The following is a 57,153-nucleotide window of genomic DNA, read 5'->3' as shown; positions in this document are numbered from 1 at the left end:
CCGCCGGCGCTGCCGCTGCACCAGGCGAAGGTGGTCCGTGAGGGCACCGACGCGACGCTGCTCTGCTACGGCCCGATGGTGAAGACCTGCCTGCAGGCCGCCGAGGCCGCGGTCGAGGACGGACGGCAGCTCGAGGTCGTCGACCTGCGCACGATCTCGCCGTTCGACCTGCCGACGATCTTCGCCTCGGTGAAGAAGACGCGGCGGGCGATCGTCGTGCACGAGGCGCCGTACACGCTCGGCCCGGGCTCGGAGATCGCGGCGCGGTTGACCGAGGAGTGCTTCTACCACCTGGAGGCGCCGGTACTGCGCGTCACCGGGTTCGACACCCCGTACCCGCCGTCGCGGATGGAAGAGGACTACCTGCCCGACCTGGACCGGGTGCTCGACGGTGTCGACCGGGTGATGGGGTACTGATGGGCATCCAGCACTTCCGCCTCCCCGACGTGGGTGAGGGTCTGGTCGAAGCCGAGATCGTCAGCTGGAAGGTCAAGCCGGGCGACACGGTCAAGCTCAACGACACCGTGGTCGAGATCGAGACCGCCAAGTCGCTGGTCGAGCTCCCGGTCCCCTTCGCCGGCACCATCGCCGAACTTCTCGTCCCCGAAGGCGAAACCGTCCCGGTCGGTACGCCGATCATCGCCGTCCAAACCGACTCCGCGGGCGACGAGACCCCACCGGCCGACGCCGGCACCGAAGACCTCGTTCCCGCGATCCCCGAGCCCGACAACGGCGGCCGCACCGCGGTCCTCGTCGGCTACGGCCCCCGAACCACCGAAGCCAAACGCCGCCCCCGCAAGAGTTCCCGCCCTGCATCTCCGGCGGTCGAGGTGCAGGCACCCGTGCCTGTACCCGAACCAGTTGTTGCTCAGAGCAAAGAACCGGCAGGCTCCGTACATGTGCTGGCCAAGCCGCCGGTGCGGAAGCTGGCCAAGGATCTGGGCGTCGACCTCAGCACGGTGACGGCTACTGGGCCGGGTGGGATCATCACCCGGGCTGATGTCGAAGGGCATGTAGAGGCGCCGGCTCCGGTGGTTGAGGTTGCGCCGGTGGTCAGTGGGCGTGGGGACACTCGCGTGCCGGTGAAGGGTGTGCAGAAGGTGATGGCGCAGGCGATGGTTGCCAGTGCCTTCACCGCGCCGCATGTGACCGAGTGGATCACCGTGGACGTCAGCGCCACCATGGAGCTGGTCGACCGGCTCAAGGGTGACAAGGCGTTCCGCGATCTCAAGGTGTCGCCGTTGCTGATCGTCGCGAAGGCGGTCACCCTGGCAGCCCGTCGTACCCCGGTCATCAACGCGGCCTGGGACGAACCGGCGCAGGAGATCGTCTACAAGGGCGCGGTCAACCTCGGCATCGCCGCGGCCACCCCGCGCGGCCTGATCGTGCCGAACATCAAGAACGCCGACGCCCTCACGTTGCCCGAGCTCTGCGCGGCGCTGAACTACCTGGTCGCCACCGCCCGCGAGGGCAAGACCCAACCGGCGGATCAGGCCGGCGGCTCGTTCACGATCACCAACGTCGGCGTGTTCGGCGTCGACGCGGGGACGCCGATCATCAACCCGGGCGAGGCCGCGATCCTCGCCTTCGGCGCGATCCGCAAGCAGCCGTGGGTGGTGGACGACGAGATCGTTCCGCGCTGGATCACCACGCTGGCGCTGTCCTTCGACCACCGCCTGATCGACGGCGAGAAGGGCTCCACCTTCCTCGCCGACGTCGCCGGCATCCTCGAGGACCCCGCCCGCGCCCTGATGTTCTGAGCAACCCTGGAACGGCCCGGGCAGTCACCAGAGTGCCCGGGCCGTGCCAGGTGGCGGACCTCCGCCACTCACCAACCCGCCTGGGCGCGCGTGCCGCAGGCTCACGCGCGCTTGCGAGTCTCGTGGGGACCGGGGTTGGTGAGTGGGGGCGGTCCGCAAGTCAGCGGAGGGTGAGGACGAGCTTGCCGGTCGCCCGCGAGGTCTCGCCGATGCGATGGGCCTCGGCGGCCTGCTCGAGCGGGAACGTCCGCTCGACGTGCACCCGGAGCAGCCCGCGCTCGACCAGGTCGGTCAACCCGAGCAGCCCGATCCGATCCGGCTCGACCAACATCTCCGCAGTACGTACGCCGCGTGCGTAGGCATCCTGCCCAAGCTCCTCCGGCACCCCGCCGAGTACGGCGACCAGCAGCCCGCCCGGTCGCACGAACTCCAACCACCGCCGGTCCGATTCGGTCCCCGCCAGCCCGACCACGAGGTCGAGCTCGCCGGGGTCAGCCGCTGGATCGTGGTAGTCGAGTGGCTGATCCACCCCGATCGACCGCAAGAACTCGTGCTTCCCCGCACTCGCAGTCCCGACCACCTCGGCCCCGCGAGCCTTGGCGATCTGCACCGCCAGATGCCCGACCCCACCCGCGGCAGCATCAACCAGCACCCGCTGCCCAGCCTGTACGTCGGCCACCTCGACCAGGCACTGCCACGCGGTGAGCCCGGCCAGCGGCAACCCAGCCGCCTCCACGTGCGACATCCCCGTCGGCTTCCGCACGAACTGCCGCGACGGTGCCGTCACATAATCGGCGTACGCCGCCGCCTCCCGCGGAAACCAAGGCATCCCCAACACCTCGTCCCCCACGGCAACCCCGCTCGCGCCCACGCCGGCCTCCACCACCACCCCGGACACATCCCAGCCGAGCGTGTACGGCGGCTTCCCGAGGTACACCTCCTCCGCCCGAGTCACCCAGTCCACCGGGTTGACCCCCGCAGCATGCACCTCCACCAGCACCTCAGTAGGCCCCGGCACCGGCTTCTCGACCTCGGTCAGCTCGAGAACTTCTGGCCCTCCGAACTTCCACTGCCTCACAGATCGCATGCCTACAGCGTCTCAAGTACCAGGCGCACGAGCCGAGAAACCGATCGCGATCGGGTTTCCGCCGGTGAGAGGGTGTAGCGGTGGTGTTGATGGTGGTGCTGGGGGCGGCGGTTCTTCATGCGGCCTGGAACGCGATGGCTCATGGGGCGCCGGACCGGGTGGCGGGGCTCGCGTTGTTCGAGATCGCAGCGGGAGTGATCGGGCTCGTCGCGGTGCTCGTGATGGGGCTGCCGCCGGGCGGCACCTGGGGCTACATCATCGCGTCGGCGTTGCTGCACCTGGCGTATCTGGGTGGGCTGCTCGCGTCGTACCAGCTGGGGCAGTTCAGCCAGATGTACCCGTTGGCCAGGGGTACGTCGCCGTGGGTGGTCGCCGTGGTGTCGATCGTCGTACTGCATCAGGCGCTGGCCGCGGTCGAACTGGCGGGCGTGCTGCTCATCTCGGCGGGGCTGATCGCGCTGGTGTTCATCGGGCGGCCCGGGCGGCGGCAGTTGCCCGCGTTGCTGGCGGCCGTCGGGACCGGGCTGATGATCGCGTCGTACACCGTGGTCGATGGTCTGGCGGTGCACAAGATGCCCGTGCTCACGTACATGGGCTGGGTGTTCATGCTCCAGGGATTCGCGATGCCGCTGGTGGTGTTCGCGTGGCGCGGCCCTCGGGTCCTGCAGTTGCCCCGGGCTGCGGTCCTGTCGGGGCTCGCCGGTGGCGTGGTGTCGATGATCGCGTACGGGCTGGTGCTCTGGGCACAGACGCGGGGAACACTGGCGTCGATCGCTGCCCTCCGCGAAACCAGCATCATCTTCGGCGCGATCATCGGCGCAGTCTTCTTCGGCGAACGCTTCGGCCCTCGCCGAGCCCTGGCGGCCGTAGTAGTCGTCGCCGGAATCGTCCTCATCAGCACAGGCTGACGAGCGGGACGACCGGGTGCGGCCATGGCGGTGGACCGCCACGCCATCACAACCGTGTCTCCGCACTGACGCTCCCGCGGGGAAGCACCCCGAGCGTTGCGAATGTGATGGCCCGCACGTCCGCAAGCAGAACCCCGCCGCGACCCCCGCCCCGCCGCACCCCGCCGCACCCCGCCCCACGGAGCCCACCCCTGCCGGGACCCGCCTCCGTGTGGAATGCGGCGGGACGGCAGTGGTGCGGTTCGACAGGAGGTATCGACGCGATCCGGCGGGTCTCAGGCGTGAATTCTTCAGCGAACCTGGTTCTTGGACCGACACTTCCTGTCGAGCCGTACGCCCAACGACCACCAGCCACCGAGCCAGCCCCCGGCCATGGTGCGCTGAAGGTGGGTGTGGAACGGGTGAATGAGTGGGGGTCCTGGGCGGAGGACCCCCACTCTGACTGGTTAGCGATGTACTGCGTCGAGGGCGTCGGCGATGCCTTCACCGAAGAAGGCGTTGTTCGCGGTCGTCCCCGTGCAGCGGGCATCCGGGGTGGTCGGGCAGGCGGTGTCGTCCGCCTCGTTGCGCAGCACCCGCTCCAGGTCGCGCGGGCTCCACCACGGGTGCGCGGACTTCATCAGCGCGGCGACACCGGTGACGTGCGGCGACGCCATCGACGTACCGCTCATGGTTCCGTAGCGGCCACCCGGCAGGGTGGACAGGATCGAGCTGCCCGGGGCCGCGACGTCGATCTTGTTCAGGCCGAAGTTCGAGAAGCTGCTGCGCGCCCTGGCCTGGGTCGTGCTCGCCACGGTGATGACGCCGGGCAGCTCGGTCGGCATGTCCAGGCAGCTGTTGTTGATCTGCCGGGGGACCGGGGTCGAGTCGTTCGGGCTGCCGTTGTCGGTGGTCTTGTTGGCCAGGTCGTAGTTCGCGTTGCCGGCGGCCGCGACGGACAGCACTCCACGACCCGTCGCCCAGTCGTACGCGCGCCGCACCGCTTCCTGGACCGCGCCCTGGTCACCGTTGTCCTTGCACCAGAACTCGAACGGGTCGATGAAGTAGCTGTGGTTCGTGACGTCCATGTGGTGCTCGGCGGCCCACACGATGCCGCAGATCGAGTACTCCGGGTAGATGAAGCCGTCGTCGTTGACCACCTTGACCGACGCGATGCGCACGGCGGGAGCGACACCGACGATGCCGACGCCGTTGCGGGCCGCGGCGACCGTCCCGGCCACGTGCGTGCCGTGCGAGCTGGTGGTCGGCCGCCAGGCACCCACAGTGGTGTCCGGTACGCCGTTGTTCACACAGTTCACCGAGTCCTTGGCGTCGAAGTTCGGCGCCAGATCCGGGTGGGTGTCGTCGACACCGCTGTCGTTGATGCCGACCAGCACACTGCGGGAGCCGTCGGTGACCGCGTGGGCCTGGTCCGCCTTGATCTGGACCATGTCCCACTGCTCGATCTCGCGCGGATCCGGCACCGGCGCCGCTTCGGCGTCCTCGACCGACTTCACTCCGGCGGCGGACTTCGCCGTACCGACCGGGCCCTCGCTGACCGCGGCGGTGCGGGTCGCGCCGACCGACTGGACCTCTCGCCCGTTGTGGCCCGCGCGGACGTCGGTGCGGAAGTCCGGGTTCGTCGACTGGGCGATCACCACTCCGAGCTGGCCGTACGACGTCACGACGATCCCGCCGGCCGCCTCCACGGCGAGCTCGGCCTTGCGGACGTGACCGGGGGAGGCCTTGGTGTTGACCACGTAGTTCATCAGCGGCCCAGGCGCCGCCGCCGACGCCTGGTCGGACGGGACTGCGTGGGCGGTGGCGGCACCGAGTGTCGTCAGAGTAAGCGCAGTGGCAGCCAGGCCGGCTGTCCAGCGGCGCGGACGGGAGCTTCGGGACACGCTGCCTCCTCGGGGCGGGGAGCCTGGGTGAGGTCGGGCCAGGCTCGGTATCCCGAGACTCTAGAGCGGATTGCGAACCCATGGAGTTCTTCATCCACAACGCAGGGGAAACCCTCCACTTGTCACTACCTACAGTCCATCTGTTCACGCTCAGTTGCCCACATGCTGTGGATCGGCCTGTGGATAACTCGTGGACAAGCTGGGGAATACCTGGCCGCGGCGGTGGATTAGAGGTCTGTGTAAGATAGATACAACAGAGATACCAGTCGTATGGGTGGGAGTTCAGTGACAAGCGGGGTGCCGGAGAACGAGCCGGCCGTGTCGGTGTCGCGGTCAGCTCTGGAGTTGGGCGAGGAGACCGCGGAGATCGCCCGGGTGGTGGTCGAGGCGGCGCCGGGGGTCGAGAAGATCCCGGCGGCCGAGCGGGTCTACGCCTACGTGAAGGCGGCGATCCTGGACCGGGTCTACCCGGGCGGCGAGCTGCTCACCGAAGGTGAGCTGGCCAGCGCGGTCGGGGTGTCGCGGACACCCGTGCGCGAAGCGTTGCTCCGGTTGGAAGAGTCCGGCCTGGTGAAGCTGTACCCGAAGAAGGGCGCACTCGTTCAGCCGGTGCTGCCCCAGGAGATCGACGATGTCCTGGAGGCCCGCGAGCTGATCGAGACGCACGCCGCCGCGAAGGTCTGGCCGCGGCGCAAGCAGCTCGTCGAGACCCTGACCCAGCGCGTCGACGAGATGCGCGAGCACCGCCGCAGCGGCGACGCGAAGAGCTTCCTGGAGGCTGATCGCGCCTTCCACGAGGCCATCGTCGGTGCCGCTGGCAACCAAATCCTGGCCAAGCTCTACAACAGCCTGCGCGACCGCCAGGTCCGGATGGGCGTGCCCGGCATCCAGATGCAGCCGGCCCGGATGGACAAGTCGATCGCCGCGCACCAGGAGATGATCGACGCCCTCGGCGGGAACAGCGTGAAGCGGTTCCGCGAGCTCGTCGTCGCCCACATCGACTCCGCCTCGGCGGACCTGCGGAGTTCGCGTTGACCGAACTCCTCTTCCCCCTGGGCGGACGTCGCGCCTGGGCGGTGTGGACCACTGCTGTCCTCACCTACCTCGTGACCGTGCTGCACCGTGGCTCGATGAGCGTGGCCGGCCTGCAGGCCGCCGAGCGCTTCCACATCTCCGCATCCGCGCTGGCCAGCTTCACCGTCGTACAGCTGACCGTGTACGCCGCCATGCAGGTGCCGGTCGGCGTACTGCTCGACCGGTACGGCTCCAAGCGGCTGCTGATCACCGCGTCCGGCCTGCTGTTCGTGGCGCAGACTGCGTTCAGTCTGGTCGACTCCTACCCGGCTGCGCTCGCGGCTCGCGCCGTACTGGGTGTGGGCGACGCACTGGTGTTCATCAGCGTGCTGCGGGTCGTCATGTCGTGGTTCCCCGCGCTGCGGCAGCCGGTGATGTCACAGGCGACCGGAATGCTCGGTGGTCTCGGCGCGATCGTCTCGACCGTGCCGATGTCGGCGGCCTTCCACGCTTTCGGTTGGACCACCACCTTCGCCGCTGCCAGTGTGCTCAGTCTGGTGACCGGCGTACTCGTCCTGTTCCTGATCAAGGACACGCCGTACGACGAGCCGCTGCACCGGGCCAAGCAGTCGGTCACCGAGGTGCGGCACAACCTGCGGCGGGCGTGGAAGGAACCGGGCACGCGGTTGGGCCTGTGGACGCACTTCACCACCAGCTTCTCCGGCAGCACCTTCGGACTGCTGTGGGGCTTCCCGTTCCTGGTCAGAGGTGAGGGGCTGGCGCCGACGACTGCGGCGGCGATGCTTGTCCTGCCGGTGCTGGCGGGCCTCTGCTACGGCCCGCTGGTCGGTCGGTACGCCGCTCGGTTCCCCTTCTACCGCTCCTGGATCGTGCTGGCCGTGATCGCGGGGTCGGTCACGATGTGGACCGTCGTACTGCTCTGGCCCGGGCAGGCACCGATGCCGGTGCTCCTGCTGCTGATCGTCGTCCAGGCGGCCGGCGGGCCCGGGTCGATGCTCGGACTGGACTACGCCCGTACGTTCAACCCATCCACGCGGTTCGGGGCGGCGAACGGGATGGTCAACACTGGTGGGTTCATCGCCACGCTGCTGTGCATCGGCATGGTCGGCATCCTGCTCGACGCCTCGTCGGGCGGGGCACCCCAGACCATCACCGACTTCAAGTGGGCGCTGGCCTTCCAGTACGTGCTGTGGGCGATCGGCACCCGGCAGATCCTCAGGTACCGGCGGAAGGCCCGGGCCACGCTGGCCCGGTACAACCCGGAGATCTACGAGGCGCTGCGGGCCAACCAGGTCGTACCGCTGAAGGGCTAGGTCGTGTCTGCTGTCCCGCAGACACGACCTGTGCCAGCGGCTGGCATGCCCTGATACGGCCTGACAGCCGAGTGCCAGGGCGGTGCCAGAGCGGTCCGGCACGGTAGTCCCAGTGAAGTGATTCCACTGGGAGGAACCGATGACCACAACGAACCAGGTCGCCATCGAAGCTGTTGACTTGGTCAAGAAATATGGCAGCACCACCGCCCTGGCCGGCGTCGACCTGAGTGTGCCGACCGGCACCGTGCTCGGGGTCCTCGGGCCGAACGGGGCCGGCAAGACCACGGCGGTCCGCATCCTCGGCACACTGCTCCGCCCCGACTCCGGCCACGCCACCGTCGGCGGGTACGACGTCGTCCGCGAGGCCGGCCGGGTCCGGGAGATCATCGGGCTGACCGGACAGTACGCCTCGGTCGACGAGGACATGTCCGGCCGGCGGAACCTGATCATGATCGGGCGGCTGCTCGGCCACTCGCGGGAACGGTCCCGCGCCAAGGCGGACCAGTTGCTGGAGCGGTTCGAGCTGACCGACGCCGGTGACCGGATCGCGAAGACGTACTCCGGCGGTATGCGCCGGCGCCTCGACCTGGCCGCCAGCCTGGTCGGCGACCCGAGCATCCTCTACCTGGACGAGCCCACCACCGGTCTCGACCCGCACGCCCGCAACGGCGTCTGGGAGACGATCCGCAACCTGGTGCTCGACGGGACCACGGTGCTCCTCACCACGCAGTACCTGGAGGAGGCCGACGCACTGGCCGACTCGATCATGGTGTTCGACAAGGGCCGGGTGGTCGCCTCCGGGCGGCCGGCCGAGTTGAAGGCCCAGGCCGGCAAGCAGTCGCTGGACGTCAGTCCGGCCGAGCCGGCCCACCTCGAGCGGGTCGCGGCGATCGTCGCCGAGTCCGTCGGCGTACGGCCGACCGTCGACGTGGTGAACGCAAGGGTGAGCGCGCCGGTCACCGACGGTACGTCGATGCCGGTCGTGGTACGCCGCCTCGACGAGGAAGGCATCGCGGTCACCGAACTGGCGCTGCGGCTGCCCAGCCTGGACGAGGTGTTCCTCGCCCTGACCGGGCACACCGCCGAAGAGAAGAAGTACGACGCTGTCCTGGAAGGAGCGGGCCGATGAGCACCGCTGTTGTCGATGCCCCGGCCCACGCGGGCCGCCGTACCAATCCGTTCGCCTGGGTGCAGCAGAGCCTGACCCTGGCCTGGCGCAACGTCGTCCGGATCCGGCAGAACCCGGAAGCCCTGGCGGACGTGACGTTCCAGCCGATCATCTTCCTGGTGCTGTTCCTGTTCGTCTTCGGCGGCGCGATCGCCCAGGGCGGGACGTGGCACGACTACCTGCCGTACCTGCTGCCCGGTCTGCTGGTGCAGACCGTGGTGTTCTCCACGATGGGCACCGGGGTGGCGCTGAACGACGACTTCGCCAAGGGAGTCTTCGACCGGTTCCGGAGTCTGCCGATCGCCCGGATCGCACCGTTGGTGGGCGCTGTCCTCGGTGACGCGGTGCGGTACTCCCTGTCGATCGTGATCCTGATGGGGACCGGGTTCGTGCTCGGTTTCCGGTTCCAGAATGGCGTCGGCAACGGCCTGCTGGCGCTGGTGATCGTGCTGCTGTTCGCGCTGTCGATGTGCTGGATCTGGGTCTGGCTGGGGCTGACCCTGAAGACCGCGCAGGGCGTCCAGGGCGTCGCCTTCCTGGTGATGTTCCCGCTCACCTTCGGCAGCAACGTGTTCGTCCAGACCGACACCCTGCCGGGCTTCCTGCAGGCGTTCGTGAACGTCAACCCGGTGAAGTACCTGGTCGACACCATGCGAGCCCTGATGCTGGGCGGCGACCTCCAGAAGCCCCTCCTCATCACCTTCGCCTGGATGATCGGCCTGGTAGCAGTCTTCGCCCCCCTAGCCATCCGCGCCTACCGCCGCCGCACCTGAACCCAACCCACGAAAGGGCCGGGGTTTTCCCCGGCCCCTTTCGTCGTGCGCGTGGCTAGCCTGAGGCGGTGCGGATCAACGTGTATGTCGATGGGTTCAACCTGTACTACGGCTGCCTCAAGGGGCGGCCGTACAAGTGGTTGGACCTCGAGAGGATGTGCGGCCTGTTGCTCCGCCGGTTCGAGATCGGGCGGATCAGGTACTTCACAGCGCACGTGAAGGAGCGGCCGGAGAATCTGCAGGCGCCGGTTCGACAGCAGGCCTATCTCCGCGCCCTCGGCACTCTGCCCAGCGTCGAGATCCACTACGGCAGCTTCCTCACCAAACCCACCCGCATGCTGCTGGCCAACCCGCCGAGCTCCGGACCACGGACCGTCGAGGTGATCAAGACCGAGGAGAAGGGCTCCGACGTCAACCTGGCGACCTACCTGCTGGTGGATGCGTTCCGGGACGATGCCGAAGCCTTCGCCGTCGTCAGCAACGACTCGGACCTGACCGAGCCGATCCGGATCGTTCGGCATGAGCTCGGCAAGGTAGTAGGCCTGCTCAACCCCCAGCCTGTGCCCAGTCAACGGCTCATGCTCTGCCGGCCGACCTTCGCGAAGCAGATCCGGGCCGGTGTGCTGGGCGCCAGCCAACTCCCCGCACGGGTGGTCGACGGGGCGGGCGCGGTGATCCGGAAGCCTGCTGGGTGGTGAAAAGCAGAAGCCCCACCGGAGTGGGGCTTCGCACCCAGCCACCGAGGCAACTGGGGGGATGGTCACAGGCTAGCCGATGGGTCGGGTCCCGGCAAACGGCTCAATCGGGGAGGTGCTCGCCGAAGGCGAGGGGTTGGCGGGTGCAGAGGTAGGTTGCCCAGTGCAACTTTGTGGGGGTGCCGGTGGTGTCTCGGGTGATGCGGAGGAGTTCGCCGGTTTCGCGGCCGGAGATGGTGCGGTAGGTGTCTTCGGAGATGCGGGCGAAGACGGCCGGCTTGATGTGTTCGGGGGCGCCGAGGCCGGCCGCCTCGAGGGTGCCGGACTTGACCGAGAAGATGAACGGGCGGCCCTCGGAGAACCACGTGCCGAGGACACCTTCGAGCTCGGCCGGTACGGCGTCGCCCGGCATCCACGGGCCGGCGGGCAGCGGGTCGTCCTCGAGGACCTTGATCACCAGATCGGTGGCCAGCGCGCTCGGGGCCGGCGACGACGTCGAGTTGAACAGCGCGATCCCGGCCGTGCCGGACGGGCGGTGGACGAACGTCGACGTGATGTGACCGGGCATGCCGCCGTCATGTCCGACGAACACGCGGTCGCCGAGACGCATCAGCATGAAGCCGAGCCCGAAGGCGAGCTGCCATCGCTCCATGTCGGCCATGAGCTGGACCTGGCACATCTCGTCCACGGTGTCCTTCGACAGCACCTCGTCCACCGGGTCGGCCACGAACATGGCCCACTTGGCCAGATCCTCAGCAGTTGAAGCGAGCCCGCCGCAGGCGTTCAGCGCACCGAGATCGAGCAGCTTCTCCTGCACCGGTACGTCGGTGTACGGCGGCACGTAGTACCCGGTGGCCGCCGGTCCGCCGTCCATGCCGACCGTCGTACGGCGCATCTCCAGCGGGTCAAGGATCCGGGCCTTGATCGCGTCGTACCAGGGCCGGCCGTCGATCCGGGCGACGATCTCGCCGAGCATCGAGAAGACGAGGTTCGAGTAGTGGACCCGGTGGTGCGGCTTGCCGACCCGCTCGGCCTCGTTCCAGCCCGACACCAGCTCCTCGCGGTCCGGGAACTTCATCAGGTCCCAGACGTCGCCGACCGGCTCGCGCTGCATGCCGCTGGCGTGGCTGAGCATCTGCCGCACGGTGATGCCCTCGTGCTTGCTCTCCGGGATCAGCTTCTCGACCGTGTCGTCCAGGCTGAGCTTGCCTTCGTCGCGCAGTGCCATGATCGCGACCGCGGTCAGCGTCTTGCTCTGCGACGCGATCAGGAACTGCGAATCCGCCGTCGGTGGCACCCCGGGCGAACCCAGATCGGCCGATCCGGCGCCCTGCGACCAGGCCAGCGATCCGGCCCGGGCCACGGCCCCGACGACGCCGGGAACCCGCCCTTTGGTCTGCCGTTCGGAAACGATTCGAGTGAGAGCGGTCTGTGTACCCGCGGCGATGTCAGTCACGACTGCCGAGACTATGCGAAGGACGTGACAAAAGGCAGGGGGATTTGGACGGCCTCATGTGCGAGGCTGGAGGTGTGCGCATAGCGGTGCTTGGGCCTCTCGCGATGTGGGCGGCCGACGGGACTCCGCTGGACGTCCGCGGGGTCCGGCTGCGCGGATTGCTCGCCCGGCTCGCGCTCAGCGCCGGCCGCCCGGTGAGCGTCGAGACGCTGGTCGACGGCCTGTGGGGCAGTGAGGCTCCCAGCGCGAACGCCCTGCAGTCGCTCGTCTCCCGCCTGCGCGCCGGCCTGCCGGCCACCGAGTCGAGCGTCTCGGTCCAGTCCGGCCCGGCCGGCTACACGCTGACGATGGGGGCCGACTGCGTCGACGCCCTCCAGTTCGAGGACCTGGTACGCCGCGGCCGCGGGCTGATCGGCTCCGATCCGGAGAAGGCCCACGCACTGCTCACGCAGGCGGACAAGCTGTGGCGCGGAGACGCGCTCGCCGACCTCCGCGACCTGCCGTTCGCATCGGTCGAGGCCGACCGCCTGAGTGAGCTCCGGCTCGCCGCGGCCGAGGATCTCGCCGAGGCCGCCGTCCGATGCGGCCACGCGCGCGACCGCATCACCGACCTCGAACGCCTCGCCGTCGCCCACCCACTCCGCGAGCGCGTCCACGAGCTGCTGATCAGAGCCCTGTACGCCGATGGCCGGCAAGCCGAGGCGTTGGCGGCGTACGAGCGGGTCCGGGCAACCCTCGCGGACGAGCTCGGTGCGGACCCGGGGACCCGTCTGCGCGAGCTACACGTCGCCGTACTGCGTGGGGACTCGGTGGACCCGGTGGCGACCGACGGTGTCGTGCCCGCGACGACCGCTGCGGCGCCACACAGCAACCTGCGTGCACCGATGACCAGCTTCGTCGGCCGCCGCGAGGACGTGGCCGAGCTGGAGCGACTGCTGAACAACGGGACGCGTCTGGTGACCATGGTCGGTCCTGGTGGCGCTGGGAAGACCAGACTGGCGACAGAGACCGGACGGTCCCTCGTTGCGCAGAGCGGCGACGGCGTCTGGTTCGTCGAGCTCGCGCCACTCGGTGACGCCGCGGAGGTCGCGCCCGCAGTCCTGTCCGCGCTCGGCGCGACCGAGTACATCGACACTCCGCAGAGCGCCCTGGGGACACCGAGGCGGCTCCCGGCGTCGAGGGCCGCGACCGAGCGGCTGGTGGACGTCATCGCGGACCGCCGGGTCCTGCTCGTGCTGGACAACTGCGAGCACCTCGTGCAGGAGGTCGCCGCCCTGGTCGACTCGTTGCTCGCGGCCTGCCCGCGCCTCCGGGTGCTGACGACCAGCCGTGAGCCACTGAGCATCCCCGGCGAGCTCCTGCATCCGGTCGGCCCGCTGGGGCTGCCGCCCGAGGACGCGGTCGACGACGAGTACCCGGCGATCCAGCTGTTCGTCGACCGGGCCCGCGCCGTACGACCGGACTTCGCCCTGATCGACGCGAACCGGGGAGCGGTCGCGGAGATCTGCCGCCGGCTGGACGGCATGCCACTGGCGATCGAGCTCGCGGCGGCACGGCTGCGGGCGCTCACGCCGGAGCTGATCGTGGAGCGGCTCGCCGACCGCTTCCGTCTGCTGACCAGCGGATCGCGGACCGCGCTGCCCAGGCACCAGACGTTGCGCGCGGTCGTGGAGTGGAGCTGGGAGCTGCTCGATCCCGACGAGCAGGCGGTGGCTCGACGGCTGTCCCTGTTCTCCGGCGGCGCGACCCTGGAGGCCGCCGAGCAGGTGTGCAGCGACCGCAATCTGCCGCCCCACGCGATCCTGGGCGTACTGGCGTCTCTTGTCGACAAATCGCTCGTGGAAGCGGCGGCCGGCGAGCGCTCGGTGCGGTACCGGATGCTCGAGACGGTCCGGGCGTACGGCGCCGAGCAGCTCGAGTTGGCCGGTGAGCGGGAGCGCTTCCGGCACGCGCACACGATGTACTTCAGCCGGTTGCTGCGGCAGGCCAAGCCGAAGCTGCGCACTGGCGAGCAGATCCAGTGGATCGCCCGCCTGACCGCGGAGAACGAGAACCTGCTCGACGCGCTCCGCCATGCGATCGACACCGGTTCGGCGCGCGTCGCGGTCCAGCTCGTCTCGGTGCTGGGTGAGTACTGGAACATGAGCGGCCGCCCGACCGAGGCGGTCGGCTGGATGCAGGCGGCGCTCGCCGTACCGGGACCGACCTCGCCGCACGATCGGGCGATGGCCCTGATGCTGTACTCGATCGGCACGCTGTCCATCAGCGAGGATCCGGGCGCGAACTTCCACGCGGCGATCCGCGGGCTGGCCGAGGTGCGGTGGCTGAGCCGGCGTCATGAGTACGTCGCACAGTCCGGCGTCGGGATGTTCACGAACGCCGTGTGGGCGATGATCCGCCGGGACAAGGCCGCGTCGTTCCGGGAGCTCGAGGCGGCCCGCGAGCACGACGACCCCTGGACCCGGAACCTGGGCGTGATGATGACGGCGATGTTCCGCGAGAACGACGGCGAGGTCGACCAGATGGCGGCCGACCTGACCGTGGCGCTCGACGGCTTCCGTCAGCTCGGCGATCGCTGGGGTACGTCGATGGCTCTGCGCGGACTGGCGAGCTTCCAGGGCAGCCGTGGCGACCACGAGAGCGCGCTCGAGTCGGTGGAGGAGGCCCTCAGACTGATCGGTGAGCTGGGCACGACCGAGGGCGTGTCCCAGCTGCTCGGTCAGAGTGCGGCGGAGCGGGTCGAGCTCGGCGACATCGATGGCGCTCGTGCGGACCTGGCCAGAGCGATGCAGCTGGCCGAGGAAACGGGGTCGCGTGGCGGTCAGGGGATGGCGTACCTGGGGTTGTCGCGTGTCGCCTATCGGACCGGCCGGCTGGACGAGGCCAAGGAACTGGGCGAACGCGCGTACTCGATGCTCGACCTCGAGGTGGAGCGGATGGCGCCGCAAGGCCAGGCGATGATGCTGGCCAACCTCTGCCGGGTGCATATCGCGCGCAAGGAGCTCGACGAGGCGCGCCGCTACGGCAAGCAGGCGATCGAGCTCGGTCTGTCCGCAGACGACATGCCGGTGGCGTCGATCATCGTCGAGGTCCTGGCGGATGTGGAGGAGCTGGCCGGCGACCCCGAGCTCGCGGCGCGGACGCTGGGCATGGCGGCGGCGATGCGCGGTCTGCGGACGGTCGCCGACGCCGACGTCCGGGCCGCGTTCGACCGGCTGCAAGAGGCCCTGGGCAACGATGCGTTCGACGCCGCGTACGACGCCGGCGCGTCGCTGCCCCGGGATCAGGTGGTGCTCGAACTGCGGAAGCGGGTCAGCTCGTCATGAGCTGAACGGCCAGCTCACGCAGGGACTGCTGCACCGTCTGTTCGGGCGGTCGCGGGTCGGTCAGCATCCAGTCGTAGACCACGGTGTTCACCGCGCCGAAGAAGGCCAGCCCGAGGAACCGGAAGTCCTTGGGCTTGATCTCGCCGCGGCCGACGGCGGTCTCGCCGAGGTCGTTCACGCTGCCGATCAGCAGCTCCCGGAAGGCGATCCGCTGCTCCTCGACGGCCGGACTGGTACCGACCACTTCGACGAACGAGATCCGCGCCTGACGCAGGTCGGCCATGATCGTGTGCAGGTAACTGTCGACGGCCGCGGTGATCCGCTCGCCGACCGGCCGGTCGGCGGTACGGCGCAACGCGTCGCCGGTGGTCCGCACCGCCGTTTCGATCACCTGCGCGTGCACCGCGAGCAACACGGCTTCCTTGTTCTGGAACTCGTGGTAGAAGTGGCGGGTGGAGACTTTCGCCTGTGTACACAGGCGTTCCACCGATGTCGCGGGATAGCCTTCGGTCCCGAACAACTCCAGCGCGGCGGCGAGCAGTCGCTCCCGGCGCGCAGCCTTCCACTCCTCGACGGACCGCCCGGAATAACGGCGTACGGAGGGTTCCCTCATCACACCTCTTGTCGCTACCCCGTGCCAGATGCCGGACATCCTATCCACCACTCGGCGCCGCTGTAACCGGGTTACCGGGGTGGGTGGTCATCGCGGTGAAGACCACCCACCCCGGGTCCTCGGATCAGTTCAGCTTCTCGTAGCCGGTGGTGCCGTCCAGCAGTTCCCGGATGATGTCCAGGTGCCCGAGGTGACGGGCGGTCTCCTCGATCATGTGGCAGAGGATGTACCGCACCGATGCGTGCCCGGTGTCGCGGACCACGGCTCGTTCGACGTCACCCAGGTCGAAGCCGGCGACGATCTCGTTCGATCGGGCGCATTCGGCGTCGTAATCGTCGAGCAGTCGGGCCAGCGGTACGTCGTCGACGAACATCTCGGCGTCGGGATGTCCGCCCTCGGTAAAGGGGGTCTGCCCCTCGTCCGGCGTACCGAGAAGGTTCTCGGTGAACCAGGAGTACTCGACCCAGCGCAGGTGCGAGACCAGCCCGGCGACCGTCGTGAGCGGCGAGGTGGGCAGCAGGCTGCGATGTGCGTCGGCCTCGCTCAGACCCTCGCACTTCACTCGCACCAGCGAGCGCAGATGATCGAGCCAGCCGGTCAGCTGGGTCCGCTCGTCCGCTGTCAGTGGCGGCCTCATGCCGGGTCCTCGTTCGGACGCGTGTAGCCGGTGGTGCCGTCGAGGAGCTCCCGGATGATGTCGAGGTGGCCGACATGGCGCGCGGTCTCCTCGATCATGTGGCAGAGGATGTAGCGCAAGGACGCCGCGTCACCCTTCGCGGCGTACGGGCCTTGCTCGAGCGCATCGAGCGAGTGGGCGGCGATGGTCTCGCTGGATCGCGCGCACTCGGCGTCGTACTCGTCCAGCAGTTGGGCGATGGGTACGTCGTCGACGAACATCTCGGCGTCGGGGTGACCGCCTTCCGTCCACGGAGTCTGGCCGGTGTCGGCGACGCCGGCCAGGGCGAGCTGGAACCACGAATACTCGTTCCAGCGCAGATGCGCGACCAGGCCGGCCATCGTCATCAGCGGCGACGTCGGCAGAAGCTTGCGGTGGGCATCTTCTTCGCTGAGCCCCTGGCACTTCATCCGGACGAAGGAACGTTGCAGGTCGAGCCATCCGGTCAGCTGGACGCGCTCGTCGGCGGTCAGCGGCGGACGCTGTACTTCGGTCATTGAAAGCTCCTGTACTGAAAGGGAGCCGCCCGGTCTCAGCCGCGGGTACGGCGGACGGGCAGCACGACGGTCGAACTCGACATCGCGCTCACCTCCTCTCCGCCACCGGGGGATGCCGATCCCTCCGGCAGGCAGCACGATACACAGCCGGGATCCCGGCCGGAAACCCGGTTTCTGGCACTCTGGTGCGTGACGGCGCCCGCACCGCGCGAAGAGGTGAGACGTGGATCCACGGTTCGACCTGCCGCTGTACACACGTGCCGAGGTGGCGCTCCAACTCGGGTTGCCCGCGACGACGCTCGGGGACTGGTTGCGGTCGGGGGCGCTGGAGGCGGTCAGCGGTGGACGCGGGGAGCCGACGATCACCTTCGCCGGGCTGGTCGAGACACACATGCTGCGACAGCTCAGGTACGCCGGGTTGTCGCTGCAGGCGATCGGTGAAGCGGCGATCGCGCTGCGGTCCCGCGCCGGCCGGCACTACCCGCTGGCGTGGTCCGGGCTGGCGCACGACGGCCGGGATCTGCTCATCGAGATCGCCGCCGAGGGCCGCGAACAGGGCTGGGAACGCATCCGCGACAGCCAAGGCGGTCTGCCCGGCGTCCTACGCCGGGGATCGGCCGCGATCGGCTGGGCCGACGACGGGTACGCCGGAACGCTGCGCCTCGTCATCTATCACGATGTGGATGTCGTCGTGGATCCGGAACGAGCCGGCGGCCAACCCCTCGTCGAGGGCTCCGGGGTCCGCGTCGAGGGCGTCATCGATCGGGTCCGCACCGGGGCGACGTACCGCGAGATCGCCGCCAAGTTCAACCTCGAGGACTTCGAGGTCGAGGCCCTCGTCCGCCCCCACATCCGCCCACCCGCCTTCCGCAAGTCCAGCCACCCGCGATCCCAGGCCGACGTACTCCTCTGAGGCCAGGCTCTCAGCCTGTTAGCGGTTGTCTTTGATCCGCTTGGCCTTGCCGAGGGAGCGTTCGAGGGCGTGGGGGGCGAGGACCTCGACGGTGGCGGTGACGCCTACCCGCTCTTTGATGCGGCGGGCGAGTTGAGCGCCGGCGGTGGCGGGGTCGGTGAGGCCGGGGGCTGCTTCGACCTGGACGGTGAGTTCGTCGAGGCGGCCGGGGCGGGTGAGGACGCAGAGGTAGTGCGGGGTCAGACCCTCGACCAGCAGGATCTGTTCCTCGATCTGGGTGGGGAACACGTTGACGCCGCGGACGATCATCATGTCGTCGGTGCGGCCGGTGATCTTCTCCATCCGCCGCATTCCCGGCCGTGCCGTCCCCGGGAGCAGCCGGGTCAGGTCCCGCGTGCGATAACGCAGTACCGGAAAGGCTTCCTTGGTCAGCGTGGTGAAGACCAGTTCGCCGATCCCGCCGTCCGGCAGCACCTCGCCGGTCACCGGGTCGATGATCTCCGGGTAGAAGTGGTCCTCCCAGATGTGCAGGCCGTCCTTGGTCTCGACACATTCCTGCGCGACCCCCGGACCCATCACCTCGGACAGGCCGTAGATGTCGACGGCGTGCATCCCGGTCCGCTGCTCGACCTCGGTGCGCATCTGTTCGGTCCACGGTTCGGCGCCGAAGATGCCGATCCGCAGCGAGGTGTCGCGCGGATCCAGGCCGCGCGCCTCGATTTCGTCCACGATGGCGAGGAAGTACGACGGGGTGACCATGATGATCCGGGCGCCGAAGTCACGGATCAGGTCGACCTGCCGCTCGGTCATCCCGCCGGACACCGGTACGACGGTGCACCCCAACCGCTCGGCACCGTAGTGCGCCCCGAGACCACCGGTGAACAGGCCGTAGCCGTAGGCAACATGGCACACATCGCCCGCGCGCCCACCGGCCGCCCGGATCGACCGCGCCATGAGATCCGCCCAGGTATCCACATCCCGCCGCGTGTACCCAACCACCGTCGGCCGTCCCGTCGTACCCGACGAGGCATGCACCCGCACCACCTCGGACCGCGGTACGGCGAACATCCCGAACGGATAGTTGTCGCGCAGATCCGCCTTGGCCGTGAACGGCAACCGGCCCAGGTCCTCCAGCGACTTCAGATCGCCCGGCGCGAAGCCGACCGAGTCCAGCGCGGCCCGATAATGCGGGACGTTCTCGTACGTCGTCCTGATCGTTGTCTGCAGCAACGACAGCTGACGGGACCGGAGTTCGTCGACGGACAGCCGTTCGCCGTCGTCACGCAGGTCATCGGGACAGGGATCGCCGAGCATCACACCACCTACCGATCAGGGACGGGCGAGCAGGGTCGCGATCCCCTGACCCACTCCGATGCACATGGTTGCGAGCGCGTACCCGGCCTCGCGGTGGCGAAGCTCCAAGGCGGCGGTGAGAGCGAGGCGGGCGCCGGACATCCCCAGGGGGTGGCCGAGGGCGATGGCGCCGCCGTTCGGATTGACGTGCTCGGCGTCGTCGGGGAGACCGAGCTCGCGCAGTACTGCCAACGACTGGGACGCGAACGCCTCGTTCAGCTCGATCGCGCCGATGTCGGACAGCGCGACGCCGGTGCGGGCGAGCAGCTTGCGGGTGGCGGGCGCGGGGCCGATGCCCATGATCCGCGGCGGCACCCCAGCGGCCGCCGTACCGGCGATCCGAGCGAGAGGCGTGACGCCGAGGCGATCGACCGCGTCGCCGCTCATCACCAGCAGAGCAGCCGCGCCGTCGTTCACGCCCGACGCGTTGCCGGCGGTGACCGTTCCCGGCGAGCGGAACGGAGTCTTCAACCCGGCCAATGCCTCCAGGGAGGTCTCTCGCGGGTGCTCGTCGGCATCGACGACCGTCACCCCACCCCGCTTGCCGTGGACCTCGACCGGGACGATCTCCTCGGCCAGCCGCCCGTTCGCCTGTGCCTTCGCGGCCCGCTGCTGGCTGCGCAGCGCGAACAGATCCTGGTCCTCACGAGAGACGTCGAACTCCGCGGCCACGTTCTCCGCGGTCTCGGGCATCGCGTCGATCCCGTACTGCGCCTGCAGGACCGGGTTCACGAACCGCCAGCCGATCGTGGTGTCGAAGATCTCCGCCTGCCGGGAGAACGCGGTCGTGGCCTTCGGCATCACGAACGGCGCCCGCGACATCGACTCGACCCCGCCGGCGATCACGATCTCGTTGTCGCCAGCAACGATCGACCGCGCGGCCGAGGCGACCGCGTCCAGACCGGAGCCGCACAGCCGGTTGATCGTCGACCCCGGAACCTCGACCGGCAGACCGGACAGCAGCACCGCCATCCGGGCCACGTTGCGGTTGTCCTCGCCGGCCTGGTTCGCGCAGCCGAGGATCACGTCGTCGATCAGCGACGGATCGAGCGAGCTGTGCCGGGCCAGCAACGCGGACACCGCGTGCGCGGCCAGATCGTCCGGCCGGACAGTCGCGAGCGCACCGCCGTACCGTCCGATCGGCGTACGCACGCCGTCGACCAGGAACGCCTCACGGGTCATGACTCCTCCTCCGGGGCCAGGATCGTGCCGGACAACTGCCGGCTGCGGCCGCGGAACTCGGCGATCACCTCGTCGCCGCGCCGGACCGTCACGTCGTAGATCGCGTTCCGGCCGAAGGCGGTTCGCTCGTGGGCCTCGGCGACCAGCAGGTCACCGCGCCGGGCCGGGGCCACGAAGACGATGTCGCAGGCCTGTGCGACGGTCACCTGGTTGCGCGAGTTACAGGCGAACGCGAACGCCGAGTCGGCCAGGCTGAACACGAATCCACCATGCGCGATCCCGTGCCCGTTGACCATGTCCTCGCGCACCGGCATCTCGAGCCGGGCCGTGCCCTCGCCGACGTCGACCAGCCGCATGCCGAGGCCGGCGCTGGCGGTGTCCTCCGCCCACATCGCCGCGGCCACTCGGGCCGCCAGCTCGTCACCCATGGATTCGCCCCATCGAGAACTACTGTTGTGACAACCTATCTCTGATTGTGCCGTTGACTGTAACATCGCAGCCATGACCACCATCGGTACCGATCGGCTCGCCACCCACCGCGAACGCTTGGACGCCGCCATCGCGGCCATCCGCGGCCGCGGTTACCACTCCGCGTTCCCGGAGTCTCCCAGTCCCCGGGTGTACGGCGAGACGGCGGCCGCCGACGGCAAGGCCGCCTTCGAGGCCCATCTGAGTACGACGTACGCCCTGGACACCCCGGGGTCGCGGGGCACGGTCATCACCGAGCAGTCGCCGTTCGGGATCACCATGGACGTCGCCTACCCGCGGTCGGTCGAGGATGGGCTGGACGAACTGATGGCGGCGGCTCAGCAGGGCATCTCCGACTGGCGCAAGGCCGGGATCGACGCCCGGACCGGGGTCACGCTGGAGATCCTCGCCCGGCTGCACCAGCGGGTGTTCGAGCTGGCCAACGCGGTCCAGCACACCAGCGGGCAGGCGTTCGTGATGGCGTTCCAGGCCGGCGGCGCGCACGCGCTGGACCGGGCACTGGAGGCGGTCGCGTACGCCTACGAGGAGATGAACCGGTACCCGGCCGAGGCCACCTGGGAGAAGCCGGCCAAGGGCAACCCGATCCGGATGGAGAAGACGTTCACCGTCACCGGCCGTGGTGTCGCGCTGGTGATCGGCTGCAACACGTTCCCGACCTGGAACTCGTGGCCCGGCCTGTTCGCGTCGCTGGTCACCGGCAACGCCGTCGTGGTGAAGCCGCACCCGCTCGCGGTCCTGCCGCTGGCGATCACCGTCGAGGTCTGCCGCGAGGTGCTCGCCGAGGCCGGCTTCGACCCGAACCTGGTCACCCTGGCCGTGGAGCGCGCCGGTGACGGCCTGGCCAAGCCGCTGGCCCAGCGGCCTGAGGTCAAGCTGATCGACTTCACCGGCGGCACGGAGTTCGGTGAGTGGCTGGAGCAGAACGCGACCCAGGCGACCGTCTTCACCGAGAAGGCCGGCGTCAACGCGGTCATCATCGACTCCACCGACGCGTTCAAGGCGCTCTGCGGGAACCTCGCCTTCACCCTCTCGCTGTACTCGGGCCAGATGTGCACCACCACGCAGAACATCTTCGTCCCGGCCGGTGGGATCGAGACCGACGAGGGGCACAAGTCCTTCGACGAGGTCGGTACGGGCATCGCCGGCGCGATGGGCAAGCTGCTCGGCGACGACGCCCGCGCGGTGGAGATCCTCGGCGGGATCGTGAACCAGGCCGTGATCAGCCGGCTCGAGCTCGCCCCGGAGTACGGCGAGGTCGTGCTGGAGTCCCGTGCGATCCAGCACCCGTCCTTCCCGGACGCGGTGGTGCGTACGCCGCTGCTGGTCGCGATCGACGCCAAGGACGACGAGGTGTACGGGCGTGAGTGCTTCGGGCCGGTGTCGTTCCTGGTGCGGACCGCGGACACCGCGGAGTCGATCGACCTGTTCCGGTCGACCGTCACCGAGGGCGGCGCGATGACCGCCGGGATCTACTCGACCGACGCCGGAGTCCTCGAGCAGGCCCGTGACGCCGCGCTCGACGCCGGGGTCGCGCTGTCGGAGAACCTGACCGGCCAGGTGTTCGTCAATCAATCGGCTGCTTTCAGCGATTTCCACGGCACCGGCGCGAATCCGGCCGCTAACGCGACGTACACCGACGGCGCCTACGTTGCGAGTCGCTTCCGCGTGATTCAATCTAGGCGTCATGTCTGACGCTCCGGATTCCGAGAACCTGCGCGAAGTACTCGCCTACTACGACACCTGGCTCGCGTTCAACCAACGCTTCCTGCGGGTGCCCGGGGTCCAGGCCGCGGTGTACGCCGGGAACGGCATCGCCTTCTCGACGGCGTACGGGATGGCGGACGTGGAGGACGGCGTACCGCTGACCGAACAGCACCTGTTCCGGATCGCGTCGCACTCGAAGACCTTCACCGCGACGGCCGTGTTCCAGCTGGTCGAGCAGGGGCGGCTGCGGCTGGACGACAAGGTGTCCCAGCACGTCACCGAGCTCGTCGGCGCGCCACTGGGTGAGCGGACCGTCCGCGAGATGCTCGCGCACGCCGGCGGGATCACCCGAGACAGCGACGAAGCCGATTGGTGGCAGCTGGACACGAGCTTTCCGGACCGCGACCAGCTGCTGGCGGTCCTGCGGCAGGAGTCCACGGCCGTGCTGCGCGAGAACGAGCGCTTCATGTACACCAACCTCGGCTACGGCCTGCTCGGTCTGGTCGTCGAGGCCGCGGCGGGTACGTCGTACACCTCGTATGTCCAGACCGCGATCGTCGACAAGCTCGGCCTGTCCGCGCTCGGTCCGGAGCTGGATCCGGCCCGGCTGACGGAGTACGCCGCGGGCTACAGCGCACTGTCGTACGCGCCGGAGCGGGTCCCGATCGAGCACGTCGACACCCGCGCGCTGGCCGCGGCGGCCGGTTTCTTCGGCAACGCCCGCGATCTGGTGACCTACTTCTCCGCGCATCTGCCCGGTGACGACCGGCTGCTGACGGACAGGTCGAAGCGCGAGATGCAGCACCCGCTGTGGCAGACGACGCGGGACGACTGGCCGCGCTACGGGCTGGGTCTGGACATCGCGAAGACCGGCGACCGGCAACTGTTCGGGCACGGTGGCGGCTACCCGGGGCACATCACTCAGTCCATGGTCGACGGATCCGCCGGGATCGCGGTCTCCGTACTGACGAACTCGATCGACGGTCCCGCCGGGCAGTTGGCCGGGGGATTCTTCCGCCTGCTCGATCTGGCCGAGTCGAAGGATCGCCCGGCCGACCCGGCCGATCTGGCCCGCTTCACCGGTCGGTACGCCAACGTGTGGGGCGTCAGCGACATCGTCCTGCTCGGTGGCCGGCTCTATGCCCTCGATCCGGCCCAGGGCAATCCGGCGGACAGGCCGATCGTGCTGGAAGCCGACGGCGACACGTTGCTCGTGACCGACGACTCCGGCGCCGGCACCTACCGGCAGCGGTACAGGTTCACCTTCGACGCGGACGGACGGCCCGACACGATCCGCGGCGCCCACGGCCTGCTCATCCAGCCCATCGACCGCTTCACCCTGCCGTCCCGCGTGACCGCGCCGTAAGTACCGTGCGGGTATGACGATCCACGGCGATCACCCGTTCTTGCCGCCTGAGTCCGAGCGCAGTCCGGTCCGCCGGCTGCGCGGGCGGCTGCCGTCGCCGGTCGGGCTGTGGACCAGCGCGCACGACGGGAAACGCGCAGGGCTCACGGTGTCGTCCATGCTGGTCGCCGACGGTGATCCGGGCTACGTGATCGGGTTGATCGACGCCGAGTCGGATCTCTGGGAGACGTTGCGCGAGGCAAGGACCGCGGTCGTCGCCCTGCTCGGTGCTCCGCATCAGCAGCTCGCCGACGCGTTCGGCTATGTCGCGCCGGCCCCCGGTGGCCCGTTCCGGCTGGTCGACTGGACAGACACCGCCTGGGGCCCGGCTCCGGTCGGTGTCACCACCTGGGCCGGCTGCACCCTGGTCACGCCCGACCCGCCCGAGGTCGGCTGGGCGCTCCAGGTCCAGCTGGAGATCGCCCACGTGGAACTGGCCGCCGACGAGATCCCACCCTTGGTCCACCGCCGCGGCCGGTACAGCACACCAGGTCTAGGCTGAGTGGCATGCGTGCCACGATGCTTCATGCCCCGTTCGACATCAGGCTGGAAGACGTCCCGGATCCGAAGATCGACGGGCCCGGCGATGCTCTGGTGAAGATTGTTGCCTCGTGCATCTGTGGGTCCGACCTCTGGCCGTACCGCGGGGAGAGCCCGGTGCCCGCGCCGCGGCGGATCGGGCACGAGTTCGTCGGGATCGTCGAGGAGGTCGGCGCCGAGGTGCGCACGGTCAAGCCCGGCGACTTCGTGATCACGCCGTTCGTGGTGAGCGACGGCACCTGCCCGAACTGCCAGGCCGGGTACCAGACCGCCTGCCAGAACCGGGTCGGCTATGGCACCGACCAGGCCGACGGCGGCCAGGGTGAGTACGTCAAGCTCCCGTACGCCGACGGCACGCTGGTGGCAACGCCCGAGCCGCCGGACGACTCAATGGTCCCGTCGCTGCTCGCGCTGTCCGACGTGATGGGCACGGGCTGGCACGCCGCCCGCGCTGCGCGCGTGAAGGCCGGCGACACGGTCGTCGTGGTCGGTGACGGCGCCGTCGGACTGTGCGGCGTACTCGCGGCCAAGCGGATGGGGGCCGAGCGTGTGGTGGCGTTGTCACGGCACGAGCCGCGTCAGAAGCTTGCCGTGGAATTCGGTGCCACTGACATCATTTCCGAACGCGGGGACGCGGCGCGGGACGCCGTACTCGAACTGACCAACGGGGTCGGTGCGGACGCGGTGCTGGAGTGTGTCGGGACCGGGCAGGCGATGACGACCGCGTTCGACGTCGCGCGGGCCGGGGCGATGGTCGGGTTCGTCGGGGTGCCGCACGGTATGGAAGCGCCGATCGGACTGATGTTCCGGCGCAACATCGGCCTGGCCGGCGGAGCCTCGCCGGTGCGGGCGTACCTGCCGGATCTGCTGGCCGACGTACTCGCGGGTGAGATCGACCCGGGCAAGGTGTTCGACCTCGAGTTGCCGCTGGCGGAAGTGGCCGAGGGCTACAAAGCCATGCACGAGCGGCGGGCGATCAAGGTTCTGCTGCGTCCGTAGGAAAGTTTCGCGCAACGCGACTGTTCATGGTGCCTGATCGGGCACCGGATGTGCGCGCTCTCACACTCGTGCGGCGCGCGGGGTCACGGCTGCGCAACGCGCCTGCGCGGAGCGTTGACACTCGGCAGGCCGCGTGCCCAGAGTTGGGCCGTCAAGGGGGCATCGTTGTCACAGGCGGCTCCACCCAAGTGATCGGAGAGTGAACATGCGTGGTCTGAGCAAGACCCTCGCGGTGCTGAGTGCGGCGGGTCTTCTCGCGGTCAGCGCCTGCGGGAACAGCGACGACGGTGGCGGCGGGGGAGACTCGGCGGCCAGCAAGGACGTGACCGTCTTCACCTGGTGGGCAGATGGCGGAGAGAAGGCCGGCCTGGACGGCATGGTCTCGGTGTTCAACACCGACTGCAAGGATTTCAAGTTCGTCAACTCCGCGGTCGCGGGTGGCGCCGGGTCGAACGCCAAGCAGGTGCTGGCCAACGACCTGCAGGCGGGCAAGCCGCCGTCGACGTTCCAGGCGCACGCCGGCGCGGAGCTGAAGGACTACATCAACGCCGGGCAGGTCGACGACGTCAGCCAGCTGTACAAGGACTACGGGCTGGACAAGGCCTTCCCGCAGAACCTGATCGACAACCTGACCGTCGACGGCAAGATCTACTCGATCCCGGCCAACGTCCACCGCGCGAACGTGGTGTGGGCCAACCCGGCGGTGCTGAAGAAGGCCGGCATCGACGGTGCCACCGCGCCGGCCAGCGTGGACGCGTGGATCGCGGACATGGACAAGCTGAAGGCCGCGGGCGTCAAGGCGCCGCTGGCGATCTCCAAGGGCTTCGCGCAGGAGATGCTGGTCGAGGCCGTGCTGCTGGCGGACCTCGGAGCGGACAAGTTCAAGGGTCTGTGGGACGGCAAGACCGACTGGGCCGGTGCGGACGTGACCGCTGCACTGGACAAGTACAAGAAGCTGCTGACCTACACCAACGCGGACCGCGAGGCGATCGACTGGCCGGACGCGCTGGGGTACGTGAACAAGGGCCAGGCCGGCTACACGCTGATGGGTGACTGGGTCGCCGCGCAGCAGCTGGCCGACAAGGTTCCGGACTCGGCGTACACCTACTGGCCGGCTCCGGGGACCGCGGGCAACTTCCAGTTCCTGGCGGACTCGTTCACGCTGCCGACCAACGGTGCGGACCCCGACGGCGCGAAGTGCTGGCTGAAGACCGTCGGCTCGGCCGAGGGCCAGAAGGCGTTCAACACCAAGAAGGGCTCGATCCCGGCGCGCTCGGACGCAACGCCGGCGGACTACCCGAAGTACCAGCAGGGGGCGATGGCCGACTGGAAGAAGGACACGATCGTCCCGTCCTGCGCCCACGGTGCAGCCTGCACGCTGGGTCAGAACAACGACATCCTGTCCGCACTGAGCCAGTTCAGCGGTAGCCCGGACGTCGCCAAGCTGCAGTCCGCCATCGGCGCCGCGATGAAGACGAACTGATGCGGATCGAGTTGCGGACCGGTCGCGGGCCGGAGGACTGAGCATGCACGGAAGAATCCGCACCTGGGGCCCTGGTGCCCTGGTGCTCTTGCCGACCGTGCTGCTGCTCGGGTACTTCGTCTACGGGCTGATCGCCTGGACGTTCAACACCTCGCTGACCGACCGGCACACGGCCCGCAAGGGCCCGGTCAACTATGTCGGGTTCGAGAACTACACGAACCTGTTCAGCGAGGACCGGTTCCTCAACTCACTGAAGAACCTCGGCGTGCTCACGGTGTCGTTCATCGTGGGCACGCTGATCTTCGGCGTGCTCTGGGCGCTCCTGCTGGAGAAGGGCGTCCCTGGCGAGTCGGTCTTCCGGTCGATCTACCTGTTCCCGATGGCGATCTCGATGATCGCCTCAGGCGTCGTCTGGGGCTGGTTGCTGAACCCGTCCCAGGGTGACGACGCACGCGGGCTGAACCGGCTGTTCTCGATTCTCCATCTGAACTTCCTGGAGAATCCGTGGTGGACCGCGGGTAGCCGGTGGACGACGATGATGGCCATCGCCCTGCCGGCGGTGTGGCAGCTGTCCGGGTACATCATGGCCTTGTTCCTGGCCGGCTTCCGGGGGATCCCGCCGGAGCTGCGCGAGGCGGCCCGGGTCGACGGCGCGTCGGAGTTCAAGCTGTACCGGCACGTGCTGTTCCCGCAGCTGTCGCCGATCGCCCTGTCGGCGCTGATCATCCTCGGCCATATGTCGCTGAAGCTGTTCGACCTGATCTACGCGATCACCGGGCCGAACCAGTTCCGCACCGAGGTGCCCTCGATCTACATGTGGAACACCTTGTTGCGCAGTGACCAGGCCAAGGCGGCCGCGATCGCGATCGTGATGCTCGCGGTGGTCGCCGTACTCGTCATCCCGTACGTCGCGTACACCGTCCGGCAGGAGAGTGAGGAATGACCGCCGTAGAGGCCGCGACCGGCCAGGCCGCCGCCGCGATCCGCCGGAAGCCGCAGAAGCACGGGATGATCTCGGACGGATCGACCCGGCGCAGCCGGACCGTTCGGTACCTCCTGCTGCTGCTCTTCCTGCTGTTCGTGCTGACCCCGGTGTACGTCGTGGTGATCGGCAGCTTCAAGACGTCCGCCGACACCACCGCCGCCGCGCAGTGGTCGTTGCCGACGACCTGGACGCTGGAGCCGTGGCGCAAGGCCTGGGACGTGCTGCAGCCGTACATGATCCGCTCGCTGTCACTGGCGATCCCGGCCGCGATCATCTCCTCGATGATCGGGTCCGTGAACGGGTTCGTGCTGGCCCGCTGGCGGTTCCCGGGGGCGAACATCGTGTTCGCGTTCATCCTGTTCGGGATGTTCATCCCCTACCAGGCGATCATGCTGCCGCTGCGGACGACGTTCACCGAACTGGACGTCACCCGGGGCGTTCCGACGCTGATCATCGCGCACTGCATCTACGGCATCCCGATCTGCACGCTGATCTTCCGCAACTACTACGCCACGATCGTGCCGAACGAGATCATCGAGTCGGCCCGGGTGGACGGTGCCGGGCTGATCCAGACCTACCTCCGGATCATCCTGCCGATCTCGATCTCCGGGTTCGTGGTGACGCTGATCTGGCAGTTCACCTCGGTCTGGAACGACTTCCTGTTCGCCCTGTTCCTGACCCAGCAGAACAACGGCCCGGTGACCCTTGGCCTGGCGGCTCTCGCCGGCGGGCAGAAGGTCGACTACGCGGCCAGCATGGCGGGCGCGCTGATCACCTCGCTCCCGACCCTGCTGGTCTACATCCTGCTGGGCCGCTGGTTCATCGGCGGGCTGATGGCGGGTGCCCTGAAGGGCTGACCGGCAGTACGACGTACGACTGCGGCCCGTGCTACTCCAAGCACGGGCCGCAGTCGTTCTGTGACGGCGTGTCGAGCCTGTTGTCCACAGGACGCGCGCACGGGCCTGCGGCGGACTGGGACCGGGCGGTAATGTCGCGGACGTGACCAAGTCACCGCGAGGCCGGGACGGACGGCGCAGCCACCTGCGGCTGGTCGATTCGGCGCCGGGCCCGACCCACGGACCCACGGCTGGTGTCGACGTCGACACCACGCCGAGTGTCGCCGTGCTGGAAACCCTGCTGGAAACGCTCTCCCTCGACCTGGCCGCCGCGCCGCCGGCCCTGCACCCGGTGATCGCCGAGGCCTCCGTCGCGCGGTCCGCGGCGATGCTCGCCGACCAGCTCTGGCCGGCCGGCAGGCCGGACGAGATCGGCGAGGTGGAGCGGTTCTTCTGGGCCGATGCCGCGCGGGTCCTCGGTGAGCGCCGCGACCTCGAATCCTTTGTCCTGCTGACGAGTCTGGCCCGCACGGTCGGTCCGGCCGGCCGGTTGCCGCTGCAGCGGGCACACCTGTCCCGGCTGCGCACCGAGGCCGAGGTGCCCGAGTGGGTGACCCGGATCGCCGGGTTCCGGCTGACCAGCGCGATCGTGTCCGAGGACATCAGTGGCGACGGGCTGAGCGTCGTACTGGACTACGACGACGACCACCATCCGCACACCGTGGTGGTGTTCATCGACAACAACATCGGCGCGATCGTGAAGGACGTGTTCGTCGGGCCGCCGGTAGACCGGGTGCTGGAGGCGTACCAGCGTGGCGGCCGGGTGACGATCCGTTCGGTCCGCCCGCCGACCGCGGCCGGGATCATCCTGCAGGCGCTGGGTGAGACCAACGATTACGACGAGCCGCCGGTCAGCGAGGACTTCGAGTTCTTCTCGGCCCTGCTGGTGAACCGGCTGACCCAGTTGCCGGAGCGGCCCATCCGGCCACCGGTCCGCCCACTGCTGTCACCGAGGCAGCGGGATCAGTTGGTCGACGATTTCCTCGAGTCGTCGTACGGCGCCGGCCTGCCCGGGGACGCGGCGGACATCGTGCGGCTGTGGATCGACCATGCGGTGGACCACACCGTCGGCGGTCCGCTGCGGGTGAGCGCCGTACTGGTCGAGCTCTTCCTGGCGCACTGGCTGCCCCGCAAGGTGCTTGCCGACAGCACCTACTTCGAGGCCGTGCCGGTGGTGGTCAAGGCTTGGCTGGGGTTCGCGGGGGACCGGACCCAGTTGGCGCTGGACGCCATCGACGAGGCTGTTGACGCGGTGGACGTGTGGACGCCCGCGCTGGAGGCCGCGGCGATGGTCGACCCGGTCGGTTCGAAACCGGGCGAGCGGGTCTTCCTCGACGACACCACCAACGACCTGGAGGACGCGTATCGGGCCTTGTCGGGTCTCGGGTCACCGCCACAGCCGGATCTGCACGGCCTCGACAAGTCCCAGGCCGCCACCCTGTCCGTCCTCGCTCCGCACGCCTGGCTGATGGCCGGCGAGACGCTGGGCAACGCGTACGCTCCCGACGCCTTCGACATCGCCGAGCGCCTGGTCCGTGAGGCTCCCGATCTGCTCGCCAAAGCCCGCCTCTCCACCTGGCCGCGCGCCATCGTCTGGCTCCTGGCCCACCGCCACCGCCTCGTCGGCCCCGGCGAACCCCTCACCCCCTACGCCCTCGCCGCCGACCTCTCCTCGTCCCCCGCCACCCTCCGCAAAACCGCCAAACTCCTCACCGACACCCTCGTCCTCCCCCGCTGACCCACTCCCCGCGGCCCACCACCCGCCTCGGCAACCGCGCCCGCAACAGCCCGCAGCCTCCGCCGCGCAACCGCCCGCCCCGGACACCCACCGCCCGCACACCCCCCCGCCCCGCACCTGCCTGCATTTCAGGGGACATCCAGTTCTGCTGTCTGATGTGTGCGTCGTCGGTCTCGGCTGGAGTGGCAGCGTGCAGATGGACAGGTAGTGTCGGGCCAGTAGGTAGTGCAGCTAAGCGCTCGTGCGTTTCTGTGTACGGTGTCTCGCCGGTGCACTACCTGTCGGTCTGTACACCACCGGCGGGGCGGCGGGAGGAGACGGGTCCGGATGGTGGGGCCGGGATCGGCTGTTCTTGTGCCGCGGCGGAGAATGGTGGGATGCATGTGCGTGCGCCGGAGCTCAAGGGTCGTGGGTGGTTGAACACGGGAGGGCGGGAGCTGTCGCTCGCGGACTTCCGGGGACGGTTCCTGTTGCTGGATTTCTGGACGTTCTGCTGCATCAACTGCCTGCACGTGCTGGACGAGTTGCGGCCGCTGGAGGAGAAGTACGGCGACGCGCTCGTGATCGTGGGCGTGCATTCGCCGAAGTTCGCGCACGAGGGCGAGGAAGCGGCCGTCCGCTCCGCGGTGGAGCGGTACGAGGTCGGCCACCCGGTGCTCGACGACCCCGAGCTGGTGACGTGGCAGAACTACACCGCACGGGCCTGGCCGACGCTGGTCCTGGTCGACCCCAACGGGTACATCGTCGCGCAGTACTCCGGTGAAGGACACGCGCACGCCCTCGACGCCCAGCTGGCCGAGCTGATCGCCGAGCACGAGCAGGCGGGCACGCTGACCCGCGGGAAGTCCCCGTACGTCGCTCCGCCGGCCGAGCCCACCGACCTGCGATTCCCCGCGAAGGTCGTTGCTCTGGACAACGGATTCCTGGTCGCGGACGCCGGTAACCACAGCATCGTCGAGCTGGCCGCGGACGCGACCACCGTCGTACGGCGGATCGGCACCGGCGAGCGTGGTTTCGTCGACGGTGGCGCGTCGGAGGCACGGTTCGCCGAACCGAACGGGTTGACCCTGCTGCCGGACGAGCAGGCCGCCAGACTCGGGTACGACGTCGTCGTCGCGGACACGGTGAACCACGCGCTCCGGGGGATCGCCTTGCAGTCCGGCGAGGTCACCACCCTCGTCGGCACCGGCAGGCAGTGGATGGACGGCGACGAGACCGACGTACTGAGCTCGCCCTGGGACGTCGCCTGGTGGCAGGACAAGGTCTGGATCGCGATGGCCGGAGTCCACCAGTTGTGGACGTACGACCCGTTCACCAAGGTCACGGAAGTTGCCGCCGGCACCACCAACGAAGGACTCAAGGACGGCGCCCCGGCCGAGGCGTGGTTCGCGCAGACGAGCGGCCTCGCGGCGGACGGGGACCGGCTCTGGCTGGCCGATTCCGAGATCTCCGCGCTGCGCTGGATCGACACCGAGGTGCACACCGCCGTTGGCACCGGCCTGTTCGACTTCGGCCTGCGCGACTGCAAGGCGAGCGAGGCCCTGCTCCAGCACCCGCTCGGCGTGACCGTTCTCCCGGACGGCTCGATCGCGATCGCCGACACCTACAACGGCGCGGTACGACGCTATGACCCGCGCACCGATGTGGTCGACACGATGGCCACCGGACTGGCCGAGCCCAGCGGTGCTGTTGTCGTGGGCAACGAACTGCTGGTGGTCGAGTCGGCGGCCCATCGGCTGACCCGGATCCCGCTGGGTGCGTCGGCGAAGGCGGACGAGTTCAGCACCAGGACGCAGCGGCCGCCGATGGATGTCGCTGGTGGAGAGGTGACGCTGGAGGTCGTCTTCACGCCGCCGCCGGGGCAGAAGCTGGACGATCGGTACGGACCGTCGACCCGCCTGCTGGTGTCGTCGACGCCGGAGAACCTGCTGCGTGAAGGAGCCGGCGACTCCACCGATCTGAGCCGCCGGCTCGTCATCGACGAGCGGGTCGGGGACGGCGTACTGCACGTCGCCGTCCAGGCGGCGTCGTGCGACGACTCGGCCGAGGTCGAGTTCCCGGCCTGCCACATGCACCGCCAGGACTGGGGCGTCCCGATCCGCGTCACCCCGGACGGCGCACCCCGACTCGAACTGGTGCTATCCGGCGGAACCGCCTGAGAGCTACTCCTGGATGTCGCGGTGGTGTTCCTCGACGACGCGGTACTCCTCCTCGACCGCGGGGTCGATCGCGTCGGTCTCGACGCGACGGCGCCGGTTCGTGATGTAGAACGAGAGCACGATGCCGGCCAGGCCGGCGAGCATCAGGATGTAGCCCACGACGGTCAGGTCGACGGCCTCCCACGAGTCCCGGACCGCGAACGCCAGAATGGCGCCCACCACCATCAGAAAGATCCCCACACCGATGCTCATGCACGTCCTCGCTTCGCTCCGGGCGCGCATGAGACACGAGGTGCGCGGTGCCGAATGATGTGCTCGCTTCGCTCGCCCATGTCGAGCCTCCTAGTGAAGTCGCCCGTACACCCTTGACGCTACTCCGCGGTGGCGGCGTTATCCATCAACGCCCGCTGTCGCCTGCGCCACCCCATCTGTACCCGCGGATAAACACGGACGGTCAGCGCGTCTGAAGGTCGATGTCGCCGGAGGTGGTGGTCGCCTCGAGGGTGTGGGACCCGTCGGCGTCGTTGCCGAGCTGGTTGTCGACCTCGCCGCTGCGGGTCTCGGTGCTGACCTTGTAGCCGCCCGACGGCGCGGAGATGTCGATGTCGCTGCTGGTGCCCTTCGCTCGTACGTCGTTCGCCTCGGCCAGGTCGAGCTGGATGTCGCCGGAGGTGGTCTCGACGTTCACCGGGCCGCCCTTCAGGCCGCGCGCCTCGATGTCACCGGAGTTCGCCGTCACGTCGAGCTTGCCGGTCAGGTCCGACACCTCGACGTCGCCGGAGGTCAGGTCGACCTTCACGTCACCACTGATGTCGCTGAGTTCGACCTTGCCGGACGTGGACTTCGTGTCGACGCCGCTGACCCCGGCGATGGACACGTCACCGCTGCCGTTGTGGCCGATCACCTTGGTACCGCGCGGGACCGTCACCTCGAAGTCGGCGCTGCACTGCCAGCCGCAGTCGCCATCGAGCTTCAGCGTGCCATTGTCGACGGAGTACGCGTCGCCGTGCTTCCAGAGCCAGTACTTGCGCTTCTCCTGCACGGTGGTCTGGTCGTCGCCGGACACCCTGATCGTGATGTCGGCGTTCTCGGCGGACAGCTCGACGGTGGTGATCCGATCGTCGATCGTGTGGGTGTCGTCGGAGTCCCGGTCCCCGAAGGTCCAGAACGCCAGTCCCGCCGCGACCACCAGAAGCACAGCCCCCAGTTGCTTGCTCTCCGCCATCGTCCGCCTCTTCTTCTGCTGCCCCGCCTCGTTGTCTGCTCGACAGTAGGCCGACCGGCAGTGCCGCAGGATCCGGCAGATCCCCCGAGGCGTCCCTGAGGGCTTCCTGAGGTCACCCCCGGCGTACGGCGGGGGAACAGGGGACGGCCCTGGCTCGGACAGGGGAAGCCAAGCCAGGGCCGTTGTGTTGCCACGGGCAGAAACGCTCCTACAAACAGCGGTTCCTCACCAGGGCAGATCGTGGGGGCAACCCGGGGCAGATCATCTGCCCGGGCCTCCGGCTCGACCCGCGCAAGTGGTCGAGCCGGAGGGGTACGGGTCAGAAGGCGGATTCGGGCAGATCCATGATGTCGAGATCGGTGAGCTCGGCCTTGATCCGCTCGGCCCGGACCGTCGGCATGGTGGAGCGGACGAACCACTGGGCCGCGGCCACCTTGCCGGTGTAGAAGTCCTGGTCGGCGGCGGAGAGCTCGCCACCCAGCTTGTCCAGCGCGACCTCGGCCTGCCGCAGCATCAGCCAGGAGCAGACCACGTCACCGAGCACGTACAGCAGCCGCGACGTGTTCAGGCCGACCTTGTAGATGTTGCGCGGGTCGCCGTTCTCCGCCTGCGGGTTGCTCGCCATCAGCGCCTGGCCCATCACGCCCAGGACCTTCTGGGTGTCCTCCAGGCCCTTCGCCAGCAGCCCGCGCTCCTCCTTCAGCCGGCCGTTGCCGGCCTCGGAAGCGACGAAGCCCTGGATCTGCTCGGCCAGGTGACCGAGCGCCTTGCCCTGGTCCTTGATGATCTTGCGGAAGAACAGGTCCTGGCCCTGGATCGCCGTGGTGCCCTCGTACAGGGTGTCGATCTTGGCGTCCCGGACGTACTGCTCGATCGGGTAGTCCTGCAGGAAGCCGGAGCCACCGAACGTCTGCAGCGACTCGGTGCCGAGCAGAGTCCACGACTTCTCCGAGCCGTAGCCCTTCACCAGCGGCAGCAGCAGATCGTTCACGCCCTCGGCGACCACGTCGTGCTCACCGGCGTACCTGGCCTGCTCGGCGCGGTCCTGGTACGTCGCCGTGAACAGCACCAGCGCCCGCAGCGCCTCGGCGTACGCCTTCTGGGTCATCAGGGACCGGCGGACGTCCGGGTGGTGGGTGATGGTGACCCGCGGCGCGTCCTTGGCCGGCTGGGTCAGGTCCGCGCCCTGCACCCGCTCCTTCGCGTACTCCAGTGCGTTCAGGTAGCCGGTGGACAGGGTGGCGATCGCCTTGGTGCCGACCATCATCCGCGCGTACTCGATCACCTGGAACATCTGCGCGATGCCGTCGTGCACCTCGCCGAGCAGCCAGCCCTTGGCGGGTACGCCGTCGCCGAAGGTGATCTCGCAGGTGGTGGACACCTTGATGCCCATCTTCTTCTCGACGTTCGTGACGAAGGCGCCGTTGCGCTCACCGGTCAGCTCGCCGGTCTCCAGGTCGAAGTCGTACTTCGGGACCACGAACAGGCTGAGGCCCTTGGTGCCCGGACCACCGACGCCGTCGATGCCCTGCGGCCGCGCCAGCACCAGGTGGATGATGTTCTCGGTCAGGTCGTGCTCGCCCGAGGTGATGAACCGCTTGACGCCCTCGATGTGCCAGCTGCCGTCCTCCTGCAGCGTCGCCTTGGTGCGCCCGGCACCCACATCGGAACCGGCGTCCGGCTCGGTCAGCACCATGGTGGCGCCCCAGCCGCGCTCGATGATGTGGTGCGCGATCTTCTGGTCCCGCTCGGTGCCGTTGCGCCAGAGCACGTGCGCGAAATTCGGGCCGGCGGCGTACATGTGCACCGGCGGGTTGGCACCGAGCACGAGCTCGGCGGCGGCCCAGCGCAGCGACGGCGGGGTCGGCTGTCCGCCCAGCTCGGCCGGCAGCTCGAGCTTGAACCACTCGGCGTCCATGTAGGCGTGGTAGCTCTTCTTGAACGCCTCGGGCATCCGGACCTCGTGGGTCTCCGGGTCGAAGACCGGCGGGTTGCGGTCGGCCTCGGTGAAGGACTCGGCGAGCTCGTGCTTGGCCAGCCGGTCGATCTCCGCCAGCACCTCACGCGCGGTGTCGACGTCCATGTCCGCGTACGGGCCCTGCCCGAGCACCGCGTCACGGCCCAGGACCTCGAGCAGGTTGAACTCGATGTCCCGCAGATTCGACTTGTAGTGGTTCACAGGGTTCCCCTACCTCTTCGCAGCGCAATACTCACGAGTAACTTGAGTATATACCGGCCGGTAATGAAGGCAAAGTGAGATTAGGTGTGAGGTGTGACCACGACACTGATCTACGAGACCCACTCGATCACCCTCGACAACGAGCGCGGCATCTCGACCGGATGGCTGCCGGGGCAGCTGTCGCAGGCCGGGATCCGGGAGGCGATCGCGATCGGCCCGCGCCGGCGCGACGTCGATGTCGTCTTCAGCTCCGACCTGCGGCGGGCCGTCCACACGGTCGAGCTGGCCGGCCTGAGTGCGCCGCACTTCCAGGACTGGCGGCTCCGCGAGTGCAACTACGGCGAGCTGAACGGAGCGCGGTCGGGCGCGCTCGAGCCGCGGGTCGAGCGCGTCGACACGCCGTTCCCCGGCGGGCAGAGCTACGCCGACGTCGTCGAGCTGACCCGGTCGTTCCTGGCCGACATCCAGCGCTGGTACGACGGCCAGAAGGTGCTCGTGGTCGCGCACTCGGCGAACCGGTGGTCCTTCGAGCACCTTCTGGGCAGTCGCGCGCCGATCGAGGAGCTGATCGCCGCCCCGTTCGACTGGAAGCCGGGCTGGGAGTACGAGTTCTAGTTCACGGGGTGTACACGGCGGCGCTGCCGTAGAGCTTCTGGGTGAACGCCGAGATGTAGGTGTGGGTGTCCGCCGACGTCAGGTTGTAGGTGAGGAAGACGCCGTACCCCTCGTCGACTGTGCGCTGCGCGAGGCTTGCCGCGGTGGACGAACTGGTCGCGGTGTACGAGACCGCGGCCGGGGAGAGGCGGGCCTTCGAGGTCGGGCCGCTCGGGACGCCCCAGGTGCCGTAGTACGGGTTCCAGGCGTAGTCGAAGGTGTTGGCGATGCTCTGGCCGTTGTAGGTCAGCCGGTCCGAGGCCGGGCCGATGTCGTAGAGCGTGATCAGCTTGTTCGGCAGCTTCTGGCGGAGGGCCTGGACCAGGTAGACGAAGGAGAAGTCGTTCGGCTGGCCGGTGCCGTTGTTGCCGTACTCGGCGTACTCGTCGTCGAAGTCGATACCGTCGAGGCCGTACTGGTTGACCGCGTCGGCGAGCTCCTGGGCGAACGCGTCGGCGGCCTGCTGGGACGGGAAGTTCGCGAAGCCGGCGCCCTGATGGTTGCCGAGGATCGACAGCAGGACCTTGATGCCCTTCTGCTGCAGTGGCCGGACCTGGGTGGCCACGTTGTCGAGCACGTTCTGAACGTTCTCGTTGAAGGACAGGTAGGCCTTCGAGCCGTCGTAGTTGATGTTGGCCGCGAAGATCACCGCGACGTCGAACACCTGCGCGCCGCCGCCGGCCAGCGTGTACTTCGCGACGTTCGTCATGGGTTCGTTGTTGACCTCGACGTAGACCACCGAGATCGGGCCGTTCTTCCGGGCCCGGCACCGTTTCGGTTGCGCCTGGGCAGGCAGTGCCACCCCGGTGGTGGCCGCAGCGGTGCCCGCGGCCAGGGCTGACAACAGGGTCCTTCTCCGCATGAGCTGTGGACTCATCGATCGACTCCTCGTCAAAGGTGGGCGGTGCGCTATAACGGTTAAGTCCAGTTCGCCGCCTGGCGGGATGTGCAGGCGGCGAGAGGAGATAAACCGGTATAGCGTCACCGATCATCGATCGGCGCTCACCCGGTGTCAAGGGGTCGTCGGGCTGCCGCGAGGGCGTGGCGCGACGATCGCGCACGGGGAATGTGGGGAAGGTTGCATCCGGGGGTCGCGGGACTGGTGACTAATAGACCAAGATGGATCCAGGGGTGGGAGAAACCTACGGGGGCCAGGCAGGAGAGGACCCGAGGTGAGCACTCCAGCAGCAATCGGCCAGGTCGGCGCCGCGCGGACGCGGCGGTCACTGGTCGCCGGGACGGTCGGGAACTTCGTCGAGTGGTACGAGTTCGGCGCCTACGGGTTCTTCGCCACCGTGATCGCGGCGAACTTCTTCAGCAGTACGTCGACCAGCGACGCGGAGAGTCTGATCAAGACCTACGCCTCGTTCGCGCTGGCGTTCTTCTTCCGTCCGATCGGGGCCGCCGTGTTCGGCCGGGTCGGCGACCGGATCGGCCGGCGGCCGACGCTGATCCTGGTGCTGCTGCTGATGGCCGGGTCGACCACGCTGATCGGCGTACTGCCGACATACGAGACCATCGGCGCGGCTGCGCCGTGGCTGCTGACGCTGGTGCGGGCGCTGCAGGGGTTGTCGGCCGGTGGCGAGTTCGGTGGCGCGGTGTCGATCATGACCGAGTTCGCGCCGAAGACGAAGCGTGGGCTGTACGGCGCTTGGCAGTCGTTCACGGTTGCGCTGGGACTGCTCGCGGGAGCGGGTCTGGCGGCGATCCTGGCGACGACGTTGAGCGAGGAGGCGCTGAACGACTGGGGCTGGCGGGTGCCGTTCCTGGTCGCGCTGCCGCTCGGTCTGGTGGCTCTGTGGCTGCGGCTCAAACTCGAGGAGACGCCCAACTTCGCGCGGGTGCAGGAGCGCGAGCCTGAGCCGGCCGCTGCGGGCGAGGTGGCCAAGGCGATTGCCCTGGGCATCGGTCGGTTGATGGGCTGGTCGGCGGCCGGCTACACGTTCCTCGTGGTGATGCCGTCGTACCTGCAGGCCACCCTGAACGCGACGTTCCAGCAGGCGCTCGTCGCGACGGTGCTGGCGAACCTCGGCTTCGCGCTGTCGATCCTCCCGGCCGGGTGGTTGAGCGACCGGATCGGGCGACGGCCGGTGATGGCGACCGGCGCGGCGCTGGTCGTCGTACTGGCGCTGCCGTTGATGAATCTCTTGCAGGACAAGGAATCCGGGAACGCGGCCAAGGGGATCGCGGTGTTCGTGGCAGGGCTGGTTGTCGGACTGATGGCCGGGCCGGGGCCGGCGATGCTCGCGGAAATGTTCCCGACCCGGGCTCGCTACACCGGCCTCGGGTTGGCGTACTCGCTGTCGAACGCGGTGTTCTCCGGGTCGGCCGGGCTGATCATCACCGAGCTCATCAAGCGGACGGACAACATCGACATCCCGGCCTGGTATGTGATGGTGACGTGTGCGGTGAGCGTGGGCGCGCTGCTCACCTTGCGCGGCGACGACTACCGACGGGAGTTGCGAGACTGACATGCGAGTCATCGGCCTGATGTCCGGGACGTCGTACGACGCCATCGACGCTGCTGCTGCGGACCTGCGGCTGGACGGGGACGAGTTGGTGCTGACTCCGCTCGGGATGCTCAGCCAGCCCTACTCGGACGACCTGCGCGCTGCCGTGGCCGGGTCGTTGCCGCCGGCAAGTACGTCGATGGAGCAGGTCTGCCGGCTGGACACGGGGATCGGGCAGGCGTTCGCCGATGTCGCTCAGCAGGCAGTCGAGCAGCTGTGCGGCGGGTACGCCGATCTGATCGTGTCGCACGGGCAGACGGTGTTCCACTGGGTCGACGGCGGTTCGGTCCGCGGGACATTGCAGTTGGGGCAGCCCGCCTGGATCGCGGAGGCGACCGGCATACCGGTTGTCTCCGATCTACGGGCGCGTGACGTTGCGGCGGGCGGTCAGGGCGCGCCGCTGGTCAGCATCATCGACGTGCTGTGGTTGCGCGGGCGGTCCGGCGTACCGATTGCCCTGAATCTTGGCGGGATCGCGAACATCACCGTCGTCCATGGCGAACCTGTTGCCTTCGACACCGGTCCGGCGAACGCGTTGATCGACGCGGTGGTGGCCGAGCTGACGGGCGGGCGGCTCGGGTTCGATGCGGATGGCGCGATGGCTGGGCGTGGGCGGGTACATCCGGAGCTGTTCGGGCGGTTGATGGCCGAGCCGTACTACGAGCGGGCGGCGCCGAAGAGCACCGGGAAGGAGTTGTTCAACCTCTCCTATCTCGCCCGGGCCTTGGAAGGGCTGCCGGATGTCCCGGCCGACGACCTGGTCGCGACGGTGACCGCGGTGACGGCCCGAACCGTCGCGGACGCCGTACGACGGTATGGCGGGACCGAGGTGATCGCGTCCGGTGGCGGGATCCGCAATCCGGTGCTGATGCATCTCCTGGCGGAGGAGCTCGGGGCGGTGCCGTTGCGCAGTACCGACGAGCTGGGGTTGCCTTCGGCGGCGAAGGAGGCGTACGCGTTCGCCGTACTCGGGTTCCTGACGGCCCACGGACTCGGTGGGACGGTGCCGAGCTGTACGGGGGCGCGGCACTCGAGCGTGCTGGGGTCGATCACTCCCGGCCTCGCCGGTCTGCCGGCGTCGGAGCCCGACGTACGGCCTCCCGTGCGTCTCTTGATCGAGTGACCCCACACTAGGACTGTGACGAGGTTGTTCGTGGTGACAGGTGCACCCGGGGCCGGGAAGACGACGGTCGTGCCGGAGCTGGTCCGGCTGAGCCCGGGAAACATGGTCGTGATGGACATGGACGAGTTACTGGACGATCACGGCCGGTTGCTCGGGATCAACATCGCCAGTCCGACCGCGGCGCCGATCTGGCCGGCGTACAACGCGCTGTGGCTGCGTATCACCGAGCTGATCAGGCGGTCCGGGATCCCGGTCCTGCTGCTGTCGCCGTTGTTGCCGGCCGAGCTGCCGGAGGGCAGATGGCTGCATCTCGACTGCTCGGAGGCAGTACGGCGGAAGCGACTGGCCGGGCGCGGTTGGTCCGAGGCGCAGATCGAGGAGGCGCTGGCGGACGCGGCCGAGATCCGCAAGCACGTGCCGCGATCGGTGCGGGGCGACGTGTCGCCGGAGCGGTCCGCGAAGAGCATCCTCGACTGGATCCGCGGCGAGCGGTTCGGCAAGACGCTGAGCCTGTGGGGGCGGCTGCGGAGTTGACGTCCGTCGGCGGTGGTCGCGGAGTTGACCTTCGAGTTGGTTCAGGGCTGAGGGTCGCGGCATGACTTCGAGGTTGACGATCAGTGAGTTCGCCCGGCTGGTGGGGTTGGCGCCGAGCGCCCTGCGGTTCTACGACGACTGCGGCCTGCTCCCGCCCGCGTCGGTGGACGGCTCCAACGGCTACCGCTACTACGCCCCGTCCCAGCAACCCCGGGCCCGGCTCCTGCGCGACCTGCGCGAGATCGACCTGCCGTTGGCCGAGGTCCGCCTCGCCCTGGATGCCGATCCGGCGGAGTTGGCGGATCTCGTGCGGGCGCACCTGCGCACCGTCGAGGCCAAGACAGCCGCCGCACGCGCCGCCGCCGACCACCTCCTGACCCACCTCACCGCCGACCACACCCGGGTCGTCCTAGGCGGCCCCGAATTCGCCAGCGCCATCCGGCAGGTCGCCCCCGCCGCCTCCACCACCCCGACTCCCGAGGCGTCGGCGGAGGTGTTGGCTGCGCTGGACTGTGTGTTGGTTGAGGTGGGGCCGGATGAGGTGGTGTTCGTGGCGACGGATCGGTATCGGTTGGCGGTGCGGACTGTGCGGCCGGTGGAGTTTGGTGGGGCACCGGGACGGGTGTTGGTGCGGGCGGACGAGCTGGCTGGGCTGAGCCGGTGGGCGGCGGCAGGCGAGGTGGTGGAGCTCGAGATCCGGGGCGAGGATGCGGTGATCGTGCGGGACGGGGAATCGCGCGAGATCGCGGTGGTGGACGCGGAGTACCCGGCGTACCAAGGAATCCTCGACGGCCTGGCGCCACCGGTGTGCCGGGTAGTGGTGGATCGGACGGGGTTGCGGGCGGCCCTGGAGGGTCGTGAGGTTGTTGCCTTTGACATCGGTTCGGGGGAGTTGCGGATCGATGGGGGCGAGCCGCTCGACGTGATCGGGTCGGGCGAGGCGCGGATCGGGTTCACCGCGTCGTTGCTGGCGGCGGCGCTGGACGTGAGCGTCGGTCCCGACGTACTGCTCGAGATCTGCGCTCAGGACCGGCCGGTCGTCGTACGGTCGGCCGACCAGGGCACGTTCACCACGCTCGTCATGCCCGTCCGGCTGGACGGGTGAACCGGAGCTACTACGGCTGGCTGGCAGGGTCCACACTCTCGGCGTTCGGCGACAGCGCGCTCTTCTTCGCCCTCGGCTGGGCGGCGACCGGAATCGCGCCGCACATCGCCGGGCTCGTACTGACCGCCTTCTCCCTGCCGCGCGCCGTACTCCTCCTGCTCGGCGGCGTCCTGGGCGACCGCTGGGGTCCACGCCGCATGCTGCTCGTCTGCTCGGCCGTCGTCGGCAGTTGCTGTTTCGCCCTGGCCGCCGTGGCCTCCAACGTCACCGCTGCGCTGCTGCTCGTGACCGCAGCAGTAGTCGGGACGGTCGACGCGTTCGCACTGCCCGCGGCGGGCGCTCTGCCTCGGTTGTTCGTCACAGAGGACGAGCTGCCGAGGGCGATGGCTTTGCGTACGTCGGTCACCCAGATCGTCACGCTCGGGGCCGGTCCGATCAGCGGGGTGATCGTTGCCTTTGTCGGTCTGGTGGGAGCGTTGGTGGTGGATGGGCTGACGTTCGCCGTCCAGTTCCTGGTGCTGCTCGCGATCAGACCGCCGTACGGCGTGAGACCTCAGAGCGCACCGCAGTCGGTACTGCGGGAGGCGGGCGACGGGATCCGGGTTGCTTGGCGGGATCCGGTGCTGCGGAGCGTGCTGCTGGTGGTGGCGTTGGTTGCGGCGTTCGTGCTGCCGGTGCGGTCGTTGTGCGTGCCGTTGCTGGCCCGCGCACACGGTTGGACCGCGTCTGAGACCGGCCTGGTCGTCGGTGTGGGCGTGGCCGGCGGGTTGATCGTGACCCTGCTCGTTGCGCGGTTCGGAACGTTCTCACGACCGGGGTTGGCCGGCGGACTGGGGTGCTTGCTTGCGGCGGTCGGGATCGCGGGTCTGGGTGCGGCGGCGTCCGTTGCTGTCGCGGTCGCTGTCACGTTCGTCCAGGGTGTTGGCGTTGGGATCTTCACGTCGCACATCGCGCCGGTGTTCGTCCGCAGTACGCCGCGGTCGCACGTCACCCGGCTGCAATCGCTGCTGTCGTTGGCGCAGACGATCCCGCTGCTCGGCTCCACCAATCTGCTGGCAGCACTCGACATCCGGGGTGCGCTGGTCCTGTCCGCGGCTGCGACTGCGGTCGCCGGGATCGCACTCCTCCGCCTCGAACCGATCGCCGCGGCGGAGCGTCGTACCGCAACATGACGATCATCTGGGTGAACGGGACGTTCGGGGCGGGGAAGACGACGACGGCCGGGAAGCTGGTCGAGCTCACCGAGGGGACCCGGCTGTTCGATCCCGAGTACGTCGGCTACATGTTGTCGGCGAACCTGAAGGACCAGCAGTTCACCGACTTCCAGCAGCTGCCGCCGTGGCGCACCCTCGTCCCCGTCGTCATGGACGAGGTCGCCCGCTTCACCGGCCAGCACCTGATCGCAGTACAAACAGTCCTGGTTGAGGACTACTGGCGCGAGATCACCACTGGTCTCCACGCCCTCGGTCACACCGTCATCCACGCCCTCCTCGACGCCGACGCCGAAACCCTCCACGCCCGCATCGACGCCGACCCCGAAGGCAAAGACATCCGCCCCTGGCGCCACGACCACGTCGACGAGTACCAAGCCGCCCGAACCTGGCTCCTCCCCACCGCCGACCTGGTCATCGACACCACCAAACACTCCCCCACCTCCACAGCCACCCAGATCAAGGAGTCCTTGGCGCTGTGAGACGTATTGGGTGCATGGCAGACACCGCGTCGACCTGCCGGCCTGAGCTCAGTTCCTGGGTTCCCGCGGGTACGGGGATGGACCGGTGAAGTGGCGCGGGTCGCCGTACTCGAGGTTGTCCTGCCCGCCGAAGTTGGTGTGCAGGAACTGGTGCGATGACTCGGCGCGGCTGAAGTAGCCGCCTCCGTACGGCGCGAAGGCCGGCCCGGCGTCCCAGTACGGGACTCGGTGACCACTGTGTTCGGCGTACCGGATCAACGGCTCCGTGCCCGCCGTGATGCGAGCGGCATCTTCCGCGCAGGCGGGGAGCTTCCGGGTTCCGCGTCCTGGTTCTGTCCAGAGCACGTCGGTGAGCGACGGACCGTGCTGTGGGTTGAAGAAGCACGGCACCCGGCGTTCCGGCACCGGTTGGCCGGCGGTCGTCGACGTGTGGCGCAGTACGTCGTACTGCGCGTCCGCCAACCGTCGGGTGATCGCCCCGACCGCAGTCGGATCCTGGAGGTCTCTGCTCGCCTCCAACGCGAACCAATACGCCCGCCCTGCGTTTTCGTAGTCGGCTGAGTCGCTCCCCGCCAGCCCCCGATACTGCTCTCCGAACCGAGCGACATCGTCCGCGACCATCACGCGCAACGACTCCAGTTGTTCCGCCACCTGCCGCCGCCGCAGGTGATGACGCCACGCGAGCCACCCTGCGATCGCGATCCCCGCTACCCCCAGGCTGATGTACAGCCACAGCATCTTCCTACGGTACGCCGGTGGAGTTCGTACTATTGACAGCATGTTGTCGTGATGACAGTATGTTGTCTATGAGGACAGCATATGTGGCGGTGTATGAGACGTGGGCGGACTGGGAGATCGGGCATCTGCTGGTCGAGTTGCGGACTGGGCGGTTCACCGGGGTGCCGTGGACGGTGGTGACTGTGGGGGAGACGGTTGAGCCGGTGGTGACGATGGGCGGGATGCGGATCGTGCCGGACGTGGCGCTGGCCGACGTTGAGCCGGATGAAGGGGATCTCCTGGTGCTGGCGGGCTCGGGGCAGTGGGACGACGGGCGGGGGGACGCGTTCGCGAAGTTGGCGCAGCGGTTCCTCGAGGCCGGGATTCCGGTGGCGGCGATCTGCGGCGCGACGGCTGGGCTGGCGCGGGCCGGGTTGCTGGACGAGCGCAAGCACACGAGCGCGGTGAAGGAGTACCTGCAGGCCACCGGCTACCAGGGCAGTGACAACTACGTCGACGAGCGAGCGGTGGTCGACGGTGATCTGATCACGGCCGGACCGGACTCGCCGGTGCAGTTCGCGCGGGCGACACTGCAGCGGCTCGGCCTCGCGGACGACCGCAAGCTGGATGCGTACGAAGGCGTGTTCCACCGCGCCGACCCATCGGCGTACCCGATCCTGGTCGGATGACGGTTCCACCCCGCAAGGATTGGCCGCAGCCGGGACCGGCGACGGAAGGTGGTGTGCTGTTGACCGACGTCATCCTCGCCACCTTCCGGCTGAACGCCCGGCTGATGGAGGCCGCCCAGGACCTGGCCGCGCACGGCGGGCTGACCGCCGCGTGGTGGCAGGTCCTCGGCGGCGTCCTGGACGAGCCGCGGTCGGTCGCCGAGGTCGGCCGCATCATGGGCGTCAGCCGGCAGGGGGTCCAGCGCATCGCCGACCTGCTGGTCGAACGCGGCCTGGCCGAGTACCAGCCGAATCCGGCGCACCGCCGCGCCAAACTGCTCGCCTGTACCGAGGCCGGCTACTGGGCCATCCGGCAGATCGCCGTCGCCCAGCACCCGTTCGCCGCCAAGCTCAGCAATGACGTCGCCCTCGACGACCTGCGAACGACGCTCGCCACCATGCGGACGCTCATCACCAGGCTGGAAGAAGCTTGACCGTCAGACTGTGCCCATAAGTGTGCCGCGTCGTGAACGTCAGCCGCGTCCCAGTCACCGTTCGCACGACCTGTACGCCGGGATCCGCGGACTCGGGCCGGAGGTACTGCGCCCACAGGTTCACCGTGATCGTGTCGCGCTGCGTGGTCGGGTCCGACACGGCGACCGTCGTCGTCCGATCGGCATGCCGTTGCAACAACACAGACGCAGGCCCGTCGATCGTCAGCCCGGGCAGGTTGTGATGACCGGACGCGAACGTGTTCGCACCGGTCAGCCGCAGCCCGAGATGCTGGATCGCTTGCAGTCGTGAGCTGTTCGACAGTACGGCGATCCGCCCGTGCTGGTAGCCGCGCAACGCTGATTCCGTTGCGTTAGGCACCAATGCGTACGCGAGTGCCCGCGTCGCCCGGGCGGGCTGCGCGACGGTCAGCCCGAACACCTGCTTGGTCACGGCCGTGTCCGGGTTCGAGGTCCGCATCACCCGCCGGCTCCGCGTGACCTGCTCGAGTCCGACCGACACCTGATTCGGCTGCAGGAAGTAGTACCCGAGCGCAACTCCACCGTCCGTGTACCGCAGCCACCATGGATCCGTCGTACCCGTCCCGGTCCATTCGCGGCCGTCCCGTCCTACGCCGGTGATCGCAACCGGCGCGCCTTGCGCCGCGATGCGAGTGTCGAGAGTCGTCGTCACCGGTCGATCCTTGTCGCCTACCCCGGCCGCCAGAACGACGATCTCGTCGTCCAGCATGAACCACGACTTGGTCGCCGATGCGTTCCGATAGACCACGAAGTCGTCCGGCAGGATGTCGCGCGACGCGTAGGCGAAGTCATCCGACTGCACCCACCCGGTCGCGCCGTACGCACCGAGCGTTGCGCCGCCGGAGTACGCGTTGGTCCCGACCGGGAAGTACACGTAGGTGTTCTGCGACTCCGACGACGAGGTGAAGTTCAGCGGGTGCGAGGGATTGTCGTAGTACGGCGTTCCGTAGAGCTCCGGGATCGTCTTGCGGGTCTCCACCGGCGCGGTGACACCGCCGAGCGCGTACGGCGAGACGGCGGTGAAGTAGTCGACCCCGAACGCCTGGGTCTGGTCCTGACCGGCCAGGTACAGGTAGTGCGCGCCGTCGCCCTGGAACCACGGCATCAGGTTCTCGCCGCTCATGTACTCGTACTTGCTGATCCGCTCCGAGTTCCGCGCCAGTGCGAACGCGAAGCCGGGCCGCCGGTGCACGGTCCGGTCCATCGCGTTGAACGCCGTACTGCTCGCCGCCGGGTTGAGATCGGCCGGGACGATCGCCGGGTCCGCCTGGATGTCGGCGTACCGGGCGACGCTGACCGGCGAGACGAAGCTGGTCGGGTTGATCGTCGGCCGCGACGTGAACTTCGCGAACGACTTCAGCCGGGCGGCGTCGTCACCCGCGGCGTAGTCGGCCAGATCGACGATCGCCTCCACCACGACGGCGACGTCGGCGTACCCGGTGGTGGTCCGCGAGACCGCGCGGCCCTTGACGATCTCCATCATCCAGCCCTCGAAGATCAGCGGCGCGAACCCGTCCTCGACCCAGCCCTGGACCACGCCGACCAGGTCGCCGCCCTGCGCGTACTCCGTCCCGTCGAGCACCTTGATCGTCTGCACGACCCGGCTGAGCAGGCCCTTGCCGTACGAGCCGGTGTAGGCGACGGACGCGTGCTGGATGAACGAGCCGTCGGCGTAGTACCCATCGGTGACGCCGTGCTGGAGGTTGTACGGATCGACCGTGGCGAAGACCGTGAACTGGTCCTGCAGCGCCTTCCGGATCCGCGCGTCGTCGCCGGTCAGCGCGCCCTGCAGCACCCGGTTCGCGGTGATGTCGACGAGGTTGGCGCCGGTGTGGAACCGCGAATCCAGGTCGACGTCGCCGTCCTTGCCGTTGCGCAGATACGCGTCCATCGAGGCGACGTACGGCGTGACGAGTTCGGCCGGAGCGTCGATCAGGGCCAGCGTCTTCGACACGAACGTCGAGATGCCGATCTCCCAGGTGAACCAGTTGCCGTAGTACCCCTTCGACTGATCGCCGTAGTAGTTGTCGTGCAGCCAGCCGAGCTTCTCGGCGACGCGGGCGCGGACCTGCTCGTTGCCCTGTAGATCGGACGCCGGGCCGGGGCGGCGGAAGGCGAGCGCGATCTCGTAGAGGTGCTGGTACGACGCGCTGAGGTTCGGGTCGCTCGTGCCGAGCGGGAGACCGGCGAACAGCTCGCCCGCGCCGGCGGTGTCCAGCGCCGCCAGCCAGGTCCGAGCGGTGGTGTCGAGGCTGGCGAGCTTGGCCGCAACCTCGGGACGCGCGTTGGACTCCGGCGTACCGGCGTAGATGCCGATCGCGTTGGTGAGCAACTGGGCGGGGTCGGCGTCCATCGCAGGCATCGTCTCGGCCGCGCGGGCGGCAGGTGCGGGGTTGACCGCGGTCAGCAGGGCGGTGGCGGGTACGAACGACAGCAGGCGGCGGCGGGTGATGTCCACTGAAACTCCCGGGCGGATGGGAAAAACCTCACGCCCGGAGTCAACCAGCCGGAACTATCCTTCAGCAACCGTTTGCCGCCGACTGATCAGAACGCGGCTCAGGACCCTCCGGCGCCGACCAGCTGCCCGTCCATCGAGAGGATGCGGATCGTGCCGCCGCTCGCCTTGGTGGGGATGACCAGCGCGACCTGGTGCAGATAGTCCTGGTGCAGGGTCTGCGTGTACTTGACCATGCTGCTGAACGCGGTCGCCTCGCCGCTGGTCCAGTACGCGTTCGAACCCGGCTCGACGCGCTGCAGGTACTGCTCGGTCAGGGCCAGGAAAACCAGCGCCTCACCCGACGACGTGATGAAGGTCAGCGGATCGCCGGACGGGCTGAACGTGTCCGAGACGCTCGCGATGTACGACTCCTTGGTGTCCGCGACCTTGGCCTTGGCCCGCTGCTCGAGGAGCTTCGCCGACCCCGGCGAGGGGACGAAGTACTTCGCCTGCGCGGACTTCGCGCCGCCGGACAGGTACGCCGCGAGGTTGGTGGCAGCGGAAGTCGGCAGGCTGTGGAGCTTGTCCAGGTCGGTCTTGTGCGGCGTCCGCAGACCCTCCATCGGCGGCAGCTTCATCGAGGCCGACGGGTAGACCGAGTTCGTCAGCAGCCACGGCGTACCCGCGCTCTGCCGCTGCCAGACGCCGAGCTGGCGGCTGTCCGGCTCACCGGAAACGCCGGAGCTGACCACGAACCGCATCGGGTACGACCCGAACTCCGGCGCGCCGATCTGCGGATCGGTGTAGGTGAACGGCTTGGTGGAGTCCTTGCCGGCCGCGTCGAGCTTGCGGCCGATGACGAAGCCGGCCCGGGTCTGCGCCAGGGTCGGATCCGCCTCGATCGTCTCGGACAGCTTCGCGTCGCGGTTCGCGTTGGCGCGGTTGTTGAGCTGGTTGTACTTCGCGACGACGGCCTGCGCGTCGGCGAGCGTGACGGCCGGGCGGGTGTCGGAGGCGACGATGCTGTTCTTGGCCGGGAGCAGGCCGCAACTCGTTGTCGTGAGCAACAAAGCGCCGCTGGCCAGGAGTGCGGCCGTCCTCCGGACCGCCTCGTCACTCTTCTCGAACTCCGGGGACTCCACCAGAGACACCGTCTCCGGCTCGACGACCGGCTCCTGGTACGGCGACTCGTCGTACGCCGGGCCGCCTGCGCCGACCGGGGTGAGGAGGGCGGGTGACTTGGCGCGCGCGACGGCGGCGGGGGACATCAGCATCGGGGCGGCCGGGATGGGTTGCTTGGCCGGCTTCGGCACGGGCTGCGGGTAGGTGATCGCCGGGAGGCAGACGGGGATCTCCTCGGTGCTCGGTTCGTCGGCGCGCGCCCGGTACGCCGGGAGGTCGGTCGCGACCGGCGCGAACGGGCTGACCCGCTCGGGCGCGAAGGGCGACACCGGCTCGGCGACCGGAGCCCAGGCGACCGGCGCGGAGGCGACCGGCGTGGAGTTGGCCGGACCGGAGTTGGCAGGCGCGGAGGTGGGCGAGGCTGGGGCGGACCGAGCCGGGGCCGGGACAGAGGCGATGCGCGCGGGTGTGAAAGCTGGGACCGGCGCGGCCGGGCGGCGGTGGAAGGCGAGGGCCAGGCCGAGGGCGAGGAAGACGACACCCGCACCGAGGACCAGCAGGCAGATGCCGAAGCCACGGTGCACCTCGACGCCGAAGCGGACGTCGGCGCCGACCGCCGGGCTGCCGTCCGCGTTCATCACGACGACGTCGAACATGCCGTCCTGGATCGGCCAGGCGATCGACCGCGGGCCGTTGCCGCCGGACTTCGCGACCCACCAGTCGAGCTCGCCCGGCGGTGTCAGCCGCGGGATGCCGCCGCGCATCTGCTGGGTGCTGAAGGTGGACGGAATGGCGTACCGGATCACGCGGGTGTGGGCCGCGCCGGCCAGGTAGTTGGAGACGTCCAGGTCCTGCCCGACGCCGACGAACACGGGCTTGTTCCCGGTCGCGGTCACGTGCAGGGTCGGGCCGTGCCGGTCCAGCAGGTCGGGCGCGGTGATGACGGCCAGGCCCTTGCTGGTCAACGACTGACTGCCGGTGGAGATCGTGTTGTCCGGGCCGACCAGCCAGAAGGCGGCCGCGGCTCCGGCGAAGGTGACGACCAGGCCTATCAGGGTCAGCAACAGACCCAAGGCGGTGCGGGCGAAACGCATGAAGAGGCTCCCGTTGGTACGACGAACCCAGTCCGCGGCGGGTGGACCGGGCAACGAGCACCCACGCGGGCCCTCTCCGGGTCCCGCTGTTCACCCGTTGCCATTGACTAACTGATCCAACAAGGATCTGTTACTGTCCCGCCATTAACGAATGATGGTTCACAAACTCGGGAGGGGTCGGGATGGCTCGGCCGCGGCTGGTCAGCGACGACGTGATCCTGGACGCCACTCGTCAGGTCCTGGCCGAGCTCGGACCGGTGAAACTGACGCTCGCGGCGGTCGGCACCAGGGTCGGTCTGGCGGCGCCGACTCTGGTGCAGAGGTTCGGCTCTAAGCGGGGCCTGCTGCTCGCCTCGGCCGCGCGGTCGCCGGTGATGGTGCTGCGGGCGGCGGAGGAAGCCGAGGCGCGCAATACGTCGCCGCTGGCGATCCTGCGGGACTTCGCGTTGACAGCCGTTGCCCACATCAAGCACCGCGAGGAGCTCGGCAACGGGCTCGGGTTCGTCCAGCTCGACGTCGCCGATCCGGAGTTCCGGAGGCACGCGCTGGCGCACTCCGCCGCGATCGTCGACAGCTGCGCCCGGTTGTACCGCGCGGCCCAGGACGCCGATGAGCTGCGCCCGGATGCCGACGTACCGGCTCTCGCTCGCCACACCCTTGTCTGTTTCAACGGCGCGCTGCAGGTCTGGGCGGTGAACGGCTGGGGCTCGCTCAGCGAGTTCCTCTCCGAGCAGCTGGACCTGATGCTCGCGCCCTACCTCGCCCAGGAGTGACGAGGTTCTTGCGCGTACTGGTGTTCTATCTGGCCACGATGGTCTTCAGCGGAGTCCTGAACGCGGTCCAGGCCGCGACCGGTCCCGACCCTGACCTGATCCAGCTGGTGCAGTTCGCGCCGGCCCTCGGGGTCGGCGTGATGTTCCTGCTGTTCCGTCGTACGACGCGCGTACGGGCCCGCTTCACGCCGGCCGCGGTGGCGGCCGGCCGGAGTGCGTTAGTCGTCGGCATCGTGATCGTGGCGCTGCTCGCGTCGGTGTTCGTCCACGTGATCGCCGGCCACAGCTGGCGAGCCGAAAGTCTGCCGTTTCCCTTGGGAGTGCTGGTGATCACGACGATCATCGGCGTGCTCTGGGGCTTCTGGCATGTCGGCGGGTTCGCGCACGGCGTCGTCTACATGGGCTTGTTCGTGGTGATGGCGACCGCGCTCTCGGTGGTGATGGGCGCAGTCCTGCAATCCGCCCGCGGTACCAACCTCGCCGTCGCGACTGCCGCACACGCCGCGGTGAACCTCGGCCTGATCCTCTCTTCACCGAGGAGAACGGCGACCTCTTCCCGATGACCGTCCTGGCCGTCGTATGGACGATCGCCGCGCTCCTCACCCACCGATCCACCACCCGCAAACACATCCACAGTCCGTTGACTGGAGCAACAGTCTCGTAGGTCAATCGCTTGAGTAGGAGCGCAAGGCAAAGGAAAAGTCCAGGTCACGAAGGGACCTGGACTTTGTTCTGACAAGCGGAGCGGGTGACGGGAATCGAACCCGCACTGTCAGCTTGGGAACAGAATTGTCAGCCGTAGTCGGCTCAGCCTCAGGGTCGGCGAGCTGGTCGCCCGATCTGAATTGACCGCTGTTGACCGATGGTTCATGCCGAGTATCGTCCGATCGGGCACAGCATCGGGCGCGGCAAAACCTCCTCACTGGCCGGGGGCAACGGGGGCGCCGGCAAGTGCCAGCGCTTCGGATGGGCGACGAATTCTGATGCCAGTCTGGGACTGCAGGACGTCACGCTTGTTGAGCATCCCCTTGTCGTGGGTGATGAATGCGTCGTGGCCCGCCATCAAGTGCGCCGTCAGATGATGCACATCATGGATCTTTCGACCCGCGTCCTCGCTCGGCCCTTCGATCAGGATGGCCGTGATCTTCTGGTCAGCGTCCGCCGCCTCCTGGCTCGCGAAGACATCTGGACCGTTGAAAGTCGAAAGGTCGAATCGAAATGGGCCAGGCACGGCTCGGATCAGTGGACGATTTGCCAGCCACATGAGGTTCGCAGCCGCGCGGCCATTCCGTGCAGTCGACTGATCGTAGGCGAACGCCGATGTCAGCCACAGTTCAACCTGCCCTGCTCTGGCCAGATCTACGAGCCGGTCGATCTCGTCGCCACTGGCCTCGCCCTGCGCGGCGGCTATGACACATGTCGTGTCGATCGTGAGTCGACGCATCGCCAATCCCCCAATTCCTAGACCTGCGCTCATAGCGATCCGGTGACCGTCCGGTGTGGGACCCTCCCGATGCCTGTGGCTGGGCCAGGGTCGTCGCCCGGTGGCCCTCGCCGGATCTCAAAGACAGTCTGGCATGCTCCGCTCCCGCCGCCGGCGGTTAGCCAGAGGACCCACAGCCGTTCGCGCGATACTGAGCGAGGGGCCTGGGGAGGTGCTGATGTCCGAGCCTGTGCCAGCGGTTCGCTCGAAGCCGGGTGAGCGCATGGGTCACGCCAGCAGTCGGGCAGCACTCATCTACCTGCACACGAATGACCGGCGACACCAAGGCGTCGCTCAGGCAATGTCAGAACTTGTCGCGGAAGGTTTGCGGGACGACCCGGACGACGGTCTCGCGGTGGCATCGGGCACGTAACGGGCACCACGGCGGTAGCCGGTCTCTGAGATGACGAAACCCCAGGTCAGAAACTTGCCTTTGACCTGGGGTTTTGATCTGGAGCGGGTGACGGGAATCGAACCCGCACTGTCAGCTTGGGAAGCTGATGTTCTGCCATTGAACTACACCCGCACTGCGTGATGGTGGGACCAGCAGGCGGAGAAGAGCATAGCCGATCGGGCGGGCCGCGGGCACGCGGGGTCCGGCGCGGCGGACCCGGTGGTTGCTGCCGGGTCAACCGAACGGGACGAAGACGATGCCCGGTGCATCGAAAAGACGCGTGCGGGCGGTTTGCGCCAGGGGTTCTTGGGGAGTTTTCCACAAAGGGCACGCTCAGGACTGGGCAGGTCGGTCATCTTCTGGCAGATTAGAACGCGTTGCCGGGGGCAACATTTGACGCAACGTGAGGACACGGTCCTCGGGACCGGACAAGATGGTTGCGGGGCAACTGGATGAAGGGGTGAATGGTGGCAACAGACACGAGTGACGCGCTGGAGAACCTGGAGAACGAGCTCGTCACGTTGGCGCGGCGGCTGCGCAGCCTGCAGCGGAAGCTGTCCGACGAGGCGCACCCGGACCTGGAGCCGGCGCAGTACGCGTTGCTGAACCACGTCGAGGAGTTGGCGCCGGTGCGGATGGCCGACCTGGTAGCGGCGCTCGAGGTGGACAAGGGCCCGGTCAGCCGGGCCTGCGCACGACTGGAGGAGGAGGGTCTGCTGAAGCGGGCCGCCGACAAGTCGGACGCGCGGGCGACTCTGCTGACCCTGACCGCGGCCGGTAAGCGGAAGCTGACGGCGGCCCGGAAGAAGCGGCACAAGGTGATCGAGGATCTGCTGAAGGACTGGTCGCCGGCGCAGGTGAAGACCTTCGCCACCCAGGTGTCGAAGTTCAACAAGCTGGCCGACTGATCGTTGCCTGAGGCCCAGGTTTCGGTGCGCCGCAACGGTGCCGGAACCATCGCCGGGACGGTCTGGTGGTGAGGTCACGCCGGGGAGCTGAGGGCTCCGGACGATCCGCCACCAGGCACCCGAACGGGCCGGCAGAGCTGGGCGGAGACGCAGCACGCTGCTAAGTTCCTGTCGTGCTGCTCTCCGACCGTGACATCTTGGCCGAGCTCGACGCGAAGCGGGTCCAGCTGGATCCGTTCGATGCTGCGATGGTGCAGCCGTCGAGTGTCGACGTGCGGCTGGACCGGTTCTTCCGGGTGTTCGAGAACCACAGGTACCCGCACATCGACCCCGCCGAGGAACAGCCCGACCTGACCCGGCTGGTCGAACCCGACGGCGAGGAGCCGTTCATCCTGCATCCCGGTGAGTTCGTGCTGGGATCGACGTACGAGCTGGTGACGCTGCCCGACGACGTGGCGGCGCGGCTGGAGGGCAAGTCCTCGCTGGGCCGGCTCGGCTTGCTCACCCACTCCACCGCCGGGTTCATCGATCCGGGCTTCTCCGGGCACGTGACGCTGGAGCTGTCGAACGTGGCGACACTGCCGATCAAGCTCTGGCCCGGGATGAAGATCGGCCAGTTGTGCTTCTTCCGGCTGTCGTCCCCGGCCGAGCACCCGTACGGCTCGGCGAAGTACGGCTCCCGCTATCAGGGCCAGCGCGGCCCGACGCCGTCGCGGTCCTACCAGAACTTCCACCGCACCGACGTCTAGACAGACGAAGGCCCCGACCAGCTGGTCGGGGCCTGTCGGTCCGATGGGGTCAGCCGATCGCCTTCTGGACGACCAGCACCGTCTCGGTCGACATCGGGGCCTTGTCGCCCGGCTCGAGCAGGTAGACGCTTCCGTACGTCGAGACCATGCTGGGCGACTTCGGTTCGCCGTACAGCAACGTGGTGTCGCCGAAGCCGCCGATGTTGTCCGAGGACGACGAGCTCTCGGTGGGTGTCGACTCCGACGGTGTCCCGGTGGCCGACGGCGTTCCATCGTCGCCGGGGGTCGGCGTCGGCGATGCGATGTCCTGACCGGTGGCAGCGTCCAGCAGTACGGCGTCCTTCTCGGCCTGGGCGTACACCACTCCGTGGAAGACGGTGGTGACATTCGGTACGACGCGACTGGCCGACTCGTTGGTGTAACCCCAGACTTTCTTGCCGGTGCTGTCGTCGAAGCCGATGATCTCGACCGACTCCAGTTGGCGCGAGCCGCCGCAGACGACCGAGTTCTTCTGGTCACCCCGGCACTCGTAGCGGACCGAGTTCATCTCGTCCTTCAGCGTCGACGTCAGCGTGGTGAAGGCGCCGGTGGCGATGTCGACGGAGTACACACTCGACGAGTAGTAGCCGTCCAGCTTGCCCGGCGCGGCCGGGACGTACACCGAGCCGGACAGGTAGGCGCGCTTGCCGCCGAAGCCGGCCGGCCAGAGGTAGTTCGCCTTCACGGGCGTCTTCTTGGTGACCTTGCCGGTGGTGGCGTCGGCGGTCGCGACGGTCAGGTCGGTCGCACCCTCCTGCCCGTCGCCGATGGTGCCGGCCATCTTCCCGTCGAGCAGCCCGGCGACGGCGAAGAACGGCGTCACCGTCGACTTCTTCGCCTTCGGGTCGGCGAAGACGGTGAAGGTGCCGGCCTTCTTCGCGTTCTCCGGCGAGCCGGCCGAGACGGCGACGGCGATCTGTCCGGTCGCGGCGTCGTAGGTCTGGCTCACGATGTCCTTGCCGCCGTTGTCGGGGCCGAGGAGCGGCGTGAGGTCGACGGGGATCGAGGTGATGACCTTGCCCTCGGCCGGATCGATCCACTGGAACAGGACCTGGCCGCGGGCCTTCTGCGTGCCGCTGCCTTGGACCCGCTGGACGTAGGCGACACCGATGACTTCCTTGCCGTCGAGCTGCACAGCCATCGGGCTGCTGGAGTCGGAGATCGTGGTGGTCGTGTCCTCCTTGGAAAGGACCTGCCAGGAGTGGAGACCGGCCACGTTGAGGCCGGAGATGCCGTTGTTCCCCGCATACAGAGCGGTCTGGCCGACGATGCCGGCCTTGATGGTGTAGTCGTTGTCGCCCGGGACGCTCGGCTCGGCGATCCCGGAGACCGCGGCGAACGCCTTGGGCGGGTCGAACGAGGGGACCTCGGGTGTTGCCGGACTCGATGCCGACTGACCGCCGTCGCCCGCGGTGGTATCGGAAGCCTTGTCGTCACCGCCGCTGCAGCCGGCCAGCAGTACGACCGCAGCGGTTGCGGTGATCAACGGACGCAACATCGTTGTTTCTCTCCCCAGTTGTGAACCAAGAGTGACGGCGTGAACGCTAGCAGCGTCCACAGGTCCGAACCGTCACCAAACCCAGACGTTGCAGCAAGTTGCAAAGTGCGGCTGCCGCGCCGTTGATCGGCGAGCCGGTCATCGGACGACCGACAGGCCGGTACCGCGGCGGCCGGGCTGCGGCTCGGCCAGGCGGCGCTGCGAGTCGAGGCGGCGCTGCGGGTCCAGGCGGTCGGCGATCCGGCGCAGTACGCCGGCCAGCTCGTAGCGGGGTCCGCTGGTGCGGGTCGCCTTGCGTCCGTGCCGCTCGGCGCGGACCTCGGCGGCGCGCAACTGCTCGTTGACGCGGTGGCGGGCTACCTCTTGGTGTTCGGTGATCATCGTCCTGCTCCCCTCTGGATGGTTTTCGGCAATGCTTCGCCCAGGTCCCGCCGGGCCGTTCCGGCCCGGGTCTTCGGAGCGGGCGACGAAGTGCAGGACCGCCACGAGCAGGATGCCGACCGGGCGGTCGAAGTCGATGCCGAGCTCGCCGTCCTTGAGTATCTCCTCGGGATGGCGCAGGTCGCCCTGGACCACGGAGGTGTCGCTGTCGAGTGCCAGCAGCGCCCTGGCGTGAACGAGCACGACCGGGTCGTTGTCCACGTACGCCACCCGTGCGCCGGGCGGCGCGACCTCGTGC

51 protein-coding genes and 1 tRNA gene (1 of these 52 only partly in view) are annotated in these 57,153 nt (G+C 68.7%); 32 read left to right on the top strand and 20 right to left on the bottom strand.

Features of this window, described 5'->3' with window-relative positions; all coding sequences use genetic code 11:
* Positions 1-417 carry the end of an alpha-ketoacid dehydrogenase subunit beta gene (locus AB0I34_RS38235; protein ID WP_360455436.1) on the top strand. It extends 561 nt beyond the left edge of the window, so 417 of the gene's 978 nt are visible here — the last part of the coding sequence; its start codon lies off the left edge, out of view; its stop codon occupies positions 415-417.
* Positions 417-1,760, top strand: coding sequence for a dihydrolipoamide acetyltransferase family protein (locus AB0I34_RS38230; RefSeq protein WP_360455433.1), 1,344 nt, complete (start codon positions 417-419; stop codon positions 1,758-1,760). The genes AB0I34_RS38235 and AB0I34_RS38230 overlap by 1 nt, the downstream gene beginning before the upstream one ends.
* Positions 1,761-1,920: 160 nt before the next feature.
* On the opposite strand, the gene AB0I34_RS38225 is transcribed toward AB0I34_RS38230, so the two are convergent.
* Positions 1,921-2,847, bottom strand: coding sequence for an NADP-dependent oxidoreductase (locus AB0I34_RS38225; protein ID WP_360455430.1), 927 nt, complete (start codon positions 2,845-2,847; stop codon positions 1,921-1,923).
* 89 nt (positions 2,848-2,936) lie between these two features.
* Here AB0I34_RS38225 and AB0I34_RS38220 point away from each other — a divergent pair, with 89 nt between their 5' ends.
* Positions 2,937-3,755, top strand: coding sequence for a DMT family transporter (locus AB0I34_RS38220; RefSeq protein WP_360455466.1), 819 nt, complete (start codon positions 2,937-2,939; stop codon positions 3,753-3,755).
* 446 nt (positions 3,756-4,201) lie between these two features.
* Here the strand turns inward: AB0I34_RS38220 and AB0I34_RS38215 are convergent, their stop codons facing one another.
* Positions 4,202-5,638 (bottom strand): S8 family serine peptidase, encoded by a 1,437-nt coding sequence (locus AB0I34_RS38215; protein ID WP_360455427.1) that lies wholly within the window; start codon positions 5,636-5,638, stop codon positions 4,202-4,204.
* 285 nt (positions 5,639-5,923) lie between these two features.
* Here AB0I34_RS38215 and AB0I34_RS38210 point away from each other — a divergent pair, with 285 nt between their 5' ends.
* The 5 genes from AB0I34_RS38210 (at position 5,924) to AB0I34_RS38190 (ending at position 10,625) form a co-directional block, all read left to right on the top strand.
* Entirely contained in the window at positions 5,924-6,673 is a 750-nt protein-coding gene (locus AB0I34_RS38210; RefSeq protein ID WP_360455425.1) for a GntR family transcriptional regulator, read from the top strand.
* On the top strand, positions 6,670-7,986 hold the full coding sequence (locus tag AB0I34_RS38205) for an MFS transporter (protein ID WP_360455422.1): 1,317 nt from the start codon (positions 6,670-6,672) through the stop codon (positions 7,984-7,986). The genes AB0I34_RS38210 and AB0I34_RS38205 overlap by 4 nt, the downstream gene beginning before the upstream one ends.
* A gap of 139 nt (positions 7,987-8,125) precedes the next feature.
* Positions 8,126-9,115: an ATP-binding cassette domain-containing protein gene (locus AB0I34_RS38200; protein ID WP_360455419.1), complete on the top strand. Its 990-nt coding sequence runs from the start codon at positions 8,126-8,128 to the stop codon at positions 9,113-9,115.
* Entirely contained in the window at positions 9,112-9,927 is an 816-nt protein-coding gene (locus tag AB0I34_RS38195; protein ID WP_360455417.1) for an ABC transporter permease, read from the top strand. Before AB0I34_RS38200 ends, AB0I34_RS38195 begins: the two co-directional genes overlap by 4 nt.
* Before the next feature lie 68 nt (positions 9,928-9,995).
* A complete protein-coding gene (locus tag AB0I34_RS38190) occupies positions 9,996-10,625 on the top strand; it encodes an NYN domain-containing protein (protein ID WP_360455414.1) in 630 nt (209 codons plus the stop codon).
* 100 nt (positions 10,626-10,725) lie between these two features.
* Here AB0I34_RS38190 and AB0I34_RS38185 read toward each other — a convergent pair whose 3' ends face one another.
* Entirely contained in the window at positions 10,726-12,078 is a 1,353-nt protein-coding gene (locus AB0I34_RS38185; RefSeq protein WP_360455411.1) for a serine hydrolase domain-containing protein, read from the bottom strand.
* Between the two features lie 86 nt (positions 12,079-12,164).
* Here AB0I34_RS38185 and AB0I34_RS38180 point away from each other — a divergent pair, with 86 nt between their 5' ends.
* Positions 12,165-15,404, top strand: a complete 3,240-nt coding sequence (locus AB0I34_RS38180; RefSeq protein WP_360455408.1) for a BTAD domain-containing putative transcriptional regulator — start codon at positions 12,165-12,167, stop codon at positions 15,402-15,404.
* On the opposite strand, the gene AB0I34_RS38175 is transcribed toward AB0I34_RS38180, so the two are convergent.
* From AB0I34_RS38175 to AB0I34_RS38165, 3 genes are all read right to left on the bottom strand, one after another.
* Positions 15,391-16,017: a TetR/AcrR family transcriptional regulator gene (locus AB0I34_RS38175; protein ID WP_360455405.1), complete on the bottom strand. Its 627-nt coding sequence runs from the start codon at positions 16,015-16,017 to the stop codon at positions 15,391-15,393. The two genes, AB0I34_RS38180 and AB0I34_RS38175, sit on opposite strands and share 14 nt — an antisense overlap.
* Before the next feature lie 124 nt (positions 16,018-16,141).
* Entirely contained in the window at positions 16,142-16,654 is a 513-nt protein-coding gene (locus AB0I34_RS38170) for a DinB family protein (protein ID WP_360455402.1), read from the bottom strand.
* Positions 16,651-17,190, bottom strand: coding sequence for a DinB family protein (locus tag AB0I34_RS38165; protein ID WP_360455399.1), 540 nt, complete (start codon positions 17,188-17,190; stop codon positions 16,651-16,653). The genes AB0I34_RS38170 and AB0I34_RS38165 overlap by 4 nt, the downstream gene beginning before the upstream one ends.
* A 223-nt stretch (positions 17,191-17,413) precedes the next feature.
* Here AB0I34_RS38165 and AB0I34_RS38160 point away from each other — a divergent pair, with 223 nt between their 5' ends.
* Entirely contained in the window at positions 17,414-18,103 is a 690-nt protein-coding gene (locus AB0I34_RS38160; RefSeq protein ID WP_360455395.1) for a DUF433 domain-containing protein, read from the top strand.
* Positions 18,104-18,121: 18 nt separating this feature from the next.
* Here the strand turns inward: AB0I34_RS38160 and paaK are convergent, their stop codons facing one another.
* The 3 genes from paaK to paaI are packed head-to-tail and all read right to left on the bottom strand — an operon-like array spanning position 18,122 to position 21,066.
* A complete protein-coding gene (gene paaK, locus AB0I34_RS38155) occupies positions 18,122-19,417 on the bottom strand; it encodes a phenylacetate--CoA ligase PaaK (protein WP_360455392.1) in 1,296 nt (431 codons plus the stop codon).
* A 15-nt stretch (positions 19,418-19,432) separates the two neighbouring features.
* The gene (gene pcaF / locus AB0I34_RS38150) at positions 19,433-20,638 is read right to left on the bottom strand and encodes a 3-oxoadipyl-CoA thiolase (protein ID WP_360455389.1); all 1,206 of its coding nucleotides are present in this window, start codon (positions 20,636-20,638) and stop codon (positions 19,433-19,435) included.
* Positions 20,635-21,066: a hydroxyphenylacetyl-CoA thioesterase PaaI gene (gene paaI / locus AB0I34_RS38145; protein WP_360455386.1), complete on the bottom strand. Its 432-nt coding sequence runs from the start codon at positions 21,064-21,066 to the stop codon at positions 20,635-20,637. The genes pcaF and paaI overlap by 4 nt, the downstream gene beginning before the upstream one ends.
* Before the next feature lie 73 nt (positions 21,067-21,139).
* On the opposite strand from paaI, the gene paaN reads away from it, so the two are divergent.
* From paaN to AB0I34_RS38100, 9 genes are all read left to right on the top strand, one after another.
* Positions 21,140-22,819: a phenylacetic acid degradation protein PaaN gene (gene paaN, locus AB0I34_RS38140; RefSeq protein ID WP_360455383.1), complete on the top strand. Its 1,680-nt coding sequence runs from the start codon at positions 21,140-21,142 to the stop codon at positions 22,817-22,819.
* A complete protein-coding gene (locus AB0I34_RS38135; protein WP_360455380.1) occupies positions 22,812-24,197 on the top strand; it encodes a serine hydrolase in 1,386 nt (461 codons plus the stop codon). The genes paaN and AB0I34_RS38135 overlap by 8 nt, the downstream gene beginning before the upstream one ends.
* A 13-nt stretch (positions 24,198-24,210) precedes the next feature.
* Positions 24,211-24,738 (top strand): flavin reductase family protein, encoded by a 528-nt coding sequence (locus AB0I34_RS38130; RefSeq protein WP_360455377.1) that lies wholly within the window; start codon positions 24,211-24,213, stop codon positions 24,736-24,738.
* A 5-nt stretch (positions 24,739-24,743) separates the two neighbouring features.
* On the top strand, positions 24,744-25,775 hold the full coding sequence (locus AB0I34_RS38125) for a zinc-dependent alcohol dehydrogenase family protein (protein WP_360455374.1): 1,032 nt from the start codon (positions 24,744-24,746) through the stop codon (positions 25,773-25,775).
* 205 nt (positions 25,776-25,980) lie between these two features.
* Positions 25,981-27,258 carry an ABC transporter substrate-binding protein gene (locus tag AB0I34_RS38120; RefSeq protein WP_360455371.1) on the top strand — a complete coding sequence of 426 codons (1,278 nt, stop codon included), beginning with the start codon at positions 25,981-25,983 and terminating at the stop codon, positions 27,256-27,258.
* Between the two features lie 43 nt (positions 27,259-27,301).
* Positions 27,302-28,201: a sugar ABC transporter permease gene (locus tag AB0I34_RS38115; RefSeq protein ID WP_360455368.1), complete on the top strand. Its 900-nt coding sequence runs from the start codon at positions 27,302-27,304 to the stop codon at positions 28,199-28,201.
* Positions 28,198-29,100 (top strand): carbohydrate ABC transporter permease, encoded by a 903-nt coding sequence (locus tag AB0I34_RS38110; protein ID WP_360455365.1) that lies wholly within the window; start codon positions 28,198-28,200, stop codon positions 29,098-29,100. The genes AB0I34_RS38115 and AB0I34_RS38110 overlap by 4 nt, the downstream gene beginning before the upstream one ends.
* A gap of 142 nt (positions 29,101-29,242) precedes the next feature.
* Positions 29,243-30,877, top strand: a complete 1,635-nt coding sequence (locus AB0I34_RS38105) for a hypothetical protein (RefSeq protein WP_360455362.1) — start codon at positions 29,243-29,245, stop codon at positions 30,875-30,877.
* Positions 30,878-31,254: 377 nt separating this feature from the next.
* Positions 31,255-33,036, top strand: a complete 1,782-nt coding sequence (locus AB0I34_RS38100; RefSeq protein WP_360455359.1) for an NHL domain-containing thioredoxin family protein — start codon at positions 31,255-31,257, stop codon at positions 33,034-33,036.
* A gap of 3 nt (positions 33,037-33,039) precedes the next feature.
* On the opposite strand, the gene AB0I34_RS38095 is transcribed toward AB0I34_RS38100, so the two are convergent.
* The 3 genes from AB0I34_RS38095 to AB0I34_RS38085 form a co-directional block, all read right to left on the bottom strand.
* On the bottom strand, positions 33,040-33,288 hold the full coding sequence (locus AB0I34_RS38095; protein ID WP_360455356.1) for a DUF6458 family protein: 249 nt from the start codon (positions 33,286-33,288) through the stop codon (positions 33,040-33,042).
* Positions 33,289-33,490: 202 nt separating this feature from the next.
* On the bottom strand, positions 33,491-34,261 hold the full coding sequence (locus tag AB0I34_RS38090) for a DUF4097 family beta strand repeat-containing protein (RefSeq protein ID WP_360455353.1): 771 nt from the start codon (positions 34,259-34,261) through the stop codon (positions 33,491-33,493).
* A 319-nt stretch (positions 34,262-34,580) separates the two neighbouring features.
* Positions 34,581-36,440 carry an acyl-CoA dehydrogenase gene (locus AB0I34_RS38085; RefSeq protein ID WP_360455350.1) on the bottom strand — a complete coding sequence of 620 codons (1,860 nt, stop codon included), beginning with the start codon at positions 36,438-36,440 and terminating at the stop codon, positions 34,581-34,583.
* Positions 36,441-36,533: 93 nt separating this feature from the next.
* On the opposite strand from AB0I34_RS38085, the gene AB0I34_RS38080 reads away from it, so the two are divergent.
* Positions 36,534-37,055, top strand: a complete 522-nt coding sequence (locus tag AB0I34_RS38080) for a histidine phosphatase family protein (protein WP_360455348.1) — start codon at positions 36,534-36,536, stop codon at positions 37,053-37,055.
* 1 nt (position 37,056) lies between these two features.
* Here the strand turns inward: AB0I34_RS38080 and AB0I34_RS38075 are convergent, their stop codons facing one another.
* Positions 37,057-37,971: an endo-beta-N-acetylglucosaminidase H gene (locus AB0I34_RS38075; protein WP_360455345.1), complete on the bottom strand. Its 915-nt coding sequence runs from the start codon at positions 37,969-37,971 to the stop codon at positions 37,057-37,059.
* A 295-nt stretch (positions 37,972-38,266) separates the two neighbouring features.
* On the opposite strand from AB0I34_RS38075, the gene AB0I34_RS38070 reads away from it, so the two are divergent.
* The 6 genes from AB0I34_RS38070 to AB0I34_RS38045 all read left to right on the top strand — a co-directional run bounded on the left by AB0I34_RS38070 (position 38,267) and on the right by AB0I34_RS38045 (position 44,059).
* Positions 38,267-39,565, top strand: a complete 1,299-nt coding sequence (locus AB0I34_RS38070) for an MFS transporter (RefSeq protein ID WP_360455342.1) — start codon at positions 38,267-38,269, stop codon at positions 39,563-39,565.
* A gap of 1 nt (position 39,566) precedes the next feature.
* Positions 39,567-40,727 (top strand): anhydro-N-acetylmuramic acid kinase, encoded by a 1,161-nt coding sequence (locus AB0I34_RS38065; RefSeq protein WP_360455339.1) that lies wholly within the window; start codon positions 39,567-39,569, stop codon positions 40,725-40,727.
* A 15-nt stretch (positions 40,728-40,742) separates the two neighbouring features.
* The gene (locus tag AB0I34_RS38060) at positions 40,743-41,261 is read left to right on the top strand and encodes an AAA family ATPase (protein WP_360455336.1); all 519 of its coding nucleotides are present in this window, start codon (positions 40,743-40,745) and stop codon (positions 41,259-41,261) included.
* A 61-nt stretch (positions 41,262-41,322) separates the two neighbouring features.
* Positions 41,323-42,366: a MerR family transcriptional regulator gene (locus AB0I34_RS38055; RefSeq protein ID WP_360455333.1), complete on the top strand. Its 1,044-nt coding sequence runs from the start codon at positions 41,323-41,325 to the stop codon at positions 42,364-42,366.
* Positions 42,363-43,538, top strand: a complete 1,176-nt coding sequence (locus AB0I34_RS38050) for an MFS transporter (RefSeq protein WP_360455330.1) — start codon at positions 42,363-42,365, stop codon at positions 43,536-43,538. The genes AB0I34_RS38055 and AB0I34_RS38050 overlap by 4 nt, the downstream gene beginning before the upstream one ends.
* Positions 43,535-44,059 carry an AAA family ATPase gene (locus tag AB0I34_RS38045; protein WP_360455328.1) on the top strand — a complete coding sequence of 175 codons (525 nt, stop codon included), beginning with the start codon at positions 43,535-43,537 and terminating at the stop codon, positions 44,057-44,059. Before AB0I34_RS38050 ends, AB0I34_RS38045 begins: the two co-directional genes overlap by 4 nt.
* Positions 44,060-44,107: 48 nt before the next feature.
* Here the strand turns inward: AB0I34_RS38045 and AB0I34_RS38040 are convergent, their stop codons facing one another.
* The gene (locus AB0I34_RS38040) at positions 44,108-44,797 is read right to left on the bottom strand and encodes a hypothetical protein (RefSeq protein ID WP_360455325.1); all 690 of its coding nucleotides are present in this window, start codon (positions 44,795-44,797) and stop codon (positions 44,108-44,110) included.
* A gap of 68 nt (positions 44,798-44,865) precedes the next feature.
* Between AB0I34_RS38040 and AB0I34_RS38035 the strand changes: the two genes are divergently transcribed.
* Positions 44,866-45,465, top strand: coding sequence for a DJ-1/PfpI family protein (locus tag AB0I34_RS38035; RefSeq protein ID WP_360455322.1), 600 nt, complete (start codon positions 44,866-44,868; stop codon positions 45,463-45,465).
* The gene (locus AB0I34_RS38030; protein WP_360455319.1) at positions 45,462-45,938 is read left to right on the top strand and encodes a MarR family transcriptional regulator; all 477 of its coding nucleotides are present in this window, start codon (positions 45,462-45,464) and stop codon (positions 45,936-45,938) included. The genes AB0I34_RS38035 and AB0I34_RS38030 overlap by 4 nt, the downstream gene beginning before the upstream one ends.
* Here AB0I34_RS38030 and AB0I34_RS38025 read toward each other — a convergent pair.
* Both AB0I34_RS38025 and AB0I34_RS38020 read right to left on the bottom strand, forming a co-directional pair.
* Complete coding sequence (locus AB0I34_RS38025; protein WP_360455316.1) at positions 45,916-48,435, bottom strand: polysaccharide lyase family 8 super-sandwich domain-containing protein; 2,520 nt, start codon at positions 48,433-48,435, stop codon at positions 45,916-45,918. The two genes, AB0I34_RS38030 and AB0I34_RS38025, sit on opposite strands and share 23 nt — an antisense overlap.
* Positions 48,436-48,533: 98 nt before the next feature.
* Positions 48,534-50,630, bottom strand: a complete 2,097-nt coding sequence (locus AB0I34_RS38020) for a hypothetical protein (RefSeq protein WP_360455313.1) — start codon at positions 50,628-50,630, stop codon at positions 48,534-48,536.
* Positions 50,631-50,812: 182 nt separating this feature from the next.
* Here AB0I34_RS38020 and AB0I34_RS38015 point away from each other — a divergent pair, with 182 nt between their 5' ends.
* Both AB0I34_RS38015 and AB0I34_RS38010 read left to right on the top strand, forming a co-directional pair.
* Entirely contained in the window at positions 50,813-51,403 is a 591-nt protein-coding gene (locus AB0I34_RS38015) for a helix-turn-helix domain-containing protein (protein WP_360455310.1), read from the top strand.
* Positions 51,400-51,966, top strand: coding sequence for a hypothetical protein (locus AB0I34_RS38010; protein ID WP_360455307.1), 567 nt, complete (start codon positions 51,400-51,402; stop codon positions 51,964-51,966). Before AB0I34_RS38015 ends, AB0I34_RS38010 begins: the two co-directional genes overlap by 4 nt.
* Before the next feature lie 356 nt (positions 51,967-52,322).
* Here the strand turns inward: AB0I34_RS38010 and AB0I34_RS38005 are convergent, their stop codons facing one another.
* Together AB0I34_RS38005 and AB0I34_RS38000 are read right to left on the bottom strand one after the other, a co-directional pair.
* A complete protein-coding gene (locus AB0I34_RS38005; RefSeq protein ID WP_360455304.1) occupies positions 52,323-52,847 on the bottom strand; it encodes a hypothetical protein in 525 nt (174 codons plus the stop codon).
* Between the two features lie 491 nt (positions 52,848-53,338).
* Positions 53,339-53,412, bottom strand: a tRNA-Gly gene (locus tag AB0I34_RS38000).
* Positions 53,413-53,744: 332 nt separating this feature from the next.
* Between AB0I34_RS38000 and AB0I34_RS37995 the strand changes: the two genes are divergently transcribed.
* The gene (locus AB0I34_RS37995) at positions 53,745-54,188 is read left to right on the top strand and encodes a MarR family transcriptional regulator (RefSeq protein ID WP_360455301.1); all 444 of its coding nucleotides are present in this window, start codon (positions 53,745-53,747) and stop codon (positions 54,186-54,188) included.
* Positions 54,189-54,361: 173 nt separating this feature from the next.
* Complete coding sequence (dcd, locus tag AB0I34_RS37990; protein ID WP_131512032.1) at positions 54,362-54,937, top strand: dCTP deaminase; 576 nt, start codon at positions 54,362-54,364, stop codon at positions 54,935-54,937.
* A gap of 49 nt (positions 54,938-54,986) precedes the next feature.
* On the opposite strand, the gene AB0I34_RS37985 is transcribed toward dcd, so the two are convergent.
* Both AB0I34_RS37985 and AB0I34_RS37980 read right to left on the bottom strand, forming a co-directional pair.
* Positions 54,987-56,474, bottom strand: a complete 1,488-nt coding sequence (locus tag AB0I34_RS37985; protein WP_360455298.1) for a hypothetical protein — start codon at positions 56,472-56,474, stop codon at positions 54,987-54,989.
* Positions 56,475-56,612: 138 nt separating this feature from the next.
* On the bottom strand, positions 56,613-57,153 hold a 541-nt coding region (locus AB0I34_RS37980), incomplete at its 5' end, for an SAM-dependent methyltransferase (protein WP_360455295.1).

Origin of the sequence: Kribbella sp. NPDC050281, assembly GCF_040655855.1 — a bacterium.
Taxonomy (GTDB): Bacteria; Actinomycetota; Actinomycetes; order Propionibacteriales; family Kribbellaceae; genus Kribbella.
The sequence above is the reverse complement of the archived record's forward strand: the minus strand, read 5'-3'. Positions and strand labels throughout refer to the sequence as shown.

What these genes read in the sequence shown, in the direction of transcription:
- AB0I34_RS38075 (WP_360455345.1), bottom strand. Translation starts at nt 37,971, where the DNA reads ATGAGTCCACAGCTCATGCGGAGAAGGACCCTGTTGTCAGCCCTGGCC.
- AB0I34_RS38220 (WP_360455466.1), top strand. Translation starts at nt 2,937, where the DNA reads ATGGTGGTGCTGGGGGCGGCGGTTCTTCATGCGGCCTGGAACGCGATG.
- AB0I34_RS38015 (WP_360455310.1), top strand. Translation starts at nt 50,813, where the DNA reads ATGGCTCGGCCGCGGCTGGTCAGCGACGACGTGATCCTGGACGCCACT.
- AB0I34_RS38110 (WP_360455365.1), top strand. Translation starts at nt 28,198, where the DNA reads ATGACCGCCGTAGAGGCCGCGACCGGCCAGGCCGCCGCCGCGATCCGC.
- pcaF (WP_360455389.1), bottom strand. Translation starts at nt 20,638, where the DNA reads ATGACCCGTGAGGCGTTCCTGGTCGACGGCGTGCGTACGCCGATCGGA.
- AB0I34_RS38135 (WP_360455380.1), top strand. Translation starts at nt 22,812, where the DNA reads ATGTCTGACGCTCCGGATTCCGAGAACCTGCGCGAAGTACTCGCCTAC.
- AB0I34_RS38115 (WP_360455368.1), top strand. Translation starts at nt 27,302, where the DNA reads ATGCACGGAAGAATCCGCACCTGGGGCCCTGGTGCCCTGGTGCTCTTG.
- AB0I34_RS38195 (WP_360455417.1), top strand. Translation starts at nt 9,112, where the DNA reads ATGAGCACCGCTGTTGTCGATGCCCCGGCCCACGCGGGCCGCCGTACC.
- AB0I34_RS37985 (WP_360455298.1), bottom strand. Translation starts at nt 56,474, where the DNA reads ATGTTGCGTCCGTTGATCACCGCAACCGCTGCGGTCGTACTGCTGGCC.
- AB0I34_RS38040 (WP_360455325.1), bottom strand. Translation starts at nt 44,797, where the DNA reads ATGCTGTGGCTGTACATCAGCCTGGGGGTAGCGGGGATCGCGATCGCA.
- AB0I34_RS38130 (WP_360455377.1), top strand. Translation starts at nt 24,211, where the DNA reads ATGACGATCCACGGCGATCACCCGTTCTTGCCGCCTGAGTCCGAGCGC.
- AB0I34_RS38165 (WP_360455399.1), bottom strand. Translation starts at nt 17,190, where the DNA reads ATGACCGAAGTACAGCGTCCGCCGCTGACCGCCGACGAGCGCGTCCAG.
- AB0I34_RS38020 (WP_360455313.1), bottom strand. Translation starts at nt 50,630, where the DNA reads ATGCGTTTCGCCCGCACCGCCTTGGGTCTGTTGCTGACCCTGATAGGC.
- AB0I34_RS37995 (WP_360455301.1), top strand. Translation starts at nt 53,745, where the DNA reads ATGGTGGCAACAGACACGAGTGACGCGCTGGAGAACCTGGAGAACGAG.
- AB0I34_RS38125 (WP_360455374.1), top strand. Translation starts at nt 24,744, where the DNA reads ATGCGTGCCACGATGCTTCATGCCCCGTTCGACATCAGGCTGGAAGAC.
- AB0I34_RS38170 (WP_360455402.1), bottom strand. Translation starts at nt 16,654, where the DNA reads ATGAGGCCGCCACTGACAGCGGACGAGCGGACCCAGCTGACCGGCTGG.
- AB0I34_RS38090 (WP_360455353.1), bottom strand. Translation starts at nt 34,261, where the DNA reads ATGGCGGAGAGCAAGCAACTGGGGGCTGTGCTTCTGGTGGTCGCGGCG.
- AB0I34_RS38045 (WP_360455328.1), top strand. Translation starts at nt 43,535, where the DNA reads ATGACGATCATCTGGGTGAACGGGACGTTCGGGGCGGGGAAGACGACG.
- AB0I34_RS38225 (WP_360455430.1), bottom strand. Translation starts at nt 2,847, where the DNA reads ATGCGATCTGTGAGGCAGTGGAAGTTCGGAGGGCCAGAAGTTCTCGAG.
- paaI (WP_360455386.1), bottom strand. Translation starts at nt 21,066, where the DNA reads ATGGGTGACGAGCTGGCGGCCCGAGTGGCCGCGGCGATGTGGGCGGAG.
- AB0I34_RS38030 (WP_360455319.1), top strand. Translation starts at nt 45,462, where the DNA reads ATGACGGTTCCACCCCGCAAGGATTGGCCGCAGCCGGGACCGGCGACG.
- AB0I34_RS38065 (WP_360455339.1), top strand. Translation starts at nt 39,567, where the DNA reads ATGCGAGTCATCGGCCTGATGTCCGGGACGTCGTACGACGCCATCGAC.
- AB0I34_RS38055 (WP_360455333.1), top strand. Translation starts at nt 41,323, where the DNA reads ATGACTTCGAGGTTGACGATCAGTGAGTTCGCCCGGCTGGTGGGGTTG.
- AB0I34_RS38120 (WP_360455371.1), top strand. Translation starts at nt 25,981, where the DNA reads ATGCGTGGTCTGAGCAAGACCCTCGCGGTGCTGAGTGCGGCGGGTCTT.
- AB0I34_RS38095 (WP_360455356.1), bottom strand. Translation starts at nt 33,288, where the DNA reads ATGAGCATCGGTGTGGGGATCTTTCTGATGGTGGTGGGCGCCATTCTG.
- AB0I34_RS38035 (WP_360455322.1), top strand. Translation starts at nt 44,866, where the DNA reads ATGAGGACAGCATATGTGGCGGTGTATGAGACGTGGGCGGACTGGGAG.
- paaK (WP_360455392.1), bottom strand. Translation starts at nt 19,417, where the DNA reads ATGCTCGGCGATCCCTGTCCCGATGACCTGCGTGACGACGGCGAACGG.
- AB0I34_RS38200 (WP_360455419.1), top strand. Translation starts at nt 8,126, where the DNA reads ATGACCACAACGAACCAGGTCGCCATCGAAGCTGTTGACTTGGTCAAG.
- AB0I34_RS38175 (WP_360455405.1), bottom strand. Translation starts at nt 16,017, where the DNA reads ATGAGGGAACCCTCCGTACGCCGTTATTCCGGGCGGTCCGTCGAGGAG.
- paaN (WP_360455383.1), top strand. Translation starts at nt 21,140, where the DNA reads ATGACCACCATCGGTACCGATCGGCTCGCCACCCACCGCGAACGCTTG.
- AB0I34_RS38100 (WP_360455359.1), top strand. Translation starts at nt 31,255, where the DNA reads ATGCATGTGCGTGCGCCGGAGCTCAAGGGTCGTGGGTGGTTGAACACG.
- AB0I34_RS38005 (WP_360455304.1), bottom strand. Translation starts at nt 52,847, where the DNA reads ATGCGTCGACTCACGATCGACACGACATGTGTCATAGCCGCCGCGCAG.
- AB0I34_RS38230 (WP_360455433.1), top strand. Translation starts at nt 417, where the DNA reads ATGGGCATCCAGCACTTCCGCCTCCCCGACGTGGGTGAGGGTCTGGTC.